The following is a 57,671-nucleotide window of genomic DNA, read 5'->3' on the forward strand; positions in this document are numbered from 1 at the left end:
CATTCATTCCGTTATCGTCCAATTATTGAACGAAGTCGCGAAGAATACCGAGAACCTCGACCTCGATCCTGTTTTTACGGCGGATGCCATTATGGCGATATTGCGTCCTGATGTTTATATTTTTCAAAGACAGCATCGCGGTTATTCACCAGAAGAGATTAAAAACAAGCTCTTTCACGTGTTTATTGAGCCGCTATTCCATAAGTGATGAACATGGTATTGCATTAAAAACGCAAAAAAACAGCCAGCTACGCAAAGTAGGTGGCTGTTCTATGTGTGCCAAATACCAACTCCTGCTAGGGCAGTTCTAAGGACAAAAAATAGCCGCCAGGTTGTGTGAAACTTAACAAAACGATTTTGAACTATCTTTACTTTAATGAAAACAGGGAACAGTTGCTGCGGCAAAGGGGAATGATGTTACTCCAACAAAGCTCATCGATGCAAAAGGTTTGCTCTAAAAGGTAAAACAAATCCCGCCCGAGCGGAGTCACTTCATCGGGCGGGATTTGTATTAGAAACGAAGGTTGAGGGAGGATAAGAAGAAGATGGAATGAAACGAACTCATCCTTTTTCCAGGGACGGACTACTAGTTACTTGTGTGCCAAGGAGACGTCGCGACAATAGAAAGGCAAAGGCCAGAAATGCTACCACGATAAAACCATACAACAAGTAATAGCCGCCGATACGGTAGAATAGGCTTCCAACGATGGGGCTGAGAGCCATTCCCATATAACGGAAAAGGTTATAGGCTCCGACAGCGGTCGCACGGTTTTTCGTGAAAGCGCCAGTCAGCAGCGTGGTCTGCACCGGAAGCGAGAGTCCGAGAGATAAGCCAAATAAGATAATGCCGACCAGCAGCCAAGGCAAAGAAATTGCGTAGAAGATGAGGAAAAACAGGACCGAAATTGCATTTAGAAAAGTCGTCAGAACGAGCATCTTTTCCCCCTCTATCCGTGTTTGGATTTTCCCGCCTAGATAACTGCCAACCACGATGCCAAGCGACATCGGCAGAAAGACAAGCCCCTTTTGCTCAGCTGACAAGCCGTAACGATCGGTTAAAATATTCGGCAAGAAGACTAGGAAATAATAAAACACGTAATATTGAATGAACCCAAGATATATAATGGACGATCCGATCCGATTCTGAAGAATCGCTGCAAAATCCCGCAGTTGAAAACGCCCGGTTCCGACGCTGTCCGGCTTCGTTTCCTTCAAATAAAGGTAGTTGAAAACCAACACAAGCATACCCGTTGCCGCAAGAGCGAGAAAAACGGAATGAAAATTGAACAGCCCGCTAAGGAAGCCGCCGATGACCGGCCCGAGAACTGGGCCTAACGAAACCAGCATTTGAAAGGTTCCCATCGCTTGGCCGCGTTCTTTTCCTTCGAATAAATCGCTGATGACCGTAACGGCCACGACAGATCCCGCAGCGATGCCGATCGCCTGCAGCGCTCGGAAGATTAGAAGCAGTGTTATCGTTTCAGAGAAGAAACAGCCAACCGAAGCGATAACGTACAGCGTTATTCCGAAAAGCATGACTTTGCGGCGCCCCTTTAAGTCCGTGAGCGGACCATAAACTACCTGCATCATGGCAAGAAATAAAGTAAATACGGAAATCGTCAAGTTTACGACGAATGAGGTGGAGTGGAGTTGACTGGCAACTTCGGGTAACACCGGGGTGTAAATGGTTTGCGTGAACGGTCCAAGAAATGCAGCAAACGCAACAAGATAAACAACAAATTTACGATTCATGATGCTCAATCCTTTCTATGAAATTCATATTGTCATCGTACTTGATATCTATTATTTATTCCAATGCATTTCATGCTATAATCTCATTGATTAGAAGGAATGAATGGGGTGTACGGAATGGAACTTCTTCAATTGCATTATTTTCTCGCGGTCGCTCGCTCGGAACATGTGACCGAAGCTGCCCGGAAACTGCACGTTACGCAATCGTCATTAAGCAAAACGATTCAACGCCTGGAGGAAGATCTAGGAGTCTTGCTATTCGATCGAATCGGCAGGAAGTTGCAACTGAACGAATTCGGAAGAACATTTCTTCGGCGTGCAGAAAGAGCTTTGTTCGAATTGGAACAGGGGAAGCAGGAGCTTAGCGATTTATCCAGCCCCGATCATGGCGCGCTTGAATTAGGAGTTACTAGCGCAAGCGTATTACCCGACATTCTTCGGAAATATCGAATAAAGCGGCCAAATATTCAATTTCATGTACAAATGCTGACTACACAAGAAATGGTCACGCTCCTAGAGAGAGGTGAGGTAGATTATTGCTTGTCCTCGCCTCCTGTTGAACGGGATGAGATCGAATGTCAAATCGTCTTCATCGACCCCATCCTTGTTGCGGTTCCGCTGGGGCATCGGTTGGCGGATCGAAGCAGCGTATCTTTGAGCGAGCTGAAGGATGAATGGTTTGTCGGGCTAAAAGTTGGCTACGGTACCCGCGATTTAATGGACCCGGTATGCAGATCGGTTGGATTTGTCCCTCATTATGTATACGAAGGGGATGAACCGGCAAGGCTGGTCAATCTGGTGGAAGCCGAAATTGGCATAGCTTTCATACCAAGCACGGCTAGAAATGATCGAGCACAAATTAAATATTTGCAAGTAGAGACTCACGAAGTGGTGCGAAAAATCGCATTATTATGGCACAAGAGCCGTTACATATCACCGGCAGCTCAGGATTTTCGTGAGATCGTCGTAGAATATTTCGAGGGTTTATCCAAAGAGGCACAACGATACAACGAAAATCCATGCTGAATACGCTGTAGATTTTGCAATTAGTAATAAATGTATATAACTAAATTATACGAGTCTATTCCCGACAGATATCGCTTATAATCAAAGCATCAATGAATAGAGGAGGCATTTTACATGGAAAACTTAACGATTTATATAACCGTACCAACATCTAAGGGTGGAACCCTTACTTAAAAGGTTAGCGGTGTACACCTTTGGATGTGTTAGTTAAATAACACGAAAAAGGGGTAAAACCATGCGTTTTCCAGTGAAAAAGTTTTTTTCTTATTACAAACCCTATCTACCCTTGTTTCTTAGTGTATTGGCTTGTTCCCTTATCGTTTCTGCTGTGACGCTGCTGTTTCCATTGCTCGTTCAGCATATAACGAAAGATGTTTTGAGTGGCGACTTGTCCTCAGCACTAAGCAGTGTGTATAAAATTGGCGGGTTGATGCTTGTCTTAGTCGCGATCCAAAATATCGGGAATTACTTTGTAGACTACAAAGGTCATGAAGTTGGCGCACGCATGGAAAGAGATTTGCGCAGCGAGTTGTTTGCGCACATGCAGACGCTTTCCTTTGGTTTTTATGATAAGGAAAAGACAGGCCGGCTCATGTCTCGGATAACGAACGACCTGCTATTGCTTTCTGAACTGTACCATCACGGTCCAGAAGACTACGTGAAATACCTTGTCCGTTTTTTTGGAGCATTTTTCATTTTATTTTCCATTAACGCCAACTTAACGATAGCTGTGTTCTGTTTCTTTCCGCTCTTAGGTGCTTTTTCATTGTATTTCAATAAGAAGTTAAACCATGCCCTAAGAAATAATAAGGAACGAATCGGTGACGTTAACGCTCAAGTAGAGGATAGTCTTTCGGGCATCCGCGTAGTCCAATCGTTCGCAAACGAGCAAGTCGAAATCGAGAAGTTTGACCGGACTAATAATCATTTTCTCGATAGTAGAAAGAGAACGTATAAAGCGGAAGCGTTTTTTTACAACGCTGTGGAGTCGATCATCCAACTGATTACCATAACGGTGATTATTTTTGGCAGTGCAAGTATCGTCCGCGATACACTCCATTTAGCAGATTTGATCACTTTCTTGTTATATATCAGCTTTATGATTGAACCCATACAACGACTAACGCATATGAGCTCTCAGCTGCAAGAAGGAATAACGGGCTTCCAGCGGTTTATGGAAATCATGAATGTGAAGTCGACGATTGCCAACAAACCGAATGCCTTGATTCTTCCGGAAGTACATGGAGAAATTGAGTTTAGGCAAGTTTCCTTCCGTTATGATGCCCACTTGAGTCCTGTATTGGAAAATGTGTCGCTTCGTGTGCAACCAGGAGAGTATGTGGCGTTAGTAGGGCCGTCCGGTGGGGGAAAAACGACATTATGCTCCCTGATCCCCCGTTTTTATGAAGCAACCAATGGAGATGTATTGTTAGATGGGATTAATGTCCGGGATCTCGATCTGAGGTCGTTAAGAAATCATATCGGGTTCGTACAGCAAGATATCTTCCTTTTTGGAGGAACGGTTATGGATAATATCCGCTACGGAAAACCGGATGCGGACGATGCCGCAATTATTGAGGCTGCCAAGCGCGCGAATGCCCATAGTTTTATCATGAACTTATCGAACGGTTACCACACCGAGATCGGGCAGCGAGGCATTAAATTGTCAGGTGGTCAAAAACAACGGCTAAGCATCGCTCGCGTATTTTTAAAGAACCCGCCCGTTCTTATTTTAGATGAGGCAACGAGCGCACTTGATAACGAAAGTGAGAGCATGGTCCAGGAATCACTAGAGTTATTAGCACAAGGGCGAACAACGATTGTTATTGCCCATCGACTTTCCACGATCCGCAATGCCGAACGCATTATTGTATTGACAGAGGATGGAATTATGGAACAGGGGACACACGAAGTGTTACTGGCACGTAATGGCGTCTATGCCCATCTGTATGCCAAGCAGTTTGAATTACAAGTATAAACGTTCAACCCCCAAATCGGCCTTCCCAAATAAAAAACAGATTTTTCCATCATTTGGAATATATCTGTTTTTTATTTGGGATTCCACCCCCACTTAACTTTAGGTAACTTAGTATAAAATTATTCACTCCTTCTCATAAAAGGAATGACTATTTATAATTGATAATAAACAATAAATGATGAGGTATACATGCAAATTATTCGTGATGTTCGCAAGTTTGTTTCGATCCCCGGAGCGAGAACGCTGCTCATCATGCTATTTCTCTACGGTATAGGAACTGGAATTTTGGCGCCTATGAACGCTGTGTATCTCAACGAAAGTGTAGGGCTTTCGAAAAATCAGATTGTAGCTGTATTCGCGGTATCTTTATTCTGCAATATGGCCATTACGATTACCGTTGGCTGGATCAGCGATCGTTTGAAGAACAAGAAGAAGCTCCCGGTCATCGCTGCATTACTATGCATCATCGGATTGTTCATCTACATGAATGCTTCTGATTTTCGGAGTGCGCTCATTGGCATGACGATAACCGTTGCACCGTCCGGATTGATTATGGGGCAGCTGTTTGGCATGGCTAGAAATCATTTTGCCCGTAGTGCCGGTGAGATTGTGGAGATGGCCCAAATATGGCTTCGGGCCACTTATAGTATTGGTTTCTTTACAGGGCTGCTGCTGGGAGCGAACATCTTTCTTGTGGCAACGTTTAAAGGCGTACTGTGGGGGAATATGGCAGGTTATGTGAGTTTGGTCGTTCTCTTGCTGTTGTATAAAGAAAAGGCGGGAGAACCGGGAGCAAAGCAAGTGGTGAAAGGAGAACCGTTCTCCATTGTTATGCTGATTGCCCTGCTTATGCTCTCTTGTGCTGATGCCATTCGAGGTTTATATTTACAGCTTGTCGTATTAAAGTTGTTTGGCAAGCCGGAGATTATGTCCTATATATGGAGCGCACAGGCGGTATTCGAGCTGTTTTTCATGACACTGGGCGGATACTTGGCGGCACGGTACGGTAGCAAGAAGATTATTTTACTCGGCGGTTGCTTCGCGCTCGCCACCTATTTGACGTATACGAGCAGTACCTCGCTTCCTGTTTTCTTTGCCGTCCAGCCATTGTATTCGTTTTTTGTTTCGATTCTGTACGGAGTTGCCATGGGTTATGTGCAGCGAATGTTTTTAAGCCGAACAGGTTTTGGGGCAAGTCTCTACGTGTTCATATCGCAAACGGCTTCTTTAATCGGATATTTCTTGCCTCTGTTCATTCAGGGGATAACACCGAAAATATTCATCATACCAAGCTCTCTTGTAGCGCTATCGTTACTTATTATCGGAATGGTGTTATACAGGGAAAGACGATTGAATAGGAGGAATTCGATCGTCATCGAGCAACTGTGAACACTTGAAATATTTCCCGAGCAATAAAAAATCGTAAAACTAAGATCTGGAGGGATTGGTTATGCGTTATCGGAATTTGGGGACAAGCGGATTGGAAGTTTCGGTGTTGGGATTGGGGACAAATGCATTCGGTGGGCGCGCAGACAAACAAACATCGATTCGAGTCCTGCATCACGCAGTTGACAATGGGATCACCTTTATTGACACTGCCAATATTTATACAGGCACGAAATCGGAAGAGATCATTGGAGAAGCGTTTGAAGGACGGCGTCACGAAGTACTCCTTGCGACAAAAGTGGGCATACAGCTAGGAGAAGGCCCGAACTCAAGAGGTTCCTCGCGTCAACATATTCTCAAAGAACTCGAAGGAAGCTTGCGCCGCTTGCGAACAGACTACATTGACCTGTATCAGATTCATGTTTTTGATCCGAAGACTCCGCTTGACGAGACGCTCCGTGCTTTGGACGATCTGGTGACGTCAGGAAAAGTAAGATATGTAGGGGCTTCGAATTATGCAGCCTGGCAAATGATGAAAGCCTTGTCCATCAGCGAAAAGGAGCGGCTGGTGAAGTATGTTTCGGTGCAGCCCGGCTATTCACTGGTTGACCGTGGCGTGGAAAGGGAGCTGCTTCCATTCTGCGTGGATCAAGGGATCGGCATCATTCCGTATTTCCCACTGGCAGGAGGAATTCTAACAGGGAAATATTCGGGAGGTTCTGTGCCAAGCGGATCACAGTTGGACGTGAACCCTAACTTCGTGCGGCGTGTGAACTCCGCTCGCGTGGAGCTGGGGGAACAGGTGGCGAAGATCGCGTCGGAGATCGGTACATCAGCCACGGCTCTCTCGCTTGCTTGGTTATTGCACCAACCTGCAGTAAGCACGGTTATCGCCGGGGCGACCCGAGAATACCAAATCGATGAGAATTTGAAGGCGGTTAACCTTGAGCTTACCGAGGATGTTCTGAAATCGCTCGATGAGTTAAGTAAAGATTTTGTCTATTCGCCTCCGTTTTGAGGTAGATGGAAATCATGAGAGGATGGAGATGAAGGTCCAATGATATATGAATTGAGAATCTATACCATGTATCCAGGAAGAGTCGATGCGATTCGAAAGCGTTTCTCCGATCATACGCTAAGCATTTTTGCCAGACTAGGCATGCAGGTGTGTGATTTCTGGGAGGATTTGGAGGAGCAGCCTAAGCTCTATTACACGATGAAATATGAAAGCATGGAGGAACGAACTAGACAGTGGGAAGCTTTTTCGCAGGACAAGGAGTGGAACGAAGTAAAGCAGAAATCCGAGCAGGACGGGAAAATTGTTGCATCCGTCGAGCAGATTTTTATGAAAAGAGCGGACTACTTTAACGGATAGATTGTTGAATCGCCATCATTAAATAAAGGAACAGACGAATCCCTGGATTTGGTTCTGTTCCTTTTTTTATATTTCAAACGCTCTAAACAAATACGGAGGACAAAATTCCAAATCCAGACTGTATTCATAACTTAAGATAGGCACTTAACCAGTGACAAATTTGAAGTGTTTAGAATATGGGGTGCAAAACATATGAAAATCAACACACCGACTCAAAATATACCTCAACCGATTAGAAGTGATGGGGCTGGTTGGTGGGATTTAGGACCACGTGACGTTATGCGAGACATGGAGAATCCTGACATGCTGGTTTCTCCTGCCACCGATGCCGGTTCGCTTCCCAACCTAAAATTCTCTTTTTCCGATACGAATATGCAGTTAAATCACGGTGGTTGGTCACGTGAAGTAACGGTTAGACAACTTCCGATTGCGACCGAGGTTGCTGGGGTGAATATGGCTCTTACTCCGGGTGGTGTTCGTGAGATGCACTGGCATCAGCAAGCGGAATGGGCGATCGTGCTTGTGGGACGAACACGCATTACATCCGTGGATCAAAACGGGAGGAACTTTATTGCCGACATCGGCGTGGGAGACCTTTGGTACTTCCCTCCAGGAATTCCGCATTCTCTCCAAGGACTCGAGGAAGGTACTGAGTTTTTGCTCGTTTTCCCTGACGGTAACTTCTCTGATCTTAATACATTAGCTATCTCCGATTTCTTCGCACATACACCTAAGGAAGTTCTTTCGGCGAATTTTGGTGTTCCCAAAAGCGCTTTTGATCATATCCCGAAGCATCAGGTATACATCTATCAATCCGAAGTTCCCGGTCCAATAGAAAGTCAACAGGTGGCAGACCCGCAAGGTACGGTGCCATTACCCTTTAAACATCGACTACTTGCACAAGAGCCGATTATAACGCCGGGCGGGAGTGCAGTGCGTATCGTGGATTCAAGAAATTTCCCTATTTCGACTCAAATATCCGCAGCGTTACTTGAAATCAAACCGGGTTCCATGAGAGAAATGCACTGGCATCCAAATGCCGATGAATGGCAGTATTATATCTCTGGTACGGCGCGCATGACAGTTATGGCACCCAATGGTACAGCTCGTACTTTTAATTATCGTGCTGGCGATGTGGGATATGTACCGCGGGCTTTCGGTCACTATATTCAAAACACGGGAAATGAAACCGTGTGGGCTTTGGAGATGTTTAGGAGTGACCGCTTTGAAGATGTTTCATTGAATCAGTGGATGGCACTCACGCCTCCTCAAATCGTATCCCAAAACTTGCGTGTAGGACCTGAATTCATGCAGGCATTGAATAAGGAAAAACAATTTATCGTGAAAAATCCGGGATTTACTTACCCGAGAACGAATAAATAAGTGTTTGCATAGAAATTCATTATCCCCTATAATACTGAATGAATGTTCAGTATTATAGGGGATTTTCATTGTACAGATCTGTCAGCCAGAAAGCGGTGAAGCAAGTGTGAATAAAAAGAAACAGCAAACTGAGCTAACGAAGAAGAAGATTGCCGATGCGGCAAGAGCTTTATTTGCTCAAAAGGGCTATAAAGCAACGGCTATTGAAGACATAGTAAAAGCAGTCGGGTGTAGTGCAGGTAACATCTACTATCATTTCAAGAACAAGGAAGGGCTTTTTTTATACTTGCTTGAGGAATGGAACAGGGAATGGGATAACAATTGGTTGGTTAAGGAAAAGTTATACCTTACGACAACCGATAAATTATACGGCATGGTCGAATATTTAGCGCTTGATCAACTGAGTCATCCGTTAACGAGGGCGGCTGATGAGTTTTTTAATAATTCGGAGAAAGCTCCGGATGTGGAGGAGCGAATAAACGTAATGGTTAAAGGGTACATTGACTTTAATCGGCAGTTGCTTCAGGAGGGAATCGATAACCATGAATTCGAAATTACGAATGTCTCCGGTCATGCGATTATTTTGGACAGCTTGCTGCTCGGCTTAAGCGGGCATTGCCGAAGAATGGAACGAGTGGAAGCGTTAGCGACCTATCGATTGGCTGTGGATGTGTTTCTGCAGGGCATTGCCAAGCCCATCCGCTAGCTTTTTTTTGCAATAATACTGAATATATATTCAGTGTTTTTCGAGATTGGGAGGAATTAAAATGACATTATTGACAAGACATCAGGGAGCTTTATTAGTACTTATGTTTAATCTTTTTCTAGTCTTTTCGGGGATAGGACTTGTTATCCCTATTATGCCTAAATTTATGGATAGTCTAGGGATTACCGGAGGGGTTATCGGGTTGTTGATTGCTTCGTTTTCGCTGACGCAGTTTCTTTGTTCGCCATTGGCCGGCCGTTTGGCTGATTCATTTGGCAGGAAAAGAATGATCGTCATCGGGATGATTGTGTTCGCCGTCTCCGAGGGCATATTTGGATTAGCCAGTTCGCCTGCCTTGTTATTTGTTTCAAGGATGTTAGGCGGTATCAGTGCAGCCATGATCATGCCGGCCGTTATGGCTTACGCAGCGGATATCACGACACCGGAAGAACGAGCCGCAGGAATGGGGTATATTACAGCATCGATTACGACGGGTTTTATTATTGGACCCGGTATAGGCGGTTATATCGCGGAATTTGGGATTCGCGTACCCTTTTACTCCGCGGCGGCAGCGGGACTTTTTGCGGCGTGCATCACCCTGTTTATTTTACGGGAGTCGCTTCCTTCAAAAGAGATGAGATCAGATACTCCACCTAGAGCAGCAGTTGAACGAAGAGGGCTTTTTTCACAATTGAAGAATGCTTACAAAGAGCCCTATTTTTTAAGTTTGGTTATCGTTTTTGTGATGTCATTCGGACTTGCAAATTATGAAACGATCTATGGACTATTTGTGGATCGGAAATTTGGTTTTCAACCTAAGGATATCGCTTTTATCATAACGTTCGGTTCCATAGCAGGCGCCGTGATTCAAGTTACAGCCTTTAGCTGGATATTGAATCGTTTGGGGGAGCAGCTTGTTATTTCACTTTGTCTTTTCTTTGCAGGTTTGTTTATTCTGCTGACGCTTTTTGTTCACCAATTCTGGATGATTTTTGCTGTTACCTTTGTTGTATTTCTGGCGATCGATATCTTACGGCCAGCCATCAGTACCCAATTGTCAATGGTGGCTGAGGATCAGCAAGGTTATGTTGCCGGATTGAACTCTGCCTTTACCAGTCTTGGTAATATTGTTGGGCCTATTGTAGCTGGTTTTTTATTAGACATGAATGTCAATTATCCATATACGCTGGCGAGCTTGGTTTTGTTGATTTGTTGCGTTTTATCGGTTGCAGCGAAAAAGCGCAGCCTGCAGGGGGCCTAGACATCCTCTAGATGAGGAACGAGTGGGATGATAGGGCAGAAAGGACAGAGCTCCGCGAGTTTGCGGGCTCTGTTTTTTCTTACAATGGGATCTTGAGCTCCGAGGCAATTTTCGAGATATACCCCGCTGCTTGCCGATAGGCTTCGTTGCTTGAAAGATGCTCAATGATGAGTGTAGTGTCGGGATGGAGCTTGTTAAGCTCTGTTAGGAATGTCCGATAGTCCAGATGCCCCTGACCCGGTATTACCTCATCCAAATGGACGGTTAACTTCCCCCTCAGAAGAATATCCTTGGCATGGCAGTTTCGTATATAGGGTCCAAGCTTCGCAAAAAAATCTCGGATCATGTCACCATTGCGATAATAAGTACGTGGATTGGTGACGATATTCACAGGATCGAAATGAACTCCGAAGCCTTTACGGTCAATAGCCTGAACGAGAGAAAGGTAAGAATCTGCGGAATCCGGGAAAATCCAAGGCATCATCTCAAGTGCAAAAACCGTACGTTCAGGTTGAACGGCGTCTAGAATTTCACGGGTTGTTTCCACAATCAGCTCGAAAGTGTCCTCACTAAAATTGTCGGGATCCGGCCCGTCCCATTGCTCTCCTCGGGATCCGGCTATATTCACGCAGCATTGCGCGCCGATCCGTTCTGCCAACTCCAGTCTTTTAATGCAATAGGCAATAGCTTTCCGCCTTGTTTCCTCATTGCGACTGATCGGATTGCTCCAGGCGCCGACTTCGGAGATGAGAATGTCATGCCGCTTGGCCAAAGTCATATAATCCTCAAGCTCTCGGATATCCTCCTCACCGCTAATCGGACAAGTTGTTGCCCGAAAGCCAGCTTCTTTAAGGGCAAGCGCCCAATTCTCCGGGTTTTTCTCATTCAGAAATACTTGACCGCCAAGACGCATCGGAACCCTACCTTTCGTAGATAGATAATTGCTTTCGTGCGATGTTGGAGCTTATCGTGATCTAAAAAAACATTGACAACGATTTCTAGGCATGTGTATGATGTGCGTAAACACGCGTTCACGAAAGAGGATGAGCAACATGAAAAAAACAGATATCAACAGCACAGAGATTGCTAAGCTTGCTGGGGTTTCCAGGAGCACGGTAAGCAGGGTCATCAACAATTACTCGAATGTACCTGCTGAAACGCGCGAGAAGGTTTTGAAAGTGATACAACAATATAATTATTTCCCCAATGTGTCTGCCCAGGTTCTTGCTGGGAAGCGAGCGCGTACGATTGGCCTGTTTCTCATTGAGCAAGGGAACGTATCGGGCGATATGCTGACGAATATGCTTATCGTTAGTGTTATAGAACATGCTTCCGAGCACGGCTACTATGTGCTTACCCACATTATTCGTGATGCCAAGGATACGGAAATGATCAAAAACGTAAAAGAGATCTTCTTCCAACGTAGAATCGATGGAGGCATCTTTATCGGAGCAGCCATTCATGAACCGTTTATTGAAGAATTGATCGATGAAGGTTTTGTGATCGGTATTGTTGATCAAACGCTTTCGGATCATCCGGAACCGAATCGAATCGTATCCAAATTTAATAATGACTCGGGCATGAAACAGGCTGTAGCCTATTTGGCAGGACTTGGCCATTCCAAAATTGGTGTCATCAATGGGGATATGAATCGTCTATCCGGTCAGACCAAATATGAGGGCTACAAAACAGCGATGCGCATGTGCGGCTTACAGGTGAATCCGAACTGGGTTCTAAATGGCGACGATTTTCATGAGAGAAGCGGTTATAAGGTTATACAAAAACTAATGAGTCAAGAAACGGATCTGCCAACAGCGATTATTGCAGCGAACGATAGTGTAGCGTTTGGAGCCATTCGGGCGCTGAAAGAGCATAAGCTGCGTGTTCCCGAAGATCTATCCATTATTGGATTCGATGATCATGCACTAAGTGAAAAACATCATCCCGCCTTGACGACGATTCGTGTTGATTTTAGCGATATGTTGAAACGCATGACCTCTTGTTTAATCACAAAAATTGAACAGAAGACTTTGGACATAAAAGAAATCACGGTTGATTGCAGCCTTGTGGTCAGAGAATCTTGCCGAAGAATTTAAATATTTGGTTCGTTCCCCGGTTGACTAAGCTCCCAAATTCGAATATTGCGCCATCTGCAAGCTGCGTTTGGCGCCCAGCGCGCTTCTCCCATTCCGGGATCATTATCATGGATCTCAAACGCAATATGTCCTTTCGGGCCAAGGAGTTCCAGGACTTTCGTTGCATCATAGAAAGGATGCTTCAGATCCGCCGTATTCATTTCTGTAATTTTCATGTCGTTAATATGTACGGTGATTCGCGGGGACGCCCCTTCAACACGAATTTTGAATGTATTCCAATCATTCCATTTCCATATGGACAGGAACTGCTCCCCGTCTGCCGCATAATCAAGCAGTGCGGGTTTGTCGGGTGTAAGGGGTTCAATGGTTGTCGAGGGATCTTCTAGTCGCAGCCCTTCGGGATTTCCTTGCTCATCGTATGTCGCATCAAGAGTGAAAGAAATGCCATGGAAGCCACCGATCCCATTGCCATAAATACCACCGATATTTCCCGAACGGCGGTGATCCAGAAGGATTTGGAATCCTTGAGAACCAAGCGCTGAGGTACGGACCAAGATGCCGGTATCCGCCGGCCAGTCGGGATGCGCCTCGAAGATCAATTCAAAATCCCCGTAAAGCCCGTCGCTAAGCAGATATCCGCCATAACCGGATCCGGGTGGATCCTGCCGGCCTGTGATAGCACCATCCTCAACGGTCCATTTTCCACATGTCTGAGCAGCGCGTTTGTATTTCTCGGTGGTAGGATCCGGGCCAGGTTCGCCGGGAGCGCGTGGAACAGGCAAGCGGGGAACGAAATGCCATCCTGTGAGCGTTTTGCCATCAAAGATGGGGGTGAAATTTGCGTCGTTCTTCTGCATAATACCTCCTTGTGTTCAACAATGAGTGAAAAGTTCTCTGCTTGATAATTATATCATAAACGCGTGTTTAGACAATGGAGATTATGTGAGATGATCATTTTTATTTGGAAAAGTGTAGAAATTAAAGGTTGACAGCGCTTTTATCGGTTGTGTATGATGAGTCCATAGACACGCGTTTACAAAGATAGTGGCACATGTAAGCTAGTAAATGGTTATATAGAGGTCTGATATTTTTTTGGATAAAAATAAACGCGCGTTCAGTCGGTTTTTGCCGATTCAGGGGGCGGTTGCACTAACGAATAAACGCGCGTTTACAAAAGTGGGGGTGCATAAGAACCTGTACACAGGTTTTGGTTACATGTTCATCAGCCTTAGCTTTATCATAGCTTACAAAGCTGTGTCATTATAACAATCCAAATACAGGAGGAATTACACGTGAAAGAGCTGAAAATCAAAAGAGTTCTACCGCACGCCTTGGTGGCCCTACTGACGGTTTTTACTATTTCAGCTTGTGAAACCGCTACCACAGGGTCTGATGCACAGAGCTCTAACAATCCTTCAGAAAACATGGACGCTAATGGGAAATATCAGAAACCGCTCAAGATGACCTGGGCTGTTCAAACAGCAGCTGCTTCCAAACTCCTTGACAATGAAACCTGGGAAGATAACCGATGGAGCCGTTTGTTCAAAGATAAGCTCAATATTGATCTTCAGGTTGCTTTCACAGCCGACAGCAGTACCGATGCATATAAAAATAAACTGAATGCCATCATTGCTTCAGGCGACCTGCCGGACGTATTCAAAACGCAGGATACAAACGTTTTTCTGCAGTTGGCACAGAATGGGCAGCTGGCCGATCTCACCGAGGTGTATAACAAATATGCGACGGATTCCATCAAGGAATATCAAAAGAGATTTACCGATTCCTTTAAGGGAGCTACGATCGACGGCAAACTTTATGCCATACCTCGAATGAACGACAACTTCCACGAAGCGCCGTTTCTATGGATACGTGAAGACTGGCTTAAGCGAACGAATTCTCAGCCACCCAAGACCATCGAAGAGCTTGTTGCTCTTGCGAAGAAGTTCGCCACCGAAGATCCGGATGGGAATGGTAAGAATGGTGACACGATTGGGCTTGCCCTCAACAAGGATCTCATCAGACAAAATCATGCCAGCATTCTTGGTTTGGTTTCCGCGTTTGGCGTTCCTGGACGCGACGAGAGCATGTTTTATCGTGACCAGAATGGCAAAATGACATTTGCCTGGATTCAGCCGAACATGAAGCCGGCGCTTGCTGTATTGGCAGATATGTATAAACAGGGACTTATCAATAAGGATTTTACCTCAAAAAGCGAATCAGCACTCGTAGAAGATATCACTAGCGGCAAGATCGGTATGGCTTTCGGCAGCAACTGGGGCACCTGGTATCCCTATAATAATGTTTATAAAAAAGATGGTGTTATCGTACGTCCCTACCCAATCCCCACACAATCCGGTTACGATTACAAGATTGGTATCGAGAGCAACGCTGTAGGCCAGATGACGATGGTAAGGAAAGATTACAAAAACCCCGAAGCCGTTATTAAGATGCTAAATCTGTACGATGAGACCGTTAATTACTCAACAAAGGATGTTTACGATAAATATTGGGCTAATGAGCAATACCGTTTATCGCCAATTTACATCGATCAACCGGGTGAGGTTTATGCAGCAGATTTGCTGAAAGCAATGGATAAAGGCTCCTCTGAAGGCCTTCCTCCTGCCGCAAAGCCCTTATATGACTATATTGCCGGATTCGAGAATGGAACTCTTGCCAAAGATGACAACGCTTTCGGTACTTGGGGGCAAATGTCCAAGTCAGGTTCTTTACCCATCGTATTGAACAAGTATATCCCCGACAAGGCCATCGTCCAGAGTATCTTGGGCATTCAAAGACCTGATGTATGGTTAACGAACGTTTCTTCATTGGACACCCTGACCATCACAGCCTTTACGGATATCATTACAGGAGCTAAGCCTGTCGAATATTTCGATACCTTTGTACAGCAGTGGCTGAAGGCAGGCGGTCAAAAATCACTTGACGAACTTGATAAAATGTACCCGGCCAAATAAATGTTTAGATGACAGCGGTGGGGGATATCTCACCGTAAATCATTGACAGGTGGTGAAGTGGTGTTTGCAAGTCTGAAGCGAAAAGACAAGATGTTAAGAGAACTACCGTTATATCTCATGCTGCTCCCCGCTGTCGTTCTGGTTGCAATCTTCAGCTATGGCTCCATGGCCGGGGTGATCATCGCTTTTCAAAAATTTATTCCGGCAAAAGGGATGTTCGGGAACCAACAATGGGTAGGTTTTCAAAATTTCATTACGTTGTTTTCCATGCCGAATATAGGGTTGGTCATTCGCAATACGGTTGTTATCGCCTTGTGCAAAATGATTGCAGGCGTCGTTGTTCCGGTGGGATTTGCCCTGCTGCTCAACGAAGTCAGGAATCAGTTAACCAAGCGTATTTTCCAGACGCTGGTGTATTTACCGCACTTTTTGTCCTGGGTCATCTTATCCGGAATTTTATTAAATCTTTTGTCACCGAACGAGGGCTTTGTCAATATTGTACTTTCCAAACTTGGCATTGAACCTATCTTTTTCCTAGGTAACCCGAATGTGTTTCCAGCCACAATGGTCATCAGCGATATTTGGAAGACTTTTGGATTCGGATCGGTGATTTATCTAGCTGCTCTCACAGGCATAGACCCTGCGCTTTACGAGGCTGCAGTCATTGATGGTGCAAACCGTTGGCAGCAGACCCGGCATATCACCCTGCCTGGCATCTCATCGATGGTCGTCCTGATGACCGTGTTGGGTCTTGCCAATATTCTCAACGGCGGTTTCGATCAAATCTATAATATGTACAGTCCCGTGGTCTATTCGACCGGTGATATTTTGGATACCTTCGTGTTTCGTCTTGGCATTGAACAGGCGCAATACGCGCTCTCCACTGCGGCTGGCCTGTTTAAGTCGTGTGTCTCGCTAATTTTTATTGTTGTCTCTTATTACTTGGCGGACAAATTAACCGGATACAGAGTCTTTTAAAGGAAGGAGAGATGACCATGGGAATAAAGGATTCCCTATCACGCAAAATATTCCTAGTGAGCAATTCCGTATTCCTGCTGCTTGTTGCAATTTTATGCATTGCGCCGTTTATCAACCTGTTGGCCGTATCATTTTCGGATAAAGTAGCCGTAGCGGCAGGTGAGGTTACTTTTTTCCCAGTGGGATTTACAACGATCTCTTACCAATTTATTACGAACACATCGAAGTTCTTCATGTCGCTGCTTGTTTCCATTAAACGAACGGCCATCGGCGTTCCGCTCAATTTATTATTGATCATTTTGACCGCCTATCCTCTCTCTAAATCAAAAGAAGATTTTGGTGCGCGGAGTATTTTCTCATGGTTCTTTGTCGTGACTATCCTTTTCAATGCCGGATTAATTCCTACCTATATGGTCGTGAAAAGCACCGGATTGATGAATACCATCTGGGCGCTTGTTCTACCAGGGGCACTTCCCGTGTTCAGCATGCTCGTTGTAATGAATTATATGCGCAGTCTGCCGAAGGAATTGCTGGAGGCAGCGTATATGGATGGCGCGAGTCACGTGCAGACGCTAATTCGTGTGGTTTTGCCGGTCTCCATTCCAACGCTTGCAACTGTAACGCTTTTTTCATTCGTAGACCACTGGAACAGCTGGTTTGACGGCATGATTTATATGAACAAAATTCAAAACTATCCCTTACAAACCTATTTGCAAACGGTTGTCGTGAATCCGGAGGAATTTATTCGCAACAATACGGATCTTAGCGGCAACTTATCCAAATATTTGTCCATGGTCAGTGCCAGAACGACGGGAGCTGCACAGATGTTCTTGGCTATGATACCGATTTTATGCATCTATCCTTTCTTGCAAAAGTATTTTACAACCGGACTCGTGATGGGCAGTGTAAAGGAATAGGCAGAAGAAGTAAAAAATGAAAATTGGATGGTGCAAACATGAAAAATAACATTAGCTTCGAGGGTTTTATTCAGATTGCGATTGTCGTAAATGATATCCAGAAAGCTGCGGAGGCATGGGCAAATCTATTGAATTTTCCTGTGCCGGAAATCCGTTATCTGCCTCCCACACATAATCCCGATTTGACGTATCGTGGCAAACCGGCCTACTACGGCCTGAAGCTCGCGAATATCCGAGTTGGCAATTTTGTTATTGAATTGCATGAACCTGACGAGAAAGACAGTACTTTCAGGGAGTTTCTTGATCAACATGGCAACGGTGTCCATCATCTAGGTTTCCAGGTAGGCGAGAAACGTGATGCCATCATCGGTGAGTTGGAGGAGATGGGGTATGCCATGCGGACGATTGGTTATTACCCTGGCAGCAGCTGGACCATTGTCGACGCTGAGGATAATTTGGGCGTTAATTTGAACATCAAACCTCGGGCCTAATAGGGGGAAAAGGAGGAGCAGACATGAATATCGTCATTACCGGTGCAAATCGTGGTCTTGGGTATGAATTGACACTCGCTGCCGTACAGAGGGGGCACGAGGTTATAGCGGGAAATCGTTCACCGCAGGAAGAGGGGAATTTGTTGGAACTGGCCAGCCGGTTTCCCGGCCAAATTAAGACTGTTCAGCTCGATGTATGCGACGAAGAATCGATTGCCCGCTTAGCGGAAACGTTACGTGCAGGTAACCAAACGGTGGATGCCGTCATTAACAACGCGGGGATTTTGCTCGGAAGAGGTGTTGCTCTAGAAGAATTGCCTATCCAGGATGTCGTTCGTTCTTTCGAAGTTAATTTATTTGGTCCGATGATGCTCATCAAACATCTGCTTCCTCTCATGGAGGAAGGCAGCTCGCGCGCCATTCTTAACATTTCGTCCGAAGCCGGCAGTATGTCCAACGCTTACGGGGGAGATTTTCCTTATGCAATTTCCAAAACGGCGATCAACATGTTCTCTAAGCAGCTTAAAAAGTATGTAAAAAACAGAGGAATCCGTGTGTACGCCATTCACCCAGGCTGGATTAAGACAGACATGGGCGGCGAGAAAGCTCCCGGAGATCCTGCCGAGAGCGCTAATGGCATTATCGATATACTCGAAATGAAAAAAGAGATCGATCTGGAATCCTTTTTTGTCAATTACAAAGGAGAACCGATGCCTATGTGACAGTTAGGCGAATTGAAAAATGAAGGAGATTCGCGATGAATACGTTAAAGGAACCACGAAAGGTAGAAAGAAGAAACGTGATCAGTACGTTGGAAACAGTGGACGTGATAAGTGGCGAACGTAACATCTTGGCTGAATTTGATTTTCTGATTGAAGCACCCAATTGGACGTGTGACGGCAACTACCTTGTGTATAACAGCTTAGGCCGTCTCTATAAGTTTAACCTCGTGACAAGGGAAAGCACAGCCATAGAATCCGGCTACGCTATTCAATGCAATAACGACCATGTACTCTCACCGGATAACACTGTTGTTGCGGTAAGCCATCACACTCACGAGGACGGCCTTTCTCGTATCTATACGTTCCCTTTGCAGGGGGGCGATCCCACACTCATTACGCCGATAGCACCAAGCTATTTGCACGGATGGTCACCGGACGGAAGCACATTAGCTTATTGTGCGGAGCGGAATGGCGAATACGATATCTACACCATTCCAGTGAATGGTGGCATTGAAACACAATTAACGCATACCACGGGGTTAAATGACGGCCCTGAATATTCACCTGACGGTCAACACATCTGGTTCAACTCGGTACGAACAGGTCTTATGCAAGTATGGCGCATGAATGCCGACGGCAGTGAACAGACCCAAATGACGTTGGATGAGAGCAATAATTGGTTTCCTCATGTTTCTCCAGATGGAGAATTAGTGGCCTACATCACTTATCGGAAAGGCGATGTCGCTCCCGGTGATCATCCCGCTAACAAACATGTAGAAATTCGCGTTATGTCCAGCTCTGGTGGAGGTTATCAAACGATTGTCGAGCTTTTTGGGGGACAAGGAACTCTTAACGTTAATTCCTGGTCGCCGGACAGCAGGCATTTGGCTTTTGTTAGTTATCGTATTCAACCTTCTTAATGTAAAGGAGAAAAAAACGATGGAACATACGCTTCTGGGTACAACTTTGGTTTGTCAGATTGCTATGATCGTGCGTGATGTGGAAAAGGCGACCCACCGCTTTGCGGAGCTTCTCGGAGTCCCGGCTCCCACGATCATCATGGCTAATGAGGATGGCAGCGACACCGTCAGTTACATGGGGAAACCTACACAAGGAAGAGTAAATCTTTCATTTTTTCACATGGAGAATGTCGTCATAGAATTCATTGAACCTACAGATGATCCTTCAACTTGGAAGGAATTCCTTGAAACAAAAGGTCCGGGAGTCCATCATATCGCATTTAAAGCAAAGAATAAAATGTTGGAAACAGCTGCCAAACTGGAGAAATTCGGGTTCCCTCTTATTCAAAATGGCAATAAATATGCGTATGTAGAAAGCACCGACGATTTGGGCGTCATTCTTGAACTTCTTGATATTGATTAAATGAACTTTTCATGCCAGGGCTAAGCGTTAACACCGTTGACAACAAGATCAGCATCGGCGACCTGGCGCTGGCGGCTAAAGCTTACGGTAAGTCGTCCGCGGATTCCGACTGGAACTCGTGGAAGCAGTTCGACTTCAGCGGTGACGACGTCGTAACATTGAGGATCTGGTCATGCTTGCCACTCAGATTCTGAACTAGGAATAAATAGTTGCCTTCAATCATTTCTGAGGGCCCTTGACTTACCAAAATCACAATTGTGAAGAAAGATTGAGAAATCAAGCAACAAAAAAACGGAGCCCCGCGTTTGCGGTTTAAAGGCTCCGTTTTTTAATACATTGCACGTTTATTTTATCCCATATAAAAATCGATCCGAACCTCTTCGCTGAATCCCATCGCTCGATACACACGAACGCCCATCTCGCTTGACTGCAGCACGGCTAACTTGCCGCCTGCGGCTTGTCCCTCACGAATAGCATGCGCGGTCAAAGCGCTTCCGATACCTCTCCTCCGGTATTCTCCAGCAGTAGCTACATTGTAAATGCCAATGGTTTCTCCATCTTGAAAGGCTGTAACCACTCCGGCAGGACGGCCATCCAGGAATCCGGCAAAATGCCGTAAAATGGCTTGTTCACCGAGTGCTAACGACTCGTTCACTTGCATGAATACCTCACCAGTTTCTCCTTGTAGGCCGAATGCAGGAAGAGCAATCTCTTTGAACCAGGAGAATTCCGATGATGTCCGAATAGGTTTGATTTCGAAGTTAGGTATGCTTGGAGCCTCATACGTCCAATCCGTAAGGGAAAGTGACATACCAGGAGATTGGCCGGACTTTTTAAGTCCTTGTTCCTCCAGTACGCTTGCCAGCTCAACCGCTTCGGTGTCATGCGACCAGATCAACCAAGAAAAGGGGCGTTTAGATGACTGATAATGATCGGCAATTGTTGCGATATCGTTCAATGCCCCATCTGATTTCAGTCCTTTATAGGTGATTATCCGATTGAATAACGAATGAGGAAGATCACTTTCGTAACGAATCGCTTGTGGTGTTTCTACGAATGACATGCGAGGACAGGAGTCGCTCATTTGCTTCATAATATGAATCATGTTTTGTTTGATGATGTCTGGCGTGCTTATCATGGTTGACCTCACTGGGTATAGGATTAGGACCTGCATTCCGTTATTGTAATTCGTAGAAATTCATCAAACAAATAACGAAATGTTGAAGAAGATATAAGTACTTTTATTCATAGATGGCTGTCTGTGCTGTTGCTCTCCTAACTGGCGCTATAACTTTTCATTATGACGCCCCCAACATACCTGTAGTACAATCCACAATGCCAAGGTGTTAAAGTATGTTTACCGCCAAAACAAAAGGCGAATGCAGCTGCTGATATAAAAAAAATATCGTCACATTTCGGTTTTTTTGATGTGTAATAAGCGTCCTAGAGGCAATAATATCTTTCGTAAGTCAGCTGCATGAACGAAATTGCCCAGGCTGTGTTTTGCTACTTCAAGTTAAGGGGGATTTACAATGAACAATCGTGTTCTAATGGTAGTTACGACTGCCGATCAAATAAATGAGAATGAGAAAACAGGCTTATGGTTGTCAGAATTTGTAGAGCCATACCTCGCGTTTAACAATAAAGGATATGAGGTTACGATAGCAAGCCCATTAGGCGGGAAGGTTCCGCTAGATCATAGAAGCCTAGAAGGCGCATCTCAAGAGATGTTAGATATGGCTAAGTATCTGAAAGATACCATTAAGCTGGAAAATGTGAATGACATTCATGCTTACGACGCTATTTTCATCCCGGGTGGACATGGAACGATGTTCGACATGCCTGATAACGAGGTGCTGCAAACCATGATCCGTACGATGTATGAATCCGGTAAAGTCGTTGCCGCGGTTTGTCATGGTCCTGCAGCCCTTGTAGGGGTGAAGCTGTCAGATGGTACGCCTCTAGTAGCAGGAAAAACGATTGCGGCTTTCACCGATGATGAAGAAAGAGAAACGACTTTAGATAAATTCATGCCCTTTTTATTAGAAACAAAACTTCGCGAATTGGGAGCTAATATCGTCTTAGCGCCAAACTGGTCAGATAACGTTCAAGTAGACGGGAATCTCATTACAAGTCAAAATCCACAATCTGCGGAAAGTGCTGCTAAGGAAGTTATTCGTCAACTAAATAAATAATCAGGGGGCTATATAAAATGAAAACTGAACTTACATCAACACAACAGGTAATGAATCGTTGGAAAATGCACCGCAATGCCTTGCAAGAACTTGTCGCATTATTGCCCGAATCAAGCGGAACATGGCGCCCATGGGATGGCGGGATGACGACAATTGAACTTATTCATCATCTGGCTATGACTCCGGATTTCTTTTTTGCCGCTATTGAATCACGCGATATGATCGTCCCGCCCGTTCCGTCGACCATTTCGGAAGCTCGCGAGCTTCTTCAGCAATTAACCGCCGAGCACGAACAAAAGCTGGCCTCTTATTCAGAAGCAGATTTACAACAAGACGCAACTATTTTTGAAAATGTAGAGCCAATCGTAGAAGTGCTTCATCGTTTAATTGGACATGAGGCGCATCATAAAGGACAACTCTTCGTGTATGCCCGCATGCTGGGCGTAACACCGCCGTTTTATGTCGATTTAAGCGTATAATTGACAGAATTCATTGGAGAGGGGTAATAACGACGATGGAAAAGTTTGAGTTTTATAATCCGACTAAGCTTCTATTTGGAAAAGGTCAATTAAGCAGTTTGAAAAAAGAGATTCCGGCTTATGGCAAACGTGTTTTGCTATTGTATGGTGGCGGCAGTATGAAAAAGAGCGGCTTATACGATAAGGTCATCCATGAATTGAAAGAAATTGGCGCTACGGTTGTTGAGTTAGGAGGCGTTGAGCCGAACCCGCGACTAACGACTGTCAAAAAAGGGATTAACCTGATTAAAGAAAATCAGCTTGATTTCATTCTTGCCGTCGGTGGCGGCAGTGTGCTCGATTGTGCAAAAGCAATTGCCGCGGGCGTGCCGTACGATGGTGACGTATGGGATATCGTACTCAAGAAGGTGAAAGCTTCATCCAACTCTGTTCCGATTGGCACTGTCCTAACGTTAGCGGCAACGGGTTCCGAGATGAACGGAAATTCCGTCATCACGAATTGGGAAGAAAATGAGAAAAAGTCGTTTAACTCCATCCACGTCTATCCAAGATTCAGTATTCTGGATCCGGAGCTTACCTTCTCTGTGCCACGTGATCAAACGGTATACGGCATCGTTGATATTATGTCCCATGTCTTCGAACAGTATTTCCACGCCTCGAGCCATGCACCTCTTCAAGAAAGAATCGGTGAAGCGATTCTTCGCACCGTTATCGAGACGGCACCTAAGCTCGTGAACGATTTGAACAATTACGAATATCGCGAAGTCATGTTGTTGAATGGAACATTGGCTTTGAATGGACTAACCGCAATGGGGGTTAAAACCGATTGGGCAACGCATTATATTGAACACGCCGTATCGGCTGTCCATGATATCCCGCACGGCGGCGGACTCGCGATTCTTTTCCCACGCTGGATGGAACATGTCGCGGCTGTGCGTCCGGAGAAAGTGGCGCAGCTTGGGGTACGTGTATTTGACTTGGATCCGGCAGGAAAAACGGACACGCAATTGGCAGCGGAAGCGATTGAGTCACTCGTGAAATTTTGGACGTCCATTGGAGCACCTACTAAGCTCTCAGACTATGGCATTGATGATAAGGAAATTGAGTTAATGACGGAAAGAGCTATGCTCGCCGATCAAATAGGTAACTATGTTCCTCTTTCGAATGAGGATGTCAGAAAAATTTTGAGAAATTCTTTGTAATTTGTTGAAAAATGGGGCTGTCTCGAAGGTTCATACGACCAGAGAGATAGCCTATTTTCTATGAATAGATAAGCATTTTTATAGGTAATCCATAAATATGTAATTTGTTCTATGATTTCAATTTATCTTAAAATATTACGTAAATATGAAGATATAATAGGAGATTCAAATGAAAAATATGATTGATAAATCTGTAAGTACTAGTATTGAAATCGTTGAACGAGAAGCCTGGTTGGATTTAGTTGTTGCTGCTCCAGCGGACTATGTTGAAAGCTCCAAAGTTTCCTCTGCGCGATTGGGTGCGATGGTTGGAATTGCAGATTTAGGCGTACCTATCACGGAATTTAATCGGATTCTTGGCTTGGGAATTGGAAAACCTGTAAACGAAGCCGAGTTGGATCAGGCCATCGCGTGGATGAATGACAATGCCGCTGCTTCATTCGCTTTGCAAGTTTCTCCAACAGCGCTTCCTGAAGCCAGGTTGGTGGAGTGGATTCTAGAAAGAGGTTTTAAAAACGCTGGAAATGGATGGGCGAAGCTATATAGAGATTCTGTACCTGTGGTAGATCAAGCGGTTCCTACTACACTTGATGTACGTCTTGTTGAGGCGCATCAGGCGGAAGAATTTGGCAGAGTTGCGCAGGCCGCGTTTGGTCTGCCAGAAACCATAATCCCATTATTATCGGCTATCGTTGGACGTCCAAATTGGAAGGCTTATCTCGCTTATGATGGAGATACTCCCGTTGCTTCCGGAGCGATGTTTCTGGATAACAAATGGGCTTGGCTCGGTGTAGATGCAACGCTGCCCGATTATCGTGGCAGAGGGGCACAAAATGCACTAATCAGACAACGGGTATCGGAAGGAATCTCTGCAGGAGTCGTTGGCTTTACGGCAGAAACCGGACAACCGCCTGAGGGACAAGAAGGTTCAAATAAGTCTTTTAACAATTATCACCGTTCAGGGTTTACTCGAGTTTATGCGCGTCGGAATTATAAATTTGGCATCTAAAACGCATCTAAAACAAATTGACGATTTGGGGTAAGCTTTTGAGCGATTCATCTCTAGCAGGGGAAATACAGGGCGCTATTTCATCGAAATAGGCTCTTTTTCGCGTGGAGAGGGAACTGTGATCCCCTATTTATTCGTTTGCGCAGGCGCCAGGCGTCATAACTTTTTGTTATGCATGCCAAACTTAATGATAGTACTATTCTCGCATTCATCGTGTTACGGTATGGCTACAGCAGTCAAATTAATTGACCTGTATATAAATAAATTTATTTATGAGTCTTTATTTTGTAATTTGTTGTGTATGTGAGAAAACCTTACAATGACAACATGTGGCTTTTTCGCTAATGTGATTCTTTTTATAAAAGAGGAAGGAGTGGCCATGGTCGATTTCGAATGGTACAGAAGCTTTATTGCCATTTTTAAGCACAATTCCGTATCGGAGGCCGCTAAAACGCGGATAATGACCCAGCCCGCATTGAGTCAGCACCTCGCCTGCCTTGAATCGGAAGTCGGTGAACCGTTGTTCATTCGAACTTCACGAAAAATGGTGCCGACCGAACGAGGAAAGCAGCTGTATTCTCATCTAGCACCCCTAATAGAATCATTAGAGGAAAAAACGATGGGTTTAAAATTGCATCTATCACCAACCATGAATCCGATCAAAATCGGTGCAACACCGGAGTTGTTCACTGAGAACATACTGCCGCATTTATCGGGATTGAAATTGGATACGACAACGTACTTTGGGGACGCAGAGCAGCTGCTAGAACTTTTAAAAGAAGAACGTGTAGATCTTATTTTAACCAATCAAAGATTCTTAACGCCCGGAATCGAATATGTACGGCTAATGGAAGAGAGCTTTGTCATTGTTGCACCGATGGAGACGGCCGTGCCGGACTTCATGCTTTTGAAGGAGAAGGAAAGATGGCTTTCCGAACAAAAGTGGATCAGCTATGGCCTGGAACTTCCAATCATAAGAAGATACTGGAAAGAGTTTTTCAAGAAAGGACCACTCATTAATCCAGCCCATGTCATCCCTAGCATGGATTTAATTCTAAAGGCCGTTGAGGAAGGGGCGGGGATGAGTCTGCTCCCGACACATATTCTGAAACATCAGCATGGGACAAATCCGAGATGGAAAATCATTTTCGAAGATTTGAAGGTTCATAATGAAATATTCATTGGCTTTAAATCCAAACATAAACATGTGCTCGTCATCAATGAATTTATTCAGCGTGTTTCGGAGGATGTCAGGGATGAACCGAGAGATGTTCATTTGGCTTCGAACTCGCATTAAATAAAGTTAATAATTGCTTACTTATCGATTTTTCACGGGTAACGACAGAGATTTGACGGGTTAATCTGAAATCTGTAATCGGGATTGCTTTAATCGCATCATTCGTTTGGTTAATGAAGATTTCAGGCAAAATGGTAATGCCCAGATTGGCTTGTACAAAACCAAGGATGCTCTGTCCCAATTCAATTTCTAACGCGATATGTAACGTTTCTCCTCTTGTTGAGAATTCCTTTTCCACCAACATCCTGACATCGCACCCCTCAGGCAGCATAACAAAGGGGTCGTCCTTTATCTCATGAAAGGATACTTTTTCTTTATTTCCGAATAAGGGATGATTGGCATTCACAAATAAGAAGAAGTTTTCTTTAAAAACGGGGGTCGAGTGAAAGTGATGTTGTACGCCTCTGTCATCAAATAGGGCAGCATCGATGGTGCCATTTTCAATATTTTTTATCAGGTCAAAAAAGCTGTAAAACACCCTGAGTTTGAATGCCATTTTGATATCTTCCTGTTGATTAGCGGCCATATGGTTTGGCAAAAACATGGTGGCAACGCTTGGCCATGATCCAATGACAAGATCAACTTTGCCCTCTTCTTGACTTAGCGCAATCTCTCTTCTCAGATCATTTAGTTCGTTCATAATTTTCTTGCTTCTTTCAAGTAAAATCTGGCCGGATTGCGTCAGCGTTACGCCTGTGGATGAACGCACTAATAATTGAGCTCCTAATTCATCCTCCAAGGTCCGAATTTGTTTGCTTAAGGCAGGCTGACTAATATGCAGGATTTCACTAGCTTTTGTTAAACTCTTCGTTTCAGCCGTCTGCCGGAAGGCTTCTAACCATTCGATCTTCACGTCCATCCCCCATAACTTTTGGTTATTCCTCACATAACTTATCGGTAGTTCGAATCGCAGCTCTAAGATGTTACAGTATGGATACGGCAAACACGACGAAATGCTAAGATGATCTTTTGCATTTCGGGAACAAATTATTTACGTAAGTATACATGGAGCCCTGGTAATATATCCAACAATGGGGGTCTGGCCTATCTCTATTGAATAGGCTGTTTGATGGTTATGCTACTGGTTATGGTTTTAAAATATATGATGACTCTTTGCTCGATTAACGATAGGAGGAACAAATAATGGACCATTTATTTACACCCTATAAGCTGAAAGGTCTGGAACTGAAAAATCGTGTCGTCATGCCGCCGATGTGTCAATATGCGGTCAGGAATAATGACGGAGTCGTCAACGATTGGCATTATAATCACTATCTTAGCCGCGCCATTGGCGGAGCAGGACTGATCATTATTGAGATGACGGATATTGAGCCGGACGGCCGAATTACCGATTTTGATCTTGGGTTATGGTCTGACGAGCAGATCGCTCCATTAAAGCGCATCGTTGATGCCGTTCACCAATACGGGGCAAAAGTGGGCATTCAGATTGCTCATGCGGGACGCAAAGCGGAACACGCCGAAGTTCCTGTAGCGCCGTCCGCTATTGCATTCGATGAGACGGAGACATACAAGACACCTCGGGCATTGACTACAGACGAAATCAAGCAAATGGTGGACAAGTATCGTTTGGCAGCTGTACGTGCTATCAAGGCTGGCGTAGATACGATTGAAATTCATGGAGCTCACGGCTATTTGATTCACCAGTTCCAATCTGCGTATACAAATAAACGCACGGATGAATACGGCAAAGATTTGCCATTGTTCGGCCAGCAGGTTATTCGAGCCGTCAAGAGCGTGATGCCTGATGACATGCCGCTTTTTATGCGTATTTCGGCCAGAGAGTATGTGGACGGTGGTTATGGGCTTGAGGAAAGTATTGCCTTTTCCAAAGTGTATAAGGAGGCGGGTGTAGACCTGTTTCATATCAGTTCCGGTGGAGAAGGGCCTATTCTGGCGCACGGAAGACCGGGTACCCATGTGGCGTATCAGGTACCTATGGCAAGAGAAATCAGGAATGCGCTGAATGTACCGGTTATTGCCGTAGGACGGTTAGATGATCCGGCATTAGCGAACGCCGTGATCGGCAACGAAGATGCAGATCTCGTGGCAGTGGGCCGCGGGATGTTAAGAAATCCGTATTGGACGCTTGAAGCCGCCAAAAAGCTAGGGAAAGAAATAGAGTTTCCTGGTGTATATGGCATGGGTTTTGGACTTAAGTAAATAGATCATAATGAGAAGGCAGTCGGTGATCAACCGGCTGTCTTTTGTACGTTAACGGGAAGCGCTGTATTGGCAGGTTTAAATGATGTCAACATTATTCATGACGAAAAGGGATTTTGATTTGATTGAACATGAAAGCGTTTTTGCATTACGATAAGATCATGAAACAGACAAAGGGAGGTTATTCTAATGAGTGAAATTGCTGCACAAAAGCAAGGATCATCCGGCGGATTCCGGGTGAAAGTGCAAAGTTTCGGTCGTTTCTTAAGCGGCATGGTGATGCCTAATATCGGGGCGTTTATCGCTTGGGGATTGATTACAGCTTTATTTATTCCGACTGGGTGGATTCCAAATGAATATTTGGCTAAGCTCGTAGGTCCAATGATAACTTATCTTCTTCCGCTCTTGATTGGGTATACGGGAGGAACGATGATCCATGGCACACGCGGTGGTGTCATCGGAGCCGTAACCACGATGGGGGTTGTCATCGGGACGGATATTCCGATGTTTATGGGGGCAATGATTGTAGGTCCTTTCGCCGCGTGGGTGCTGAAGCAGTTCGATAAGTCGATTGAGGGTAAAATTAAGTCCGGTTTCGAAATGCTTGTTAACAATTTCTCATCAGGCATCATTGGAGCCATACTAGCCGTTCTGGCTTACACGGTTGTCGGTCCTGCCGTTCAGGTCGTGAGCAAAGCATTAGCTTCCGGAGTTCAAGCGTTAGTCAACGCAGGTTTGCTTCCGCTGGCCAATATTCTCATCGAACCAGGTAAGGTGCTGTTCTTGAACAACGCGATTAACCACGGCGTTCTAAGCCCGATCGCGCTTGATCAAGCTTCCAAAACAGGCAAGTCCATCTTATTCATGCTAGAGTCCAATCCTGGTCCAGGACTTGGTATACTACTGGCCTACTGGATTGTTGGACGCGGTGCAGCGAAACTTTCCGCTCCGGGTTCTGCTATCATTCACTTTTTCGGCGGTATCCATGAAATCTATTTCCCATACATCCTGATGAATCCGCGTCTTATTCTAGCGGTAATTGCAGGTGGTGTGACAGGTACTTTCACGTTCTCTCTTTTCAATGCAGGTCTGGTTGCGCCTCCTTCACCGGGAAGTATTTTTGCTTACATCGCTATGGCTCCAAAAGGCGGTATGCTGCCGATTTTCAGCGGCGTAATCACTTCTGCGATCGTTTCTTTCGCAGTAGGTGCTCTGTTGTTGAAAACAACGAAGCAAACGGAAAGCGAAGATTTGGATCAGGCTAAAGCCAGAATGAAAGAAATGAAGCAAGCCCCGGCTGCAGCGGCAGCAGAGCGTGTAGATGTTCCTGTAATGAAGTCTGCCAACAATGTGCAGAAAATCGTTTTCTCCTGCGATGCCGGGATGGGATCGAGCGCGATGGGGGCTTCTATTTTAAGAAAGAAAATGAAAGAAGCCAGCATCAATATTAACGTCGTCAATACAGCCATTAATGATATCCCATCCGATGCTGACATCGTGATTACGCATAAATCCTTGACGGATCGCGCACGAAACAAAGCACCGCAAGCTGAACATATTTCCATTGATAATTTCATGAAAAGCCCGGAATATGATGAGCTCGTGAAACGATTGGGTTAAATAGAAGGTTCTAACGCTGGCATCTTGCCGGCGTTATCTCCATTTTGTTCATGAGGAGAATAATCATGAGCCTCTCAAACAGGCATCGTCAAATCCTTGAGCTGTTAATGAAGCAAAGGGATGACATTACGGCAGGAGAGATAGCTGCTGAGATTAATGTAAGCACTAGAACTGTTCATAGAGAATTGTCTGAGCTGGAGACGGTTCTGGCGAATCTCAGTATAGCGCTCCGTAAGAAATCGGGGAAAGGGATTCAACTTCTAGCGGAGCCGGAGAAATTAGAGGCATTGAGGCAACTGCTCGATGGCAGGGTGAATGTGGCGTATTCAGCCGAGGAACGAAGAATGCTGCTGTTATGCCTGCTGCTTCAGGAGGAGGAACCCGTTAAGCTTTTTACATTGTCGCATGATTTGGCTGTCACGATTCCAACCATTACGAATGATCTGGATGAGTTAGATAGCTGGGTTAAGAGATCCAATCTCACCCTCGTTCGCAAAAGGGGTTATGGCGTTGAATTGAGCGGTACAGAAGCTAATAAACGGAGGATGATCTTACATCTGGCGAAGAATGGGCTCGATGAGTCTGATCTCTTTGGAAAAAATGAGAGCCAACATTCACCTTTAGCGCAAAAGCTTTTGAAGCTGATAGGTAAAGAGAATTTTACAAAAGTGGAAGAAGCGCTTTGGCTGGCCGAAGATGAAGGCTTAAGCGAAATATCGGAGGAGGAGTATACGAATTTACTTATTTCCCTGTCGATAACGATTGCCAGAATTCAGATGGGCAGACCGATCGAGGTGAATAGTGATCATCACTCGGCCCGTCCAAGCAAACTGCTTACCCATACCATTGATCATTTGACAGAAAAAATTCCAATCCAGTTAACGCCTGCTGAAATATCGTATATTGCTGAGCTGCTGGAACCTACTTCTGAACCTCATGCCAATTTGCTGTTTCCGATCGATGAGCTGAGTTACATGGAGATGGTATGGAAGCTGATCCGGAGAATGGAAAGAAGTCTAGGCGTTCCGTTCAGCGACGATCGTTCCTTGAAAGAAGGGCTGCTGAGTCATCTGGAGTCCGCGATTAAGCGGTTATTAGCGGGAGCTACGATTCGCAATCCGCTTTTGACGCAAATTAAAAAAGATTATGAATTACTGTTCGAAGCTATTCGGGAAGCTGTCGATGCGACTATCAGTGAAATTGCTATACCAGACGAAGAAATCGGGTTCCTGGTCATGCATTTCGGTGCTTCCATCGAGAGGCAGAAACAATTTAAGCGAAATGTAAGAGCCATTCTGGTCTGTACCAGCGGCATAGGCACCTCTAAAATGTTGGCTGTACGCCTAACGAAGGAGCTTCCGCAAATCAATATTATTGGCAATGCTTCCTGGTTTGAAGCTGCGCGTATTCCTAAGAAGGACTACGATTTAATCATATCGACTGTGGACCTACCACTCCCTTCCGATCAATACATGAAACTCAGTCCGTTATTGACGAAAGATGAGGCGGAGCGGCTAAGGCTTTTTATTCAAAATGTGACACTGCAAAAAGAATCGGGTGAACCGATTCACATGCACCTGGAGGCAGGATCAAAAGATCGGCTGCATCGCATCCAGTTCTATATTAATGAAATTGTAAGCATTATTGATCAATTTACGGTGTTTCACATCGAGCAAAGTTATGAAAACTTGGAAGAGGCCTTGCAGGATATATGCAGCTATGTCAGCAGATGGGGTGTCATTGACGAAGTAAAACCTATCGTTGAGCTGCTGCTTGCGCGGGAGAAGTTAAGCAGTCAAGTGATCCCTGACACGGGTCTTGCGCTCTTCCATATTCGAAGTGAACAGGTGAAAAAGCCTTCCTTCACTTTGTTTCGATTAGCGGATGACTTGCCGTTAGAAAGCGGGAAACAATCCGGCGTGAGACAATTGCTGCTTATGCTCGGTCCGCAGGAGCTCTCGAAGGAGAGCTTGGAAGTGCTTAGTGAAATTAGCTCTTTCCTGCTCATCCCTGAAATGATCGACCTGTTGAAATCGGGCAGCCAGTCAGAAATTAAACACTTTTTATCGCAAGAGTTAGCAGCTTTTCTAGAAAATAAAAAATAAATCGGATATGGGGAGAGATCTACGATGAGTATCTTATCAACCAATAAAGTAAAGCTGAATGCGAAACCCAAAGACAAATTCGAGGCCATTCGAATGGCGGGCCAATTGCTGGTTGATGCAGGTCATGCTTCAGCCGGTTATATCGATAAAATGATCGAGAGAGAGCAAACCTTATCGACATTCATGGGCAATGGATTGGCCATTCCACACGGCACACAGGATTCCAAATCATTGATCCTCTCCACGGGACTATCCATTGTTCAAATCCCGGACGGTGTAGACTTCGGTGACGGAGAGACGGCCAATCTGGTGATCGGGATTGCGGCTGCAGGCAATGATCATCTGGACATTTTGACGAATGTCGCGATGATTTGCTCGGAAGATGAGAACATCGAGCAGATTATGCAAGCTTCTACTCCTGAAGCGATGGTGAAGATTTTCGAAAGCGGGATGGAATGATGAAAGCTGTACATTTTGGAGCGGGTAACATCGGAAGAGGCTTCATCGGATTGCTTTTGTCACAAGCCGGATATGAAGTTATCTTCTCAGATGTCAACGATACCTTGGTGGAGCTGCTGCAGGAAAGAAAAACGTATACGGTGCGTTATGCGAATGAAGCGCAAGAGACCTTCACGGTAGCAGGCGTTACAGCGATCAACGGCAAAAATCTGGAAGATGTAGCCGAAGCCGTTGCACAAGCTGATCTTGTGACAACAGCGGTTGGCGTCAATATTCTGAAGCACATTGCAGGCGGAATTGCTAAAGGGATCGAGCGAAGGATCGCGAGGGGAGCCGCGCCGCTGCACATCATTGCTTGTGAGAATGCGATTGGCGGCAGTTCGCAGCTTAAAGAGCATGTGTATGCTTTGTTAAGTGAAGAGCTGCGTGCGAAAGCAGAGACGGCTGTTGCCTTTCCGGATGCTGCTGTGGATCGAATCGTTCCTATTCAGCATAACGAGGATCCGCTTCAAGTGACTGTGGAGCCTTTCTACGAGTGGGTTGTTGATGAGTCGCAAATGCTGGAAGGCTTCACTCGCATTGACGGCGTTCATTATGTTAAGACGCTAGAGCCTTACATTGAGCGCAAACTGTTTACCGTTAATACGGGTCATTGCAGCGCTGCCTATCTTGGCTATTTGCAAGGTTACGCAACGATTCAAGAGGCGATGGCTAATCCACAAATTGCTTCATTAGTGAGGCATGTTATGCACGAGACGGGTTCGATCCTGATCAAAAAGCATGACTTTGAGCTTGCGCAGCATGAGATCTATATCGATAAGATATTGCAAAGATTTACGAACCCCTACTTGATTGATGATGTAGCGCGCGTAGGAAGATCACCGATTCGTAAATTATCGGCGAATGATCGGCTGGTCAGACCAGCAATGCAAGGGTATGAGCTAGGGATGACCCCATCTTATCTTACTATGGTCATGGCTGCTGCCCTGCTGTTTAAGGATCCAGCGGATCCTGAAGCTGTCCAAATTCAAGCGGATCTGCAAGATCTGGGTCTTTCTGGGACGATTACCAAGTACACGACGATTGGGGAAGAACACCCCATTCATCAGCTGATTCGAACGCATTACGAACAATTTAAACAAACCGTTGTTTCTTAAAGAAAGGGGAGTTACCTCATGGCGAACATGATGACCAAACGTCTAACCGGCATAGCTGCTTCCCCCGGCATTGCGCTGGCCAAAGCTTTTCGATTGAATAAGGAGCAGTACGAGCCCGTGGCTGTGGAAGTGGCCGACAAGGATCAGGAGGTCCTTCGTTTTAGTAAAGCTGTGGAAGAAACCAAACAAGAATTAGAAGAGATTAAAGATTTGACTGAGCAGCGAATGGGTGCGGCAAAAGCGGAAATTTTCGAAGCACACTTGATGCTTCTTGAAGATCCTGATTATATAGATGCCATTATAGATAGCATTAAAGATGAAAGCATGAATGCGGAATTCAAGCTTCATGAAGTTGCAAGCAGCTTTATTGAAGTGCTCAGCTCGATGGATAATGAGCTGCTTCGTGAGCGCGCGGCTGATGTTCGTGACGTCACCGGGCGAATCATGAGCAAGCTTCGCGGCGTTTCCTATGCAGCGATTACGGCTATTAATGAACCGTGTATTCTGATCGCTGATGATCTGACGCCTTCTGATACGGCACAATTAAATCTTGACTATGTGCTTGGTTTTGTGACTGAGGTTGGCAGCCGTACCTCTCATTCCGCTATCATGGCTCGCTCCCTGGAAGTGCCTGCTGTTGTTGGTGCAGGTGAAGGGGTCAAAGACATCGCGACAGGTACGATGCTTATCCTGGATGCAGTTGAAGGTGTAGTGCTCGTCGCGCCAAGCGATCAAGAGGTTGAGGCGTATCAGACGCGTAAACAATCATACGACGAGAGAAGAGCCGAACTGCGCAAGCTCATCCATGAGCCGACGCTTTCTGCGGATGATCATCGTGTAGAGTTGGCTGCCAATATTGGCAGTGTGGAGGATTTGCAAAAGGTTCTTGCGAATGGAGCGGAAGGGATCGGATTATTCCGAACCGAATTCCTGTATATGGGGCGCAGCGCTCTGCCGAGCGAAGAAGAACAGTTTCAGATTTATAAACATGTTTTGGAACGAATGGACAACAAACCTGTTGTCATTCGCACCCTTGATATTGGCGGAGACAAAGAGCTGCCATATATGAAGCTGCCAGTTGAAAGCAATCCATTTCTTGGGTTACGTGCAGTACGTTTATGCTTGAGCCAAGAAGACTTGTTTCGTACGCAGCTTCGAGCGCTTCTGAGAGCAAGCAGTTATGGGCAATTGAAAATCATGTTTCCTATGATTGCTGTCATGGATGAGCTGCTAGCTGCCAAACAATTGTTGCAGGAGGAGAAAGAGAAGCTTATACAAGAAGGAATCTCAGTGTCCGCGAACATTGAAGTTGGGATTATGATTGAAGTGCCTGCTGCAGCAATAGCAGCTGATTCGTTGGCGAAAGAGGCCGATTTCTTCAGTATTGGCACCAATGACCTCATTCAATATACGATGGCTGCGGATCGGATGAATGAAACTGTTTCTTATTTATATCAACCCTGTCATCCGTCCATTCTTCGCTTAATCCAAATGGTTATCCAAGCTGCGAGCAAAGAAGGCAAATGGGTGGGGATGTGTGGCGAAATGGCTGGAGATGAGCATGCGATTCCGATTTTACTCGGCATGGGACTTCATGAATTCAGCATGAGTGCCAGCTCGATTTTACCTGCGAGAGCCTTGATCAAAAAGACCTCACAACAAGAATGGGCCGGCTATACCCAGCAAATTCTGGCGATGAGCAGCCAAGCCCAAATCAAACAGTTTGTAGAACAGAAGACAAGGAGTGATCTAGCGTGATATCTCAAACTTTTACGGTGTTGAATCCATCTGGCTTCCATGCCCGCCCGACCAAAGTATTCGTTCAAAAGGTTGGCACGTTTCCCTGCAAAGTAAGTGTCATCAAAGGGGAGAAGAAGGTCAACGGCAAAAGCTCGCTGAGTATGCTGACGCTCGGCATTCAACAGAATGACGAAGTGACATTGGAAGTGGATGGAGAGCAAGAGGAGCAAGCGATGCAAGAGCTAGGCGCTTTGTTGACGCATATCTTTGAGGAGTAAAATGGTTCTGGTGAAAAACGAAAGTGTGAGCGGTGCGCTCATACTTTCGTTTTTTTTGCATTTTTTGGCTTCTCGAAAACAGCCAACTAAGGTGAGCATCCACTGCTATCGTTACTCCGAGCGGATGATCCACTAAGGCATTGTAAGCTAGGGGAGATGGAATAACTACCGTCAATCTGCGGTGCTCAGTAGCAGGGCAACGAAATAACAGTAGAAACTCAATCTATATCAGCGGTAGGGGACTGAATTTGGGTATTTTTAGCAAGATTAACAACAGAAAATCCAGCTACTTAGTAAAAAAATGAACAATTGCAGCAAATAGCAGGAGGAATCGGCGTTACCTTAAAATGACATAACTGTGTGTAAAATCCAAGGTCCTGATGCCGAGGTTGCGATCCAGCCTGGGGGAACTACGGGGCGTTATTTCTGCGAAATGGGCATTTTCCACAAGCGAGGGGAACTACAGTACACTATTTTGCCAATTTCACAGGAAAAAAGGCTCGCGGAGGACATATAAAGCCCTGTAGTTCCGTTTCCGCGGAAACGGGCTGAATTTGCTAGAATAGTGACCTGTAGTTCCCCAAAGGTGTATCGTCGACCAACTTAACGCTAGTATGAGGTTCCCCCTCCGCCAAAATGTCTCAGTAACGCTGAATTTTTAGCAACACTGGGTGATCTCCACCCCCAATTTCGCTTCTACCAGGCTCTTAACAAGCTAAACGCCGGAGGAGAAGGTAACTCCTCCAACGGTTCCTTTCTCCCATCGAACTACAGGACGCTATTTAATTGGAAATAGGTCCTTTTTTGTGTTCGTTAGCGGAGTAACTGGAATTTCTACTGTTAAAATTGGTACGGAGTAGGAATCTTGATGAAATAACTGGAAGTTGTGCAGCTAACTCAGTCAATTCGCCTCAATCCGGATGAAACTTGAGGAATTAGCGGAGAAATTTCCATCTAATTCCATGTGTTCAGCAGAAACGAACAAATTAGCAGCACTTTTTCCCGTTAACATTTAAGGGTAGGGGGAGGCCAAACGGCTAAGCCGCAAATGCCGAGAACCTGTTAATCCAGCAAAAACATGTATATTGAGCACCAAGCGCTGATCTGTTTATGCTAGGAGCACAACGGATGGGAGTGAAAACATGAATACAACAGAGCAATGGATACAAGAAGCATGGAACTCGGGAATCAGCAAAGTGATGAATGCAAGCCGGCGAATCGGAGCCGCATTCCCGCACGGCTCGCAGGATGGAAGGTTTCAACTTATGTCACCGCACTATTGGACAGCCGGCTTCTGGCCTGGACTGTTATGGCTCGCTTATAGAGACCGGCAAGCGGACGAATTACGCCAACTGGCTGAGAGCTGTGAAGAGCAGCTGGATGAAGTGCTGCAGGGCTACGAGCGGTTGGATCACGATATGGGTTTTATGTGGACGCTGACCTCGATCGCCAATTGGCAATTGACTGGAAATGAGCCATCCAAACGCAGAGCATTGATGGTCGCCAGCCATCTGGCAGGTCGTTTTAATTTGCAGGGCAGCTTTATCAGGGCTTGGAATCACCCCGATCGTGTCGGATGGACGATCATTGACTGCATGATGAATCTCCCACTGCTGCACTGGGCATCGAAGCAAACCGGCGATCCCAGGTTCAAACATATCGCCATCGCGCATGCGAAGATGGCTGTGAAACATTTTATACGCGAAGACGGTTCAGCCTATCATGTTGTATGTTTCGATCCGGAATCCGGAGAACGGACGGGGGCGCTCGGTGGCCAAGGCTATGCCGAGGATTCCGCTTGGTCGCGTGGTACAGCGTGGGCGATCCATGGGTCGATTTTGAGCTACCAGCATACGGGGGATCTAGCATTACTGGAAGCGGCCGAACGTGCAGCCGACTATTTCCTTACACATCTTCCGGCGGACAAGGTGCCGTATTGGGATTTCCGCTTACCTTCATTCGAAGGGGCGCCGAGGGATTCAAGCGCAGCCGCCATTGCGGCAAGCGGGCTGTTAAATCTGGCAGCTGCGTGCCAAGGGGAACGGGCTTCCTTTTATAGAGATCAGGCATGTGCCATCCTGCAATCCTTATCCCGCAACTACGTGGCAGATGATTCGGAAGAGGCCATTCTCGTTGCGGGCACCGGCAATTTGCCTGGCAATCAGAACATCAATAAGCCGTTAATCTATGGCGATTACTTTTACATGGAAGCTTTGTCCAAGCTGCGAGGTCATTCCTCCTTCTGGGAACCGGAGTCTCAGCATATTTAACTAAAATTTTACAGGTGTATGAACGGAAAAAGTGTATATTGCAGCCTAGACACCCGCACAGCAAGCGCCTGTTTACTCATCGAAATCATGTATATTGTGCGAACGAACCAAAGCCCGGTAAGATGGGCTCAATCACAAGACGAGGAAGTGACAGCAATGAATAAGACGCTCCCGCCATCCTCGCCGGCCATCACAGGTCAGCCGAAAGCTTCGGCTAAGGCCAAACCCAACTGGTTGGTAAGGAAGTATGGAAAGCGGGTTTTGAAACAGAACATCCCCTTGTATATGATGTTTCTGCCTATCATGATTTTCTTTCTGGTCTTCAAGTATTATCCGATGACAGGCCTTGTAATCGCCTTTAAGAAGTACAGCTTTATCAAAGGGATATGGGGCAGCCCATGGGCAGGGCTCAGCTCGTTTAAGCTGATATTCAGCAACGATCAAATGACCGATATCATTTGGAACACGCTTCTGCTCAGTGGACTGTCGATTGTAATCGGCTTTCCGGTTCCGATCATTCTGGCGCTATTACTGAATGAAGTGAGGAAAATGGCGTTCAAACGAATGGTTCAAACGTTCGTCTATCTTCCGCATTTTCTCAATTGGGTCATCGTCGGGGGCATTGTCATTACCATGTTCTCCCAAAATACAGGCACAATTAATCATGTGATCGATCGGCTTTTTGGAACGACCATCCCATTTTTATATAAAGAATCAACATGGATTGGGATTTATATCGGATCGGGGATATGGAAGGATGCCGGCTGGGGAGCCATTATTTATTTGGCGGCGCTGACGTCCATCGATCAGAGTTTGTATGAGGCGGCCAGCATCGACGGGGCCAATAAGTGGCAGCAGATGCTCCGAATTACGCTTCCGGGCATTTTGCCAACGATCATTATTATGCTGATTTTGAAAATAGGTCACCTGATGGAAGTAGGCTTCGATCAAGTGTACGTCTTGCAAAACGATGCGGTTTCCCAAGTATCGGAAGTCATTAGTACGTTTATGTACAAAATTGGGGTTCAGCAGGCGAACTTCAGTTTAGCTACCGCAATGGGGCTGTTCGAATCCCTTGTCGGCTTGGTGCTGGTCGTTCTAGCGAACCGGATCGCACGTCAATTTGGTCAAGGCTTATGGTAGGAGGAGGAACTCATGAGCAGCACTAGAGGAGAGAAATTGTTTTACAGTATCAATTATGTCGTTTTATTTGTCATCGGTATGAGCTGCCTGCTACCGCTCGTTCACATTTTGGCGATGTCCTTAAGCGATAAACATGCCTTGATGTCCGGAGTCGTTAGCCTCTGGCCCGTGAATTTGGATTTCAGCGGCTATGAAGCCTTGTTTAAGGAAACGCCGATTTTGAGATCGCTTGCAAACAGCGTCATTATTACAGTTGTAGGCACGGTTCTTAATATTTGTTTTACAGTGCTTGCTGCGTATCCCTTGTCAAAGCGCTATTTTATCGGACGTAAATTTTATTCGTTCGCCATCATTTTTACGATGCTATTTTCGGCGGGATTAATTCCTACTTATTTGCTCCTCAAAAGCTTGGGCCTTCTAAATAACTATGGCGCTTTATGGCTGCCTGGGTTAGTGAGCGTCTGGAACCTGATGGTGTTAAGAAGCTTTTTTGAAGCGTTACCTGAGGAACTGGAAGAAGCTTCGCGAATCGACGGCTGCTCCGAGTGGAGACTAATCATACAAATTGTATTGCCGTTATCGATACCGGTAGTGGCTGCATTATCGCTCTTTTACGGAGTTAGCCACTGGAACGCCTTCATGAACGTGTTAATTTATATCAATGATGCAAGCAAGTTAAACTTAACGGTTCTCGTGCAGCAGTTGATTCAGAACCAGACGCTTATGCAGGAGATGGCGAATACGCAGCCTGAAATGGCTATGAAGCTGACGCCTGAAGGAATGAAAGCAGCCGGGGTCATTGTCATGACACTTCCGATGCTAATCGTGTACCCTTTTCTGCAAAAGTATTTCGTGAAGGGTGTCATGATTGGAGCTGTAAAAGGGTGATTTACCAAATTAAGGAGGTGATCCAGCCCTTCAAAACGTGGTAGATTTAGACAATAACGAAAAGCATAGCGGCGGTTAATTCACTAAGGGGTGACAACGGAACATGAAAAAAAACAAGTTGATGAAAACAGCATCCGTGACATTAGCTATGGTTGTATCGAGCTCAGCTCTACTTACAGCTTGCTCCACGGGGAAAGAAGCGGCGAATACGGCTTCAACGCCTAGCAGCGGGGCAACTGCAGCAGCAAGTGCGAAACCGGCGGGGCCAAAACCGAAAATTACCGTTTCCATCTACGACCGGAACGCGGTTCCTGAAGGAGAAGGCACGATTACGAATAATCGCTGGACGAAGTGGATTAACGAGAATGCACCCGTTCAAGTTGAATTTATTCCGGTTCCTCGTTCCAATTCGATCGAGAAATTCAACGTCATGTTTGCTTCGGGCGGGGCGCCTGACTTAATTATGGAGTTTTCGAATCCGTTTATGAAGGATCTGGCTTCCAAAGGGCAAATCATCCCGCTGGAAGACGCTATTTCCAAATATTCGACGACGTATAAGAAGCTGTTCCAGGAAAATCAGAACATTCAAAAACTCACCAAATTTAACGGCAAAACGTACTTCTTCGGGAGAACGACACCGTTTACGTCGAACCACTTCCTGATGATCCGCAAAGACTGGCTGGATAAGCTTAAGCTTCCCATGCCTACGACGACAGAGGAATATCTGAAGGTTGCGAAAGCTTTCACCGAACAAGATCCGGATGGAAACGGCAAAAAAGACACGCTTGGAACCACCTTCTGGGATGTCGATTATTTCTTCCAGCTAGGTCAAGCGAGCGATGAGTTGATGCCGATGTCGTCCATTACTTCTTATCATTTGCTGAACGACCAATATACGCGGACTTGGGACCGCCCGAAGGCTGATCTGGCGTTCAAGAAAAGCTTATATGACGCAGGTGCGGTAGATAAGGATATTTTTGCCGACAAAACCGGTGCGAAAGCACAGCAGGATTGGGTTAACGGGAAGCTTGGCATTTGGGGATCCGGCGGTTTGGAAGGAGCAGCAATCTATAACACTTATGAGTCGTTCAAGAAAAACAACCCGAGCGCTGAAGTAGCGATCTTGCCGCTTCCGAAGTCGGAATTCGGCCAATTCTCACCGGCGGCCAACCCTAACATGCAGTTTGTGGCGGGTATTAATGCAACAGCCAAGAATGTGGAAGCCGTCGTAAAATACGTAGATTGGCTGATGTCGCCTGACGTGCAGAAGACACTCATGTTCGGGATGGAAGGCGTACACTACAAGGTTGGCAGTGACGGGTGTCCGAAGCCGATCGATGTGGAGAAAAATAAAAAAGAGCTGAGCTGGAACGGCGACTTCCAAATGATGACCCAAACCGGCTCTATGGGCAAATGCGTGGAGTATTCAAATCAGCTTGATCCGAATAAACCCCTGGACAAAGAATATTTGAATTTGATTTCACAAGCACGTGCAGCTTATATAACGCCGGATCGTCCAAATACAACGGAGGCTATTCTGCCAGTCAGCTTGCCGGATGATATGACAGTCATTAAGAATACGCTCAAAACGACTTTAACGAACACTTATACGAAAGCCATTGTAAGCGGTGCAAGCTACTCCGTTGACCAAGCGATGAAGGACGCGCAAGACACTTGGGAAAAGGGCGGTGGCAAAGGCGTTGACGAATTTTTGAAGAAGGCCTATACCGATAACAAAAAAGATGTTATTTTCACCAAAGATTATTACAAGTATTTAAGTAAATAAAACGGACCTGCCTGTCTTCCTTTCCGTTTAACAACTATATTGGAATAGAAGGAAGAAGAGGCTTCTCCAGCGCGAGTCAGGCGCGGGGGGGCCTTTTTGCCATGTGTGCTTATGCAGCGAAATTATGTATATTGCCTATGCATTGGGGCTGTATGATAAGATAGTTGTACTAATCCTGTTAAGGAGAGAATTTCATCATGAGAAGAAATTGGTTTCATCGCTTGCTTCTTTCCTATTTACCGGTTCTCATCATGATTGTTTGTTTATTTGTTTTTATCGGAATTGTGCAGCTGAATGATCTCTCCAGAAAAGAAGCGATGAAATCAAGTCAAGTTTATGTTCAAAATATTCAAAACAGTATCGACATGTCGCTGAGATCTATCGAAATTATGATGCTGGAGACGATCACGAGAAATGTGAAGCTTACGACCTTTGCCGGCATGGAAAGCGATTCTTCGTTCATTATTGAACTTTCTCAGCTGCTTCAAAGTATGACGACTTCGAATGCGTGGATTGATTCCGTTTATATTTACAGATCAGGTGATGGAACAATTGTTAGCGATAAAACGATATTAAAAATTGATCAGTTCGGAGATAGCGCTTACATAGAAAGTAACTTAACGAACGTGCAAAAAGTACAGTGGAGCACCCCACGCATCTTCCGCACCATTCAGAATGGAAATCCGGAGGAGAGAGTTATCTCCATCAGCAGCGGGGTCCCCATCCATAGCAAAGGGATTGCACTGCTTGTCGTGAATATTAAGATGTCGGCGATTCAAGAGTTTCTAGAGAAATACGGGAATTCGGAAGTGAACAAAATCGCAGTTACCGATAACGAAGGCCATAAACTGTTCGGAGCTGCCGGACTAGAATCCAAAGCGGGGGATACGACGCTCGTGTCGGGATACACGGGTTGGACATATTCCAACAGCTTCAAGACGGAAGGGCTTGGCAACATTTATTTTTATATGACAAGCGGTTGGTTCGTCATCGGATTCCTTGGCATGCTGATTGGAATTGGCTGGGTTATTTACATAACGCGTCAAAACTACAAGCCGATTGAAACGATTATGTCGCGTATCCAGAAATATAATCAGGTGCATAAGCATAATCCAATTCAAGGACTGTCGGGTGATGAACTTAGTTATATCGATTACACGCTGAGCAATATGATCGAGGTTAGCGAGGAATACGAGACGCAGTCCAAGGTAAATGAAAAATATAGACAGCTTATGTTGTTTAAGGAGCTTGTCGAAGGAAGCAACCCGATTGACCGGGCGGAATGGGAAGCGGAGCTTCGCCAGATGGGCATTGCTTCCTTCGGTAGCGCATCGGTCAGCATTGGCGAGATTGATAAATATATCGATTTTCTAAGCCAACATTCCCGGAGAGATCAGGGGCTTTTCAAGTATATTTTGAAAAAGGTCGTGGAAGAGACAGCGGAAGCGAAAGGTCTTCGCATTTGGCAGGAATGGCTGACGAACCACCGGCTTTGCATCATCTTTTTTGAAGAGCAGCAGCAGCCTGCAGAATCGCTTATGTTGGAAGTATCCGAGCAGGCGCGCAAGTGGATGCAGGATAACTTGAATTTAACCGTAACCTTCGGCTTAGGGAACACCGTGCCGGTAGCAAATGCCATCGTTCAGTCCTATGAGGCGGCTGCAAGGGCTCTTGACTATAAATCAGCGCTTGGCAGCAATCGCGTTATTGGACATTGGGAGATTGAGCTTTTATCGCACGATGATCTTTACGTGTATTTGCAATATGTGCGCACGATCGCTCAAGCATTCCGCGTAGGCAATGACGGCTGGGAAGAACAGTTGAGGCTCCTGTTTGAAGGGCTGCGTAGGCTCATGCTGCCGAGGGAAGAAATTAGCGGTATTCTGAGCTATATGAATTATTATTTTTACCGGGAAATGATGGAGCTGCCTCCGGACTATCAAGAACTGTGGAATCGCGAGTTTCGGACGCCTTGGGATGAAAATATGGATGCGCTCGAAACGTTGGAGGAGCTGGAGTTTTTCTATTCGAAGACACTGACTTCCTGCGCCAGAAAAATAGAAGCGATCCGCGAGAGCAAAGGAAATCATGGCGTCGTTCAGAAAGTGAAGGCGTATATCGAGGGGAATTTCAGCAATCCCGATCTGTCCCTTTCCAGTCTAAGCGATCAGTTTCATATGAATGCTTCCAGCTTGAGCACTTTGTTCAAAGAAGACTTCGGCGAGAAATTCGTCGTGTACGTATGCCAAGTTCGGATGGAGCATGCGAAGGAGCTGCTGCGTGGCACGAACCTGACGATTCAAGAGATTTCGGAGCGGGTCGGCTATGTACACCAGATGTCCTTTATCCGGGCTTTTAAGAAAATGATTGGTACTACGCCTGGTGATTATCGGAAGGTGTATCAGTAGTATAGGGAAACCTGAGGAGCGAGGCTGGAAGCCTTTTAGGGGGAACTACGGTCCGCTATTTGGCTGAAAAGCTGGCTATTGGCCAGCATCGGGAACTGTGGTCCCTTATTTTCACGATATTGGGTGAATAATGAGGCTAACCGGGAAAATAAGAGCCTGTAGTTCCGCTAAGCTGTCAGAAAGGCGTTTTTCCCTGAAATAGAGGCCTACAGTTCCCTTTCAGTTGAGGGCGGCGTGCGGGGGCAGGCCTGGTAGAGTACTCCATGTTCTTTTAGTGGAGACCTGACAAATCGGATATATTTATAAGTAGGACAATAAATTTCGAAGAGGAATTCAATGATTGAAGTACAAATAGACGACGTTATCTTCAAATTGCAAGAGGAACACGATTTTGGCTGGCTCGCGAGTTTAGGTCGTGTATTTCAGGTGTTTGATCAGCAGGACTCTGGGAATATAAGCTTTGGTGTTGAGAAAAATGCCGAGAAATTGTTCGTCAAATATGCCGGTGCGAAAGCTATAACATTTTCCGGTGACCCGCAAGACGCCATACATCATTTGAAAAATGCCATGCAAATGTATACCGCATTAGGTCACCCTTCGCTCATTCAACTAGTTGATCATTTTGAAGTGGGGGCGGGATACGCGGCTGTGTTCGAGTGGTTTGAGGGGGAATCTCTTCATCCGCATTGGTCTTTTCCGCCGCCGGAGAAATATAACGATCCCCAGTCCCCCTTTTATAGATTCAAGAAATTATCCGTGGCACAACGGTTAGATGCGTTGGAACGAATCTTTAGCTTCCATGCCTATATCGAGAAAAATAACTTTGTTGCCATTGATTTTTATGACGGAAGCTTGCTGTATAATTTCTCCAAGAATGAGATGAAAATCTGCGATATCGATCTTTATCAAAGAAGACCTTATTTCAACACAATGGGGAGATTATGGGGATCTTCTCGATTTATGTCGCCTGAAGAGTTTACGCTAGACGCTGAAATTGACGGTTGTACCAATGTTTTCAACATGGGAGCAACAGCGTTTGCTTTGCTAGGAGGAGAGCGTGATCGTTCGTTTGAACGTTGGGATGCAGGAGAAGAACTCTATAAGATCGCTTTGAAGGCTGTTGAACCAAGCAGGGAAAATAGGTATGGAAGTGTGTCGGCATTCAAATTGGCATGGGATTCGGCAGTTAAATAAAAAACAGTAGGTCGGGATCCCGACCTACTGTTTTTTTATTTAAAATCGCCTAGCAAATAATTATAAAAGGGTTCGTCCGGGAAATAACAAGAAATATAGGCTGATTAAACCTGCGTTCTCACCAGTAGCCGGTGCAGTATTGTTAGCACTAAAGCAATTAAACATCCCCATAGAGAAGGAACTTCTAGAAAGTTTAAGTCTTCATCCTCGTTCTCAGCATTAAATAAAATGTAACGACTACAGCCGATTAGACGATTGGTCGGTCTTTTCCATGCAAAGATAGCACCGGGACCCCGTGGGGGTTCCGTTTTTTTGTATTTTTTAAAAATAAAATTATTACCAAATTCATTTAATAAATTACATTTTATTAAAAACTCATGAACGTATAATGATTACAAGAGATATCCGAATACGATTTGGAAAGGAAAGAGGGAAGATGAAAGTGAAAGCGGTTTTAGGAGACTATAGAGAGAACGTAACAACAAAAAAGAAAAACAGTATCCTCCGCAGCATAAAAAGAGATTCTCTCTTATATTTACTCTTACTGCTGCCAATGGCGTATATCTTCATTTTTAAATATGCTCCTATTTACGGTGTATTGATGGCTTTCCAGGACTATAACATTTTTCAGGGTATTAGCGGGAGTGAGTGGGTCGGGCTTGACGTTTTCAAATTCATTTTTGAACAGAACAGTTTCTACCGTGCGCTTACCAATACCCTTGTTTTGAACTTTCTGGATTTAATCGCAGGATTCCCTGCCCCCATCATATTGGCCATTTTGTTGAACGAACTCCGGTTTGTCCGATTTAAAAAAATAACCCAAACGATTCTGTATTTACCTCATTTCTTATCTTGGGTCATTATCGGAGGCATGGTATACTTGATGTTTTCTACAGGCGGCATGGCGAATAGCGTCTTGTCCAGCCTTGGATTGGGCAACATTGAGTTTCTTTCTCAAAAAACGAACTGGCTGATCATGTATGTCGCTGTTGGGGTATGGCACAGTGTTGGATGGGGGACAATCATCTATCTGGCCGCCATTATTGGAATCAACAAGGAATTATACGAGGCTTCCGATATTGATGGGTGCAGCAGGCTTCGTAAGATTTGGCATATTACGCTGCCGGGAATTAAGCCGACGATTATTATCTTGCTTATTTTACAAATTGGCAGAATGATTTCGATTGGATTCGATCGCCCGTTTGTTATGGGGAATTCCCTGGTCAGTGAATACTCCGATGTGATCAGTACTTATGTGTATCGCATAGGAATCGGGTCCGGCGATTTCTCGCAGGCAACAGCCGTTGGGTTGTTTCAATCCGTCGTAGGCTTGATATTTTTAGTAGCAGCAAATTTTATTGCCAAAAAAATCGGTGAGCAGGGAATATGGTAGGGAGTGTGAATTAATTGTTTAAAAAGCAAAGAATTAATGTAGTAGATGTAATTATTATGTTATTCATAATAGGGGTAGCCATTACGTGTCTTGTTCCATTTTTATATATGATTGCGCTTTCTCTTAGCTCGAATAATGCCATCATTTCTCAGAAAGTTTCCCTGTGGCCGGTAGAATTCACATTTGAAACTTATAAAACAATCTTAAGTGATGTAGACATGATTTATACGCTTGGTTATACGATTGTACTGACTATTTTTTACACAATCATTTGTATGTTTTTAACCATCTGTGCTGCGTATCCGCTTACAAAGAAGAGATTAAAGGGAAGAGATCTTGTATTAACCATTTTAGTCATTACCATGTACTTTAGTGGAGGTCTCATACCTAGCTATATTTTGGTGAAAAATCTGGATTTGATGAATTCGATGTGGAGTCTGATATTGCCTGGCGCTATGAGCGTGTTCAATCTAATCATTCTCAAAACGTTTTTTGCATCGCTACCAGAAAGCTTGGAAGAATCGGCATCCATTGATGGATGCAATGAACTGGGAATCCTTTTTCGAATTATTCTTCCTCTCTCGATGCCTTCGATCGCAACTTTAAGCCTCTTTTATGCGGTTGACCGATGGAATGGTTTTCAAGATGCACTCTTTTATATAACAGACAAGAACTTGTACCCGATGCAATTAAAACTGTACCAGATCATAACTGCCAATCAGCAGTTAGATACTCAGCAAGGCGAAGGCAGTGTTGGCGCTTTTATTGTTCCTGAATCATTGAAAGCTGCGAGTGTCATGTTTGCAACGGTTCCTATCCTAGTTGTTTATCCTAAACTTCAAAAGTATTTTGTTGAAGGTGTCATGACAGGGGCAATTAAGGGTTGATAACGTGCTAGGAATCTTCCAAAAAAATAAATGGATAAAGGGTGAGGTTACAATGAAACTCAAAAAAATGTTGGCTTTAGTACCGGTTTTGACACTGGTTACCAGCGTGCTGGCCGCATGTGGCAGCGATCAAACCAAAGCAGGCCAGTCGGCTTCGACGGCAGCTCCAACGGCTTCAGGAGCGCCGGTTACACTAACCGTTGAAGTTTTTGACAGAGGGATTCAAGGGCAGCCGGATTTGAACAATAATACCTGGACACGGTATATCAATGATAATTTTGGCAAAGCGAACAATGCCATTGTGAAATTTGTTCCGGTACCTAGGTCGCAGGAAATTGATAAGCTCAATGTATTGATGGCTTCAGGCGAGGCGCCTGATATTTCCTTTACGTATGACGGTGCAACCGTATCCAGATACGCCAAAATTAATGGGATTCAACCCTTGGATGAGCTATTGGCTAAGCATGGTAAGGAATTAACGAATTATCTGGGCAAAACGGTTCTTCATTATGGACAATATAATGGGAAACAGATGGCGATACCTGCGAAAAGGACTTCACTGGCTTGGGGCGGTATGTTCATTAGAAAAGATTGGCTGGATAAATTGGGCATGCCGCTTCCTACGACCAGAGATGAATTATATAATACGTTAATTGCTTTCAGAGATAAAAATCCGGGCGGCGTCAATGGCGTTATTCCATGGGGATTGGCAGCAACCGGTATGAATTATGGCTTCGGTAATTTGAGCGAGTCCTTCTGGGAGAAGCAAACGGAGGAAGAATTCGTTACAGGACCAAGCTGGCTAAGACCTGGAAACAAGGATACACTAAAATTCCTGAACAAGCTTTATAACGAAAAATTAATCAGCCCTGATTTTGCGCTAGACAAAACAGCCAAGCAAGCTGATGCGGATGTTACGAATGGGAAAGTCGGATTCTTCAGTGCCAACTGGGATTATCCGCTAAGGCAAAATATTAGTGAGCCACTAAAAACAAATGTGCCTACTGCGAACTTTGTTCCTATTGATACCTTCAAAAACTATGAAGGGAAATATAAGAAAATCGCTTACAATGAAAATGGCGTGAATGTTTTTATACCGAAGAGCAGTAAAAACGCGGAGTTGGCGATCAAGTACCTTAACTGGATGTCCGACCCTAAAGTATTATTCTTCCTGCAATACGGTCAGGAGGGTGTTAACCACAAGATGGTGAATGATATGCCGCAAGTGATTACTCAAACTGGTGATAATATGCAAACGAGTTACCTAAATCTTGATTATACGCTGGTCGTAAATGGTGTGGAGCTTGGCGATCAACAGAAGAATATTAAGGCTTTAGCTGCTTCCGCTCCAGGATACGAAGCTGTTGCTGAGAAATCATACCAGATTAATACGACAGATACGTATACAGGTTACTATTATGAGACGCCGAATGAGTCCAATATTAAGTTTGGCAAAACACTTGGGGATCTGAACAAAACGATGACAGACAAACTTATCGTGTGCAAGCCGGCAGAATTCGATGGTTTGTATGACAAACTAGTTGCCGAGTATATGGCAGCCGGCGGGCAAGCCGTCATGGACGAAAATGTGAAAATATACAAAGCCATGCAGGCGAATAAGAAGTAGTTATCAGGTTGACATATATGAAGTAAAGCCTATGGACATGACAAAACTATGTCCATAGGCCTTTCTTGTGAAACGCCATGCAATCTTGTTATCTTGCCGGTATGCAGATAAAATTAATGATTAGGGTAGATCAGCTATCTAGGGGGTACTTATGTACAGTGTTATGATTATAGATGATGAACCATGGGCGATAAAAGGGATAAAGAATGTATTTAACTGGGAAAAATATGGTTTCGAAATCAGAGGTACGTTCACAAGTGTCCATAAAGCAATCGAGTTCATCAACGAGGAGTGCCCTGATCTTATTTTTACAGATATTAGAATGCCCGAAATTTCCGGCCTTGAGCTCATGCGGATGACCAAAGAAAAGGAATTGGATGCTGAGTTTGTAGTTGTAAGCGGTTTCGCTGAGTTTGCATATGCGCAGGAGGCCTTAAGATATGGCGCGTTGGATTATTTCCTAAAGCCCATAGATATTGATATGGCCGATCCTTTAATCAAAAAGCTGGCCTTGCATTTTTCCAAGAAGAAAAGTGTTCGAAATAACCTGATTTTAGAGGCTTTAACGCTACCGGATAAAAGTGAATTAAATCGTTTAACACCCTTCTTTGATCGTTCGTCGGACGATTATTTTCGTGTGCTTGTCATTTATTCCAATAGTGAGAAGAAGGCGTATAAGAACTTAAAATTTTTCGATCGAAAACAGATATTGGAAATTGATTTCGGATCAAGAAAGACGTTGTATATTCTAAAAAGCGATCAAAAATCAGAGTTGGAACATGATTTAGATTACACAGTTTTCGAGGGATTAGATATAAAAGTGATAGGAATCAGCAGCATTTCAACGAATTATGAACATATGGCCAAGTTGATTAAGGAAGCAGATCTCGCAGCGTCTCACATATTTTTAAATGAAGAAAAAGGTATGTTTGAATACGAACCAAGGTTTACGGTGGTAAAGCCGTTAATAGACGAAATTTCTGCAGTCATCCAAGAACATAAGTTTGATGAAATGGATTACAGCATAGAGAGAGTCGTGGACTTTTTCAGGCAAAATCACCTAGGTATGGGAGAGGTCGTATACCTATGGAATCAAGTGGTTAGTGTGTTGGTTGGCACCTATTATGAAGAGTTGAAAGACATGGAGCTTGATTTCTTGAACTACTCTGAACTGAAAGAACGGTTTGAGAACTTTGAATCCTTATGCAGTTTTTTATACGACATTCTGATATACATCAAGCAGTTGAACGGTCATACGGTTAATGAGGGGGATATCAACGCTTATTTTAGCCAGATGGTCAAATATATCGACACTCATTTTCAATCCAGGTTATATCTGAAAGATTTGTCTGCTAAATTTTATATCAACCAAGTCTACTGCTGCCAATTTTTCAAGAAAAATTTGGGCAAAACCTTTTCGGAATACGTCACGGAGTTGAGAATAAAAAAAGCGTGCGAGCTTTTGAAACATACAGAATTATCCATTGAAGAAGTTGCGACGAAAGTAGGATACTTTGATTATTACTATTTCAATAAAGTGTTCAAGAAACAATGCGGGATCACGCCTACGAAATTTAGAAAAAGTTGATGGTTAGCGATCGGAGTGGGGATTTTGCAGATTAGTAGACTTAAGCTAAAACATCAGATTTTACTCATATTTTCATTTTCAATTATCATCTTTACATCCATGGAGTTGTACTTCTATTACAGCTTCTATGATCTCACGCAAAAAAGAGCTTCCAATTACGGCAATAAAATCATTGAGCAAACACGCCAGAAGATAGATACCGTATTTAATGATTTAGAAGTAAGCACAAACATAGTCGTTAACAATAAAAAAATCCAGGAATTTACCATAGCGGATGATGATTATAAAAGGGCTTTTGATATCGGGGCTTATGTGATTGATCTCATGGAATACATGAGGTCCTTTAATTCGTATGTCAATGGTATCGTTATTAATGACAGCGAAGGAAGACGAATTTACAGTTTAGCCACGTCAAATGGCGATATATTTTTTTCAAACCAATATGCTGAATTTATTAATTCTTATAAGCTGGACAGCGAATCTGTTGAAAAAGGCATCTATACGAATATTCTCAAAGACGAAAAAACAGGAAGCGAATATTTCTTTTATATAGCACCTATAATTGAAGCTATTGGCGGGGTTCATTTTTCACAGCAAACCGGCTATTGCTCTGTTATGGTGAATACGGATAGGCTGCAAGAACTAGTTAAAAATACAGATTTGACGCCTAATTCTACTTTGTATTTATTAAACAGCCGAAATGAAGTCATAGCATCGAACAATACGAATTTCCGTGGCATTTTATTCAAGGACATACTCTCTGTAGACCGGGATAGTTTAACGAGTGGTGTCAAAACCAATATCAACGGGGAAGACGTCATCGTTCAAGAAAAAGATTTGGAGCAAGCAGATGGGTGGCGGATCGTAAGTATTATTCCGGTGCACGAATTGACAACCGACATGAACGCGATCAAAAATGTTAGCATTATAGCAGGTATCGGTATCATTCTAAGTTTAATTATATTGGGGTATTTTTTCTTAAATAATTTGACACGACCTGTCATGGGGCTTGTTGCCGATATGAAAAGAATGGGTAAAAGAGACATGGGGTTTCGGGTTAAAGTGCGCTCAACGAATGAAGTTGGTGTTCTAGCTTATGATATCAACAGCATGATAGACCAAATGGAAGAGATGGCAAGCAACATCTTGAACACGCAGGCAAGGTTGTACGAGTCAGAAATTAGCAAAAAACAAGTTGAATTTTCCGCATTGCAGAGTCAAATCAACCCGCATTTCCTGTATAATACATTAAATTGCATAAGCAGTATCGGGCTTGAATATGGCAGCAAGGAAATTGCACAGATTACTTCCTCAATGTCGAAAATATTCCGTTACAGCATTAAAGAGGATGAGGTAGTTCTTATAAGCGAAGAAATTCAGTGTGTGCAGGCCTATATGAATATTATTTCCATTCGATATGAGAACAAGTTTATGATGGAAGTACATGTGGACGACAAGCTAATGCAAATGAAAACACCTAAAATGATTTTACAGCCTATCATTGAAAATTCTGTTTATCATGGCCTTGAGCGTAGAGATGCAGGAGGAAGTTTACATGTCAAAGGTCAGATCGATACGAATGGCGATGTCTGTTTTCAAGTGACGGATTCCGGAATCGGGATTGGCTTTGATGAGCTGGAAAGCTTAAAGGCGAAGCTACATATGGACTACTCGGAGAGAGTCAAGAACAGTCCGGATGGGAAAAGCATCGGTCTTTCCAATATTAACAAAAGGATTAAGCTGATGTTTGGAGAAGGTTATGGGGTAAGCATAGAAAGTAAGTTGGACCTGGGAACTACGGTGATTGTGAAGATTCCAGCTATTAGTAATTAAGAAGTTGCAGGCGTCGCGGCGGTATAATTGCGGGAGTAGAGTTGAATGAAGTAGTTTACTATTCTGGAGGAATGTAAGATGAGATCGGAAGATCAGATTAAGCGTATGATTCATCAGTTGGAACAGACCGTGCAGCGGCTTAACCCAGCAGAAAACGGTGAGGAAATCAAAGAAATTCGTTCCAAAATTGAAATGCTGGAATGGGTATTAAACGCTCCTGTCGGAAAATATCACGCATAAAATATGAGTTCGAGTATAGGCTTAAGGAGGTTTATATGCGAAACCAACAAATACCCGGCACAGAATTAACACCATCCGTTATTTGCCTAGGCACTTCGAATTTCGGTGAATCGGTGAGCCGAGAACATGCCTTCGAAATGATGGACCGCTTTTTGGACAGGGGAGGCGATTTTCTCGATACGGCCAAAGTGTACTCTGATTGGGTGCCGGGCGAGCGAAGCCGCAGTGAAAAGCTTATCGGGCAATGGTTGAAATTGCGTAATAACCGCAGTCATATCGTTCTTGCTACAAAAGGGGCACACCCCGAACTGGAGACCATGCATATACCGCGTTTAAGCCGGGAAGATATTTATGCTGATGTGGAGATGAGTCTAGGCCATTTGCAAACGGATTATATCGATCTGTACTGGCTGCATCGAGATGATCCAAATCGGCCGGTCGAGGACATTATGGATACCATGCATACATTGGTGCAGCAGGGGAAAATCCGATATTTTGGCTGCTCAAATTGGCGATCAGATCGAATAGAAGCCGCGCGTCAGTATGCAGCAAGCAAAGGAAAACAAAGTTTTGCCGCCAGCCAGAACAAATGGAGTCTCGCTTCGTATCCTCCCGGAAACGATCCTATGATGGTGACGCTAGATGAACATGAGCTGAATTATCATGAACGTACAGGGCTGCCTGCGATCCCTTATAATTCACAGGCATCCGGCTTTTTCAGCGGTCGATATACAAGCGAAATGCTGCTTCAGCCTAGTCCGGAAAATAAAAAAATATGGAACCTATGTAGTGAAAGTAATTTACTTAAGCTGAAGCGTGTCGAAACGCTCGCACGGCAGTTGGATCTCACGATGACTCAGGTCGCGCTCGGCTACTTGCTTGCTCATCCTTTTCCTGTCTTTCCGATTTCCGGCTGCAAAACGATCCGTCAGCTGGAAGATTCCTGTGCTGCAGGTGATGTACGGTTAGACGATCAGGTTTTTCAGGAATTGTATGGGATCCACTGAATATTAGTTGGAAAGGAAGTGTACTTGTGAGATTAAATCATCTTAATTTAACTGTCAGTGACGTTAAAGCTACGATTGATTTCATTGTCAAATATTTCGGAATGGAAGTTAGACACACGCGCGGAAATGGATTCGCTGTCCTATTGGACGATGGTGGCTTAGTACTTACCTTGATGAAAGGCGACCAAGTCACTTATCCTAGCACCTTTCATATCGGCTTTATTCAAGAAAGCGAAGATCGGGTGAACGAAATCTATCAACTCATGAAGGATGATGGCCTTTCTGTGAACCCCCCGCAACGATCGCACGCTTGGACTTTCTATGTGCAGGCACCTGGCGGGTTTACTGTTGAAGTACTATGTTGATAGGACGATAGTTGAAATAGATTGTGGAGCAGGTGCCAACAAGGTACCTGCTCTATTTCTTATTGCCTATAGAAACAAATTAGGCGCTTTACTTATTTTGGGAAAAACTGCGAAAAACCATTGACTTAGTTATAAAATGAATAGTAATATTATAACTATGAAGAATAAAACAAATAAACCCCAACGATCACCACTTGCGTTAGCCATTCTCGCCCATCTGGCCGAAGAACCCATGCATCCATACAGAATGCAGCAGCTTATTAAAGAAAGAGGGAAGGATGAGGTCATTAACGTCCGCCAGCGTACAAGTATTTATCAGACCATTGAGCGCTTGCTGAGGGAAGGACTCATTTCAGTTCAAGGAACCTTAAGTGAAGGGGGGCGCCCTGATCGAACCGTTTACGAATTGACCGAAGAAGGAAGGGAAACATCGAAGATTTGGCTTAGGGAAATGCTTTCGGACCGGTCGCAGGAATATCCGGATTTTCCCGCAGCCATCTCTTTTCTCACCCTGTTGACTCCCGAAGACGTTCAGCGGCAATTCGAGAGAAGAGAAGGAGCTCTTCAAGAGGCCATTCTACGCACGGATTCGCAGTTACTGAAGTATAAGGAATCGGTTCCCCGATTGTTCATGCTAGAGGTTGAACATAGCCGGGCCGTATTGCAGGCTGAACTTGAATGGCTGAGGGCTGTCATCGAAGACTTGCGCACGGGTGAACTCTGCTGGAATGAGGAATGGATACGTGAAATAGCGGAGCGACTGAGTAGTCCAGATTAACATCGAAGGGATAAACATACGATTTATACGGTTCAAATGAAGGGCAACTTCTGAGGAGGAGATTGGAATGATAAACTCAACCGTTATTCAATCCAGTACAACGAGAATCGACTCGACTCATACAGTAGGTTCTGTGATATCCAGAGACGGCACCACAATCGGTTATCGGCAGTATGGTCAAGGACCGGGCGTGGTGGTAGTACATGGCGCCAATTTATCGTCACAAAACCTCACGCAGCTTGCGATGCGGCTAGCCGATGCATTCACGGTCTACGTACCTGACCGCCGTGGACGTGGTTTAAGCGGACCTTATGGTGAAGATTACGGTATCCGGAAGGAAGTCGAAGATTTGGAGGCACTCCTGAACCTATCGGGCGCCAGCCTTGTCTTCGGGATCAGCTCAGGGGGGCTTATTGCGCTTGAAGCAGCACGTGCCTTACCGGCAATTCGCAAGCTTGCCCTTTATGAACCCGCGTTGTTGATGAACTCAGAGAGGACGAAATGGCTAGCTCGTTATGACCGGGAGATCACCGAAGGCAAGACAGCCGCCGCTCTCGTCACGTGCTTGAAAGGCTTGCAGCTGGGCGGACCAGTGCTTAATGCCATCCCCCGGTGGCTGCTCGAGTCCATGACGAACAAAATGATGGAAAGCGAGAGCAAGAAGGCGAAGAAGGGCGACGTAACAATGCGAATGCTCGCACCGACGCTGCATTATGACGGTCAGTTACTCATGGAGATGACCGGCACGGTGGACCGATTTAAGTCCTTGAATGCCGATGCTTTGTTACTAGGCGGCAGTAAAGGATTGTCGTATCTGAAGCCTGCGCTTGACGCTCTTGAAAAAGTGCTGCCTCAAGCTGCAAGGATGGAAATGCCCGGACTTGATCACGGAGGAGCATGCGATATCAGCCAGACGAATCGGGGTGGCAAGCCGGATTTGGTGGCGGAAGAGCTGCGGCAATTCTTTACCTAGGTATACTCGCCGATGGAGAGCAGGAAAATTTATGTATTTCGCGAATATCAAATGAACAAATAATTTATCGATGGTCAAAAACAGCCATGCAGGCACAGTGTAGAAATTTTGACCTAATGAAGGAGAATCATTAGATGTCTATTGATAATCGCGAATGGCAAATTCATAAGCCCAATGAATCAGTCATAGATTGGCTGCTTGGCGGGGATCCTGCAATCCGTTGGCAAGTGATGCGTGACTTAACCCAAGAGTCCGATGACCGTGTTGCTGCTGAGCGGTCGCGGATTGCATCGGAAGGTTGGGGCGCCCGGGTGCTTGGATTGCAATCTTCCAAAGGCAACTGGGGTGGCGAAGCCGACGCACGGAACTGGCTATGTACGAGCTACACCCTTCTGCTTTTGAAGGACCTGGGCCTAGATCCGTCAGGGGAGGAAGCACGGAGATCCATCGGTCTCGTGCGTGACAACATCACTTGGCCGCAGCAAATGGGAGGCCTACCGTACTTTGACGGCGAGACAGAACCCTGCGTCAATGGGTGGATACTCGGCGCGGGCTCCTACTTTGGAGAGGGCAGCGCTAGGCTAGTTGATCGACTTCTTGGAGAGCAGTTAGAGGACGGAGGCTGGAATTGCAACGCTCCTGCAAGCCGGCGATCCTCATTCCACAGCACGATCTGTGTTTTGGAAGGGTTGTTAGAGTATGAGAAAGCAAAGGGAGAAACGGCGGTAGTGACGGAAGCTCGTATCCGGGCCCATGAGTATCTATTGGAACGCCGCATGTTAAGGTCTCTGTCATCGGGCGAGGTGATCGATCTCAATTGGACGCGGTTTTCGTTTCCGACGACGTGGCATTATGACGTATTGCGCGGTCTGGATTACTTGCGCAGCGCAGGCGTCAAACCCGATGAAAGAGTCGCCGAGGCGGTCGGTCTGGTAGCGAAGAAACAAGACGAGAACGGGAAATGGCCGCTTGAGAACTCACATTCCGACCGAGTTCACTTTGACATGGAAGGTGTTGAAGGCGAGCCGAGTCGTTGGAATACGCTTCGCGCCTTGCGAGTGCTTGATTGGTACTCATCACGTTGAGTTGAAAAGCGTTTAGATCCTCAGCCACTGCTGTGGGTCTCTTTTTTATTAATTAGTG

General features: G+C 45.0%; 50 protein-coding genes and 2 pseudogenes. 47 read left to right on the top strand and 5 right to left on the bottom strand.

Annotated elements, in window-relative coordinates:
- Positions 1-208: pseudogene (locus RQP52_RS00005) on the top strand (TetR/AcrR family transcriptional regulator); the annotation flags it as partial.
- Positions 209-561: 353 nt separating this feature from the next.
- On the opposite strand, the gene RQP52_RS00010 reads toward RQP52_RS00005, so the two are convergent.
- Entirely contained in the window at positions 562-1,752 is a 1,191-nt protein-coding gene (locus tag RQP52_RS00010; RefSeq protein ID WP_315948618.1) for an MFS transporter, read from the bottom strand.
- A 117-nt stretch (positions 1,753-1,869) separates the two neighbouring features.
- Between RQP52_RS00010 and RQP52_RS00015 the strand changes: the two genes are divergently transcribed.
- The 8 genes from RQP52_RS00015 (at position 1,870) to RQP52_RS00050 (ending at position 10,867) form a co-directional block, all read left to right on the top strand.
- Positions 1,870-2,778, top strand: a complete 909-nt coding sequence (locus RQP52_RS00015) for a LysR family transcriptional regulator (RefSeq protein WP_315948619.1) — start codon at positions 1,870-1,872, stop codon at positions 2,776-2,778.
- Between the two features lie 235 nt (positions 2,779-3,013).
- Positions 3,014-4,756, top strand: a complete 1,743-nt coding sequence (locus tag RQP52_RS00020; protein ID WP_315948620.1) for an ABC transporter ATP-binding protein — start codon at positions 3,014-3,016, stop codon at positions 4,754-4,756.
- A gap of 189 nt (positions 4,757-4,945) precedes the next feature.
- Complete coding sequence (locus RQP52_RS00025) at positions 4,946-6,145, top strand: MFS transporter (protein WP_315948622.1); 1,200 nt, start codon at positions 4,946-4,948, stop codon at positions 6,143-6,145.
- A 61-nt stretch (positions 6,146-6,206) separates the two neighbouring features.
- Positions 6,207-7,160 (top strand): aldo/keto reductase, encoded by a 954-nt coding sequence (locus RQP52_RS00030; protein ID WP_315948623.1) that lies wholly within the window; start codon positions 6,207-6,209, stop codon positions 7,158-7,160.
- Positions 7,161-7,199: 39 nt separating this feature from the next.
- On the top strand, positions 7,200-7,517 hold the full coding sequence (locus tag RQP52_RS00035) for an NIPSNAP family protein (RefSeq protein WP_315948624.1): 318 nt from the start codon (positions 7,200-7,202) through the stop codon (positions 7,515-7,517).
- Positions 7,518-7,709: 192 nt separating this feature from the next.
- Positions 7,710-8,900 (top strand): oxalate decarboxylase family bicupin, encoded by a 1,191-nt coding sequence (locus RQP52_RS00040; protein WP_315948625.1) that lies wholly within the window; start codon positions 7,710-7,712, stop codon positions 8,898-8,900.
- 106 nt (positions 8,901-9,006) lie between these two features.
- Positions 9,007-9,606, top strand: a complete 600-nt coding sequence (locus RQP52_RS00045) for a TetR/AcrR family transcriptional regulator (protein WP_315948627.1) — start codon at positions 9,007-9,009, stop codon at positions 9,604-9,606.
- 61 nt (positions 9,607-9,667) lie between these two features.
- The gene (locus tag RQP52_RS00050; protein ID WP_315948628.1) at positions 9,668-10,867 is read left to right on the top strand and encodes an MFS transporter; all 1,200 of its coding nucleotides are present in this window, start codon (positions 9,668-9,670) and stop codon (positions 10,865-10,867) included.
- Between the two features lie 79 nt (positions 10,868-10,946).
- Here the strand turns inward: RQP52_RS00050 and RQP52_RS00055 are convergent, their stop codons facing one another.
- The gene (locus tag RQP52_RS00055) at positions 10,947-11,780 is read right to left on the bottom strand and encodes a sugar phosphate isomerase/epimerase family protein (protein WP_315948629.1); all 834 of its coding nucleotides are present in this window, start codon (positions 11,778-11,780) and stop codon (positions 10,947-10,949) included.
- Between the two features lie 139 nt (positions 11,781-11,919).
- Between RQP52_RS00055 and RQP52_RS00060 the strand changes: the two genes are divergently transcribed.
- Entirely contained in the window at positions 11,920-12,963 is a 1,044-nt protein-coding gene (locus RQP52_RS00060; RefSeq protein WP_315948630.1) for a LacI family DNA-binding transcriptional regulator, read from the top strand.
- Here RQP52_RS00060 and RQP52_RS00065 read toward each other — a convergent pair.
- Positions 12,960-13,820 carry a 3-keto-disaccharide hydrolase gene (locus RQP52_RS00065; RefSeq protein WP_315948631.1) on the bottom strand — a complete coding sequence of 287 codons (861 nt, stop codon included), beginning with the start codon at positions 13,818-13,820 and terminating at the stop codon, positions 12,960-12,962. The two genes, RQP52_RS00060 and RQP52_RS00065, sit on opposite strands and share 4 nt — an antisense overlap.
- Before the next feature lie 435 nt (positions 13,821-14,255).
- Here RQP52_RS00065 and RQP52_RS00070 point away from each other — a divergent pair, with 435 nt between their 5' ends.
- The 7 genes from RQP52_RS00070 to RQP52_RS00100 all read left to right on the top strand — a co-directional run bounded on the left by RQP52_RS00070 (position 14,256) and on the right by RQP52_RS00100 (position 20,426).
- Positions 14,256-15,935 (top strand): extracellular solute-binding protein, encoded by a 1,680-nt coding sequence (locus RQP52_RS00070; protein ID WP_315948633.1) that lies wholly within the window; start codon positions 14,256-14,258, stop codon positions 15,933-15,935.
- Between the two features lie 90 nt (positions 15,936-16,025).
- Positions 16,026-16,913: an ABC transporter permease gene (locus tag RQP52_RS00075; RefSeq protein WP_315948635.1), complete on the top strand. Its 888-nt coding sequence runs from the start codon at positions 16,026-16,028 to the stop codon at positions 16,911-16,913.
- Positions 16,914-16,930: 17 nt separating this feature from the next.
- Complete coding sequence (locus tag RQP52_RS00080; protein WP_315948638.1) at positions 16,931-17,830, top strand: carbohydrate ABC transporter permease; 900 nt, start codon at positions 16,931-16,933, stop codon at positions 17,828-17,830.
- 38 nt (positions 17,831-17,868) lie between these two features.
- A complete protein-coding gene (locus RQP52_RS00085) occupies positions 17,869-18,321 on the top strand; it encodes a VOC family protein (RefSeq protein ID WP_315948639.1) in 453 nt (150 codons plus the stop codon).
- Positions 18,322-18,344: 23 nt separating this feature from the next.
- Positions 18,345-19,043, top strand: coding sequence for an SDR family oxidoreductase (locus RQP52_RS00090; RefSeq protein ID WP_315948641.1), 699 nt, complete (start codon positions 18,345-18,347; stop codon positions 19,041-19,043).
- Between the two features lie 35 nt (positions 19,044-19,078).
- On the top strand, positions 19,079-19,963 hold the full coding sequence (locus RQP52_RS00095) for a TolB family protein (protein ID WP_315948642.1): 885 nt from the start codon (positions 19,079-19,081) through the stop codon (positions 19,961-19,963).
- Between the two features lie 19 nt (positions 19,964-19,982).
- Positions 19,983-20,426 (top strand): VOC family protein, encoded by a 444-nt coding sequence (locus tag RQP52_RS00100; RefSeq protein WP_315948643.1) that lies wholly within the window; start codon positions 19,983-19,985, stop codon positions 20,424-20,426.
- Positions 20,427-20,775: 349 nt separating this feature from the next.
- Here the strand turns inward: RQP52_RS00100 and RQP52_RS00105 are convergent, their stop codons facing one another.
- The gene (locus tag RQP52_RS00105; protein ID WP_315948645.1) at positions 20,776-21,489 is read right to left on the bottom strand and encodes a GNAT family N-acetyltransferase; all 714 of its coding nucleotides are present in this window, start codon (positions 21,487-21,489) and stop codon (positions 20,776-20,778) included.
- Between the two features lie 469 nt (positions 21,490-21,958).
- On the opposite strand from RQP52_RS00105, the gene RQP52_RS00110 reads away from it, so the two are divergent.
- The 6 genes and pseudogenes from RQP52_RS00110 to RQP52_RS00135 all read left to right on the top strand — a co-directional run bounded on the left by RQP52_RS00110 (position 21,959) and on the right by RQP52_RS00135 (position 26,608).
- Positions 21,959-22,621 carry a type 1 glutamine amidotransferase domain-containing protein gene (locus RQP52_RS00110; protein ID WP_315948647.1) on the top strand — a complete coding sequence of 221 codons (663 nt, stop codon included), beginning with the start codon at positions 21,959-21,961 and terminating at the stop codon, positions 22,619-22,621.
- Positions 22,622-22,638: 17 nt separating this feature from the next.
- Positions 22,639-23,100 carry a DinB family protein gene (locus RQP52_RS00115; protein WP_315948649.1) on the top strand — a complete coding sequence of 154 codons (462 nt, stop codon included), beginning with the start codon at positions 22,639-22,641 and terminating at the stop codon, positions 23,098-23,100.
- Between the two features lie 35 nt (positions 23,101-23,135).
- The gene (locus RQP52_RS00120; RefSeq protein WP_315948651.1) at positions 23,136-24,302 is read left to right on the top strand and encodes an iron-containing alcohol dehydrogenase; all 1,167 of its coding nucleotides are present in this window, start codon (positions 23,136-23,138) and stop codon (positions 24,300-24,302) included.
- A gap of 169 nt (positions 24,303-24,471) precedes the next feature.
- Positions 24,472-25,311, top strand: coding sequence for a hypothetical protein (locus RQP52_RS00125; protein WP_315948653.1), 840 nt, complete (start codon positions 24,472-24,474; stop codon positions 25,309-25,311).
- A 379-nt stretch (positions 25,312-25,690) separates the two neighbouring features.
- Positions 25,691-25,867: pseudogene (locus RQP52_RS00130) on the top strand (helix-turn-helix domain-containing protein); the annotation flags it as partial.
- 63 nt (positions 25,868-25,930) lie between these two features.
- A complete protein-coding gene (locus tag RQP52_RS00135) occupies positions 25,931-26,608 on the top strand; it encodes a substrate-binding domain-containing protein (protein ID WP_315950325.1) in 678 nt (225 codons plus the stop codon).
- On the opposite strand, the gene RQP52_RS00140 is transcribed toward RQP52_RS00135, so the two are convergent.
- On the bottom strand, positions 26,562-27,461 hold the full coding sequence (locus tag RQP52_RS00140) for a LysR family transcriptional regulator (protein WP_315948655.1): 900 nt from the start codon (positions 27,459-27,461) through the stop codon (positions 26,562-26,564). The two genes, RQP52_RS00135 and RQP52_RS00140, sit on opposite strands and share 47 nt — an antisense overlap.
- Before the next feature lie 290 nt (positions 27,462-27,751).
- Here RQP52_RS00140 and RQP52_RS00145 point away from each other — a divergent pair, with 290 nt between their 5' ends.
- The 24 genes from RQP52_RS00145 to RQP52_RS00260 all read left to right on the top strand — a co-directional run bounded on the left by RQP52_RS00145 (position 27,752) and on the right by RQP52_RS00260 (position 57,613).
- On the top strand, positions 27,752-28,789 hold the full coding sequence (locus RQP52_RS00145; RefSeq protein ID WP_315948656.1) for an NADH:flavin oxidoreductase/NADH oxidase: 1,038 nt from the start codon (positions 27,752-27,754) through the stop codon (positions 28,787-28,789).
- A 189-nt stretch (positions 28,790-28,978) separates the two neighbouring features.
- Complete coding sequence (locus RQP52_RS00150; RefSeq protein ID WP_315948658.1) at positions 28,979-30,409, top strand: PTS mannitol transporter subunit IICB; 1,431 nt, start codon at positions 28,979-28,981, stop codon at positions 30,407-30,409.
- A gap of 65 nt (positions 30,410-30,474) precedes the next feature.
- Complete coding sequence (locus RQP52_RS00155) at positions 30,475-32,514, top strand: BglG family transcription antiterminator (protein WP_315948660.1); 2,040 nt, start codon at positions 30,475-30,477, stop codon at positions 32,512-32,514.
- 24 nt (positions 32,515-32,538) lie between these two features.
- A complete protein-coding gene (locus tag RQP52_RS00160; RefSeq protein ID WP_157324886.1) occupies positions 32,539-32,973 on the top strand; it encodes a PTS sugar transporter subunit IIA in 435 nt (144 codons plus the stop codon).
- Positions 32,973-34,130 (top strand): mannitol-1-phosphate 5-dehydrogenase, encoded by a 1,158-nt coding sequence (locus RQP52_RS00165; protein WP_315950327.1) that lies wholly within the window; start codon positions 32,973-32,975, stop codon positions 34,128-34,130. The genes RQP52_RS00160 and RQP52_RS00165 overlap by 1 nt, the downstream gene beginning before the upstream one ends.
- A gap of 30 nt (positions 34,131-34,160) precedes the next feature.
- Positions 34,161-35,888 (top strand): phosphoenolpyruvate--protein phosphotransferase, encoded by a 1,728-nt coding sequence (ptsP, locus tag RQP52_RS00170; RefSeq protein WP_315950329.1) that lies wholly within the window; start codon positions 34,161-34,163, stop codon positions 35,886-35,888.
- On the top strand, positions 35,885-36,148 hold the full coding sequence (locus tag RQP52_RS00175) for an HPr family phosphocarrier protein (protein WP_315948663.1): 264 nt from the start codon (positions 35,885-35,887) through the stop codon (positions 36,146-36,148). Before ptsP ends, RQP52_RS00175 begins: the two co-directional genes overlap by 4 nt.
- A gap of 1,142 nt (positions 36,149-37,290) precedes the next feature.
- A complete protein-coding gene (locus RQP52_RS00180; RefSeq protein WP_315948665.1) occupies positions 37,291-38,418 on the top strand; it encodes a glycoside hydrolase family 88 protein in 1,128 nt (375 codons plus the stop codon).
- A 156-nt stretch (positions 38,419-38,574) separates the two neighbouring features.
- Positions 38,575-39,561 carry an ABC transporter permease gene (locus RQP52_RS00185; protein ID WP_315948667.1) on the top strand — a complete coding sequence of 329 codons (987 nt, stop codon included), beginning with the start codon at positions 38,575-38,577 and terminating at the stop codon, positions 39,559-39,561.
- 12 nt (positions 39,562-39,573) lie between these two features.
- The gene (locus tag RQP52_RS00190) at positions 39,574-40,449 is read left to right on the top strand and encodes a carbohydrate ABC transporter permease (protein ID WP_315948669.1); all 876 of its coding nucleotides are present in this window, start codon (positions 39,574-39,576) and stop codon (positions 40,447-40,449) included.
- A gap of 103 nt (positions 40,450-40,552) precedes the next feature.
- Positions 40,553-42,235, top strand: coding sequence for an extracellular solute-binding protein (locus RQP52_RS00195; protein WP_315948671.1), 1,683 nt, complete (start codon positions 40,553-40,555; stop codon positions 42,233-42,235).
- Positions 42,236-42,432: 197 nt separating this feature from the next.
- The gene (locus tag RQP52_RS00200; protein WP_315948672.1) at positions 42,433-44,643 is read left to right on the top strand and encodes a helix-turn-helix transcriptional regulator; all 2,211 of its coding nucleotides are present in this window, start codon (positions 42,433-42,435) and stop codon (positions 44,641-44,643) included.
- A gap of 336 nt (positions 44,644-44,979) precedes the next feature.
- A complete protein-coding gene (locus tag RQP52_RS00205) occupies positions 44,980-45,837 on the top strand; it encodes a serine/threonine-protein kinase (protein ID WP_315948673.1) in 858 nt (285 codons plus the stop codon).
- A gap of 442 nt (positions 45,838-46,279) precedes the next feature.
- Complete coding sequence (locus RQP52_RS00210; protein ID WP_315950331.1) at positions 46,280-47,230, top strand: ABC transporter permease; 951 nt, start codon at positions 46,280-46,282, stop codon at positions 47,228-47,230.
- Between the two features lie 56 nt (positions 47,231-47,286).
- Positions 47,287-48,117, top strand: coding sequence for a carbohydrate ABC transporter permease (locus RQP52_RS00215; protein ID WP_315950333.1), 831 nt, complete (start codon positions 47,287-47,289; stop codon positions 48,115-48,117).
- A 52-nt stretch (positions 48,118-48,169) separates the two neighbouring features.
- A complete protein-coding gene (locus RQP52_RS00220; protein ID WP_315948675.1) occupies positions 48,170-49,744 on the top strand; it encodes an extracellular solute-binding protein in 1,575 nt (524 codons plus the stop codon).
- A gap of 151 nt (positions 49,745-49,895) precedes the next feature.
- A complete protein-coding gene (locus tag RQP52_RS00225; protein WP_315948678.1) occupies positions 49,896-51,332 on the top strand; it encodes a response regulator transcription factor in 1,437 nt (478 codons plus the stop codon).
- A gap of 24 nt (positions 51,333-51,356) precedes the next feature.
- Positions 51,357-53,165 (top strand): sensor histidine kinase, encoded by a 1,809-nt coding sequence (locus tag RQP52_RS00230; protein WP_315948680.1) that lies wholly within the window; start codon positions 51,357-51,359, stop codon positions 53,163-53,165.
- 78 nt (positions 53,166-53,243) lie between these two features.
- On the top strand, positions 53,244-53,405 hold the full coding sequence (locus RQP52_RS00235; protein WP_315948681.1) for a hypothetical protein: 162 nt from the start codon (positions 53,244-53,246) through the stop codon (positions 53,403-53,405).
- 35 nt (positions 53,406-53,440) lie between these two features.
- A complete protein-coding gene (locus tag RQP52_RS00240) occupies positions 53,441-54,412 on the top strand; it encodes an aldo/keto reductase (protein WP_315948682.1) in 972 nt (323 codons plus the stop codon).
- Between the two features lie 26 nt (positions 54,413-54,438).
- Positions 54,439-54,777 carry a VOC family protein gene (locus tag RQP52_RS00245; RefSeq protein ID WP_315948683.1) on the top strand — a complete coding sequence of 113 codons (339 nt, stop codon included), beginning with the start codon at positions 54,439-54,441 and terminating at the stop codon, positions 54,775-54,777.
- A gap of 157 nt (positions 54,778-54,934) precedes the next feature.
- Positions 54,935-55,555, top strand: a complete 621-nt coding sequence (locus tag RQP52_RS00250) for a PadR family transcriptional regulator (protein WP_315948684.1) — start codon at positions 54,935-54,937, stop codon at positions 55,553-55,555.
- Positions 55,556-55,622: 67 nt separating this feature from the next.
- Positions 55,623-56,528: an alpha/beta fold hydrolase gene (locus RQP52_RS00255; protein ID WP_315948685.1), complete on the top strand. Its 906-nt coding sequence runs from the start codon at positions 55,623-55,625 to the stop codon at positions 56,526-56,528.
- A 134-nt stretch (positions 56,529-56,662) separates the two neighbouring features.
- Positions 56,663-57,613, top strand: coding sequence for a prenyltransferase/squalene oxidase repeat-containing protein (locus RQP52_RS00260; protein ID WP_315948686.1), 951 nt, complete (start codon positions 56,663-56,665; stop codon positions 57,611-57,613).
- Positions 57,614-57,671: the final 58 nt, after the last annotated feature.

The organism is Paenibacillus violae, from assembly GCF_032461945.1.
Taxonomy (GTDB): domain Bacteria; phylum Bacillota; class Bacilli; order Paenibacillales; family NBRC-103111; genus Paenibacillus_E; species Paenibacillus_E violae.

What these genes read in the sequence shown, in the direction of transcription:
- RQP52_RS00010 (WP_315948618.1), bottom strand. Translation starts at nt 1,752, where the DNA reads ATGAATCGTAAATTTGTTGTTTATCTTGTTGCGTTTGCTGCATTTCTT.
- RQP52_RS00015 (WP_315948619.1), top strand. Translation starts at nt 1,870, where the DNA reads ATGGAACTTCTTCAATTGCATTATTTTCTCGCGGTCGCTCGCTCGGAA.
- RQP52_RS00020 (WP_315948620.1), top strand. Translation starts at nt 3,014, where the DNA reads ATGCGTTTTCCAGTGAAAAAGTTTTTTTCTTATTACAAACCCTATCTA.
- RQP52_RS00025 (WP_315948622.1), top strand. Translation starts at nt 4,946, where the DNA reads ATGCAAATTATTCGTGATGTTCGCAAGTTTGTTTCGATCCCCGGAGCG.
- RQP52_RS00030 (WP_315948623.1), top strand. Translation starts at nt 6,207, where the DNA reads ATGCGTTATCGGAATTTGGGGACAAGCGGATTGGAAGTTTCGGTGTTG.
- RQP52_RS00035 (WP_315948624.1), top strand. Translation starts at nt 7,200, where the DNA reads ATGATATATGAATTGAGAATCTATACCATGTATCCAGGAAGAGTCGAT.
- RQP52_RS00040 (WP_315948625.1), top strand. Translation starts at nt 7,710, where the DNA reads ATGAAAATCAACACACCGACTCAAAATATACCTCAACCGATTAGAAGT.
- RQP52_RS00050 (WP_315948628.1), top strand. Translation starts at nt 9,668, where the DNA reads ATGACATTATTGACAAGACATCAGGGAGCTTTATTAGTACTTATGTTT.
- RQP52_RS00055 (WP_315948629.1), bottom strand. Translation starts at nt 11,780, where the DNA reads ATGCGTCTTGGCGGTCAAGTATTTCTGAATGAGAAAAACCCGGAGAAT.
- RQP52_RS00060 (WP_315948630.1), top strand. Translation starts at nt 11,920, where the DNA reads ATGAAAAAAACAGATATCAACAGCACAGAGATTGCTAAGCTTGCTGGG.
- RQP52_RS00065 (WP_315948631.1), bottom strand. Translation starts at nt 13,820, where the DNA reads ATGCAGAAGAACGACGCAAATTTCACCCCCATCTTTGATGGCAAAACG.
- RQP52_RS00075 (WP_315948635.1), top strand. Translation starts at nt 16,026, where the DNA reads ATGTTAAGAGAACTACCGTTATATCTCATGCTGCTCCCCGCTGTCGTT.
- RQP52_RS00080 (WP_315948638.1), top strand. Translation starts at nt 16,931, where the DNA reads ATGGGAATAAAGGATTCCCTATCACGCAAAATATTCCTAGTGAGCAAT.
- RQP52_RS00085 (WP_315948639.1), top strand. Translation starts at nt 17,869, where the DNA reads ATGAAAAATAACATTAGCTTCGAGGGTTTTATTCAGATTGCGATTGTC.
- RQP52_RS00090 (WP_315948641.1), top strand. Translation starts at nt 18,345, where the DNA reads ATGAATATCGTCATTACCGGTGCAAATCGTGGTCTTGGGTATGAATTG.
- RQP52_RS00095 (WP_315948642.1), top strand. Translation starts at nt 19,079, where the DNA reads ATGAATACGTTAAAGGAACCACGAAAGGTAGAAAGAAGAAACGTGATC.
- RQP52_RS00100 (WP_315948643.1), top strand. Translation starts at nt 19,983, where the DNA reads ATGGAACATACGCTTCTGGGTACAACTTTGGTTTGTCAGATTGCTATG.
- RQP52_RS00105 (WP_315948645.1), bottom strand. Translation starts at nt 21,489, where the DNA reads ATGTCATTCGTAGAAACACCACAAGCGATTCGTTACGAAAGTGATCTT.
- RQP52_RS00110 (WP_315948647.1), top strand. Translation starts at nt 21,959, where the DNA reads ATGAACAATCGTGTTCTAATGGTAGTTACGACTGCCGATCAAATAAAT.
- RQP52_RS00115 (WP_315948649.1), top strand. Translation starts at nt 22,639, where the DNA reads ATGAAAACTGAACTTACATCAACACAACAGGTAATGAATCGTTGGAAA.
- RQP52_RS00120 (WP_315948651.1), top strand. Translation starts at nt 23,136, where the DNA reads ATGGAAAAGTTTGAGTTTTATAATCCGACTAAGCTTCTATTTGGAAAA.
- RQP52_RS00125 (WP_315948653.1), top strand. Translation starts at nt 24,472, where the DNA reads ATGAAAAATATGATTGATAAATCTGTAAGTACTAGTATTGAAATCGTT.
- RQP52_RS00135 (WP_315950325.1), top strand. Translation starts at nt 25,931, where the DNA reads ATGGGTTTAAAATTGCATCTATCACCAACCATGAATCCGATCAAAATC.
- RQP52_RS00145 (WP_315948656.1), top strand. Translation starts at nt 27,752, where the DNA reads ATGGACCATTTATTTACACCCTATAAGCTGAAAGGTCTGGAACTGAAA.
- RQP52_RS00150 (WP_315948658.1), top strand. Translation starts at nt 28,979, where the DNA reads ATGAGTGAAATTGCTGCACAAAAGCAAGGATCATCCGGCGGATTCCGG.
- RQP52_RS00155 (WP_315948660.1), top strand. Translation starts at nt 30,475, where the DNA reads ATGAGCCTCTCAAACAGGCATCGTCAAATCCTTGAGCTGTTAATGAAG.
- RQP52_RS00160 (WP_157324886.1), top strand. Translation starts at nt 32,539, where the DNA reads ATGAGTATCTTATCAACCAATAAAGTAAAGCTGAATGCGAAACCCAAA.
- RQP52_RS00165 (WP_315950327.1), top strand. Translation starts at nt 32,973, where the DNA reads ATGAAAGCTGTACATTTTGGAGCGGGTAACATCGGAAGAGGCTTCATC.
- ptsP (WP_315950329.1), top strand. Translation starts at nt 34,161, where the DNA reads ATGACCAAACGTCTAACCGGCATAGCTGCTTCCCCCGGCATTGCGCTG.
- RQP52_RS00180 (WP_315948665.1), top strand. Translation starts at nt 37,291, where the DNA reads ATGAATACAACAGAGCAATGGATACAAGAAGCATGGAACTCGGGAATC.
- RQP52_RS00185 (WP_315948667.1), top strand. Translation starts at nt 38,575, where the DNA reads ATGAATAAGACGCTCCCGCCATCCTCGCCGGCCATCACAGGTCAGCCG.
- RQP52_RS00190 (WP_315948669.1), top strand. Translation starts at nt 39,574, where the DNA reads ATGAGCAGCACTAGAGGAGAGAAATTGTTTTACAGTATCAATTATGTC.
- RQP52_RS00195 (WP_315948671.1), top strand. Translation starts at nt 40,553, where the DNA reads ATGAAAAAAAACAAGTTGATGAAAACAGCATCCGTGACATTAGCTATG.
- RQP52_RS00200 (WP_315948672.1), top strand. Translation starts at nt 42,433, where the DNA reads ATGAGAAGAAATTGGTTTCATCGCTTGCTTCTTTCCTATTTACCGGTT.
- RQP52_RS00205 (WP_315948673.1), top strand. Translation starts at nt 44,980, where the DNA reads ATGATTGAAGTACAAATAGACGACGTTATCTTCAAATTGCAAGAGGAA.
- RQP52_RS00215 (WP_315950333.1), top strand. Translation starts at nt 47,287, where the DNA reads ATGTTATTCATAATAGGGGTAGCCATTACGTGTCTTGTTCCATTTTTA.
- RQP52_RS00220 (WP_315948675.1), top strand. Translation starts at nt 48,170, where the DNA reads ATGAAACTCAAAAAAATGTTGGCTTTAGTACCGGTTTTGACACTGGTT.
- RQP52_RS00225 (WP_315948678.1), top strand. Translation starts at nt 49,896, where the DNA reads ATGTACAGTGTTATGATTATAGATGATGAACCATGGGCGATAAAAGGG.
- RQP52_RS00235 (WP_315948681.1), top strand. Translation starts at nt 53,244, where the DNA reads ATGAGATCGGAAGATCAGATTAAGCGTATGATTCATCAGTTGGAACAG.
- RQP52_RS00240 (WP_315948682.1), top strand. Translation starts at nt 53,441, where the DNA reads ATGCGAAACCAACAAATACCCGGCACAGAATTAACACCATCCGTTATT.
- RQP52_RS00250 (WP_315948684.1), top strand. Translation starts at nt 54,935, where the DNA reads ATGAAGAATAAAACAAATAAACCCCAACGATCACCACTTGCGTTAGCC.
- RQP52_RS00255 (WP_315948685.1), top strand. Translation starts at nt 55,623, where the DNA reads ATGATAAACTCAACCGTTATTCAATCCAGTACAACGAGAATCGACTCG.
- RQP52_RS00260 (WP_315948686.1), top strand. Translation starts at nt 56,663, where the DNA reads ATGTCTATTGATAATCGCGAATGGCAAATTCATAAGCCCAATGAATCA.